Below are 57,671 nucleotides of genomic sequence, written 5' to 3' on the forward strand. Positions count from 1 at the left end.
CCACCGTAATTTTCCAAAAAAACCATTACCTCCCATTCCTATCAAAAAAAATCGCCAAAAGACTAATTTTTTAAAAAAATATAGAATAACAGTTGACTGAATGCTCATTCATTATTGTATAATAGAAAATAGAATAGGCGAATTAACTTCACTAATTAGGTTAGGGGTGTGGGAAAAACAGGAAATAGCATTATCCTCAAATAGCAAAAAAATTTCCTGGCATATCATCACGAGCACTTCATAAATATTTTACAATAGGGGGAATGAAAGTGAGCCAAACATTATTATGGGTCAACTTACTTGCAACAATTGCTGTAATCGCTTACGGGGTATATTTATTCGTTTATGTCGTAAAAACGAGAATTGCCTATATTAAACTTGGAAAACAGGAAGAGTTTGACCGTCGCTTCAAAGAAAGATGGGAAAAAATTTGGACGAATGTTTTTGGACAGAAAAAACTTTTAAAAGACAAAAAAAGCGGAATTATCCATGTCATGTTCTTTTACGGATTTATTCTCGTCCAATTCGGTGCCATTGATTTTATTATTAAAGGGTTAAAACCAGGCTGGCATTTACCGCTCGGACCATTATACCCTGGATTTACATTTTTCCAAGAAATTGTTACCTTTACTATTTTAGTAGCGGTAGTATGGGCATTTTACCGCCGTTACATTGAAAAACTTGTCCGCTTAAAACGAGGCATTAAAAACGGACTTGTACTTATTTTTATCGGAAGTCTTATGTTAACAGTATTACTCGGGAACGGAATGACTATGATTTGGCACGGAACCGACCCAGTGTGGACAGAGCCAATCGCATCTGTCATTGCACTAGCCTTTGGATGGGCAAGCACACCGGTTGCTATCACGATTTTTTATATCGCTTGGTGGATTCATTTACTCGTATTACTAACATTTTTAGTATATGTGCCGCAATCCAAGCACGCCCACTTAATCGCTGGCCCTATCAACGTATTTCTTAATAGATTAGACAAACCAGGGAAACTAAAACCAATTGATTTTGAAGATGAAAGCCAAGAAAGCTTTGGTGTCGGGAAAATTACCGATTTTACTCAACTACAATTAGTCGACCTTTACGCCTGTGTCGAATGTGGTCGTTGTACAAATATGTGCCCAGCAACAGGTACCGGAAAAATGCTATCGCCAATGGATCTCATCGTAAAGCTGCGCGACCATTTAACGAACTACGGGGCTGCTGTAACATCCAAATCGCCTTGGGTTCCACAAGTGGCATTCGCAAACACCGTAGGAAACCAATTAGCGATGCAAGGTGCAAGCTCTGGTCAACAGGAAGCTGCTGCAACATTACAATATAATCCTAGTTTAATAGGAGATATTATAACCGAAGAAGAAATTTGGGCTTGTACCACTTGTCGGAATTGTGAAGATCAATGCCCGGTAATGAATGAACATGTCGATAAAATCATTGATTTACGTCGCTATCTTGTGTTAACAGAAGGAAAAATGAATGCAGATGCCCAACGCGCCATGCAAAATATTGAAAGACAAGGTAATCCGTGGGGCTTGAATCGGAAAGAAAAAGAAAACTGGCGCAACTTACGTGATGATGTCGTTATTCCAACAGTAAAAGAACTAAAGAAAAATGGAGAAGAATTTGAATATTTATTCTGGGTTGGCTCTATGGGATCCTTTGATAACCGCAGTCAAAAAATTGCTCTATCCTTCGCAAAACTAATGAATGAAGCTGGTGTGAAGTTTGCAATCTTAGGAAACAAAGAGAAAAACTCTGGAGACACAGCAAGACGGCTCGGAAACGAATTTTTATTCCAAGAACTTGCAACTAACAATATCGCCGAATTTGAAAAAAATGAAGTAAAGAAAATCGTAACAATCGATCCGCACGCATATAATATTTTTAAAAACGAATATCCAGACTTTGGTTTTACTGCTGAAGTGTATCATCATACGGAGTTACTCGCTGAACTAATTAAGGCAGGCAGACTAAAACCAAAATACCCAGTTAACGAAAAAATTACCTTTCACGATTCCTGTTACTTAGGCAGATATAATGAAGTATATGATCCGCCACGGGAAATTTTAAAATCAATTGCTGGTGTGGAACTTGTCGAAATGGCCCGGAATCGCGAAGATGGAATGTGCTGTGGTGCTGGTGGTGGGCTCATGTGGATGGAAGAAGATACGGGGCAACGGATTAACGTAGCAAGAACGGAACAAGCATTAGCAGTGAATCCTACGACAATTAGTTCTGGCTGTCCGTACTGCTTGACAATGCTATCGGATGGGACGAAAGCAGTAGAAGTAGAAGATACAGTAAAAACATACGATGTAGCAGAACTTTTAGAAAAAGCAGTTTTGGGGGAGGAAATAACAGTAGCCTCGTAGAATAATAAAAAATAACCGTTTTCTTTAATGTGATTTAGCAAGTAGTGAAAAACGACAGTGAAGCTACAGGGAGCATAATTATTGTATTTGGCGACTATTATGTAGATCAGGAATTAGGAGTCCCTATTAGTGAGGACAAATCGCAAGGGTCTCCTAATTTCTGTAAAAAATTATAAGCTAGTGCTACTTTTTTATTAGCAATTGATTGAGCGAGCGTTCAGTCACTTGCATGTTTTATAAAAAATACGATAATCCTTGTAAAAATGCACAATATATTGAAAACGTTACCAAAGAATTGTCTAAAAGCAACCTAATTTAGACTAGATTCTTTAATCATTTTACATAAAAAATGAAAGGGGAAAGATTATGGGGAGAACAGTTATTTTAGAAGGGGCAAGAACACCATTTGGCAAACTAGGAGGTGCACTTAGTACATTTCATGCTGCACAACTTGGCGGAATTGCCATTAAAGAAGCGTTAAAACGATCCAACCTACAACCTGAAGAAGTGAACCACGTCATCTTAGGGACAGTATTACAAGGAGGTCAAGGACAACTTCCATCAAGACAGGCAGCAAGAAATGCAGAAATTCCTTGGCATATTAGCACAGAAACGATTAACAAAGTTTGTGCTTCAGGAATGCGCAGTGTCACTATTGCAGACTTATACATTCGCGCAGGGGAATGTGAAACGATTGTTGCTGGTGGGATGGAATCGATGTCCAATGCCCCTTACATACTACCAAAAGCTCGCACTGGGTATCGCATGGGTCACGGGCAACTCATTGACTCGATGATTCACGATGGACTGACATGTAGCTTCACCGGTGTTCATATGGGCACGTACGGTAACTCTACATCAAAGGAATTAGAAATTTTACGCGATGACCAAGATCGTTGGGCGTATCGCAGCCATCAAAGGGCAATTGCCGCAATGGAATCAGGTAAGCTATCCGAAGAAATAGTGCCGGTTCATATTCCTACCCGAAAAGGTGAGCCGATTATCGTATCTCAAGACGAAGCACCGAGAAAAGATACTAGTTTAGAAAAGTTAACAAAACTAAAACCTGTATTTGGTGAAGATGGATCCATCACCGCTGGAAACGCACCAGGGGTTAATGATGGAGCCTGTGCCCTCGTATTAATGAGTGAAGAAAAAGCGTTGAGAGAAGGAAGAAAGCCGTTAGCAACGATTATCGCCAATGCGCAAGTTGCCGTTGAAGCGAAGGACTTCCCGAAAACTCCAGGACTTGTTATTAATGATCTGTTGAAAAAAACCGGAAAAACAATCGATGAAATTGATTTGTTTGAAATTAACGAAGCATTTGCAACTGTCGCCTTAGCTTCTAACAAAATTGCTGGCTTAGATGAAGAAAAGGTGAATGTGAACGGTGGGGCAGTCGCACTCGGACATCCAATTGGCGCAAGTGGAGCGAGAATTATTTTAACTTTAGCTTATGAGTTGCAGAGAAGAGGAGGCGGCCTAGGAATTGCTGCAATTTGTAGCGGTGGCGGTCAAGGTGATGCAATTTTAATTGAAGTTCCGAAACAGTAAGTGTAAGGAAAAAACTAGCTCGAAATGGGCTATCTTTTTGGCTGTTCAAACTTGTTTGTTCAGCCGTTATTCAGTCTTTCTTCGCTAAAAAATTATCTTTCTTTTTTTTAAAAAGAATGGCTATGTTATTGTTGATTGTTGATTTATAGGTAGTTGTTGACTGTAGTGGAAGGCGGCGACTCCTCGAAAAAAGCATTCGCTTTTTCCTTCGTGCGATGCGTCGCGGTCGTTGCGTTCCTTACCCTGCGGGAACAGCACGAGCCAGAAATAAGGAAATGCGTAGCGTAGAAGAGGCTGAGGCCGTGCCCGCGGAAAGCGTCCGCCTGTTCCTGTCGCTGGATTCGTCACAAATAAATTTGAAACGGAAATCAACACCAATCTTCAGCTAGGAAAGAATAAAGGGCTAGTTACGGTCAATGGAATTTTTATGAACAAAGTTTGCAACCAACTCAAACGGAGCTATCAATACAGTGGAAAAGGCTTTTTCAGTGACCTAACTTTTCATAGGGATTTTTTTAAGAGAAATCATGGGGGGGTTTGACATGGAAGTGAAAAAAATTATCGTTGTAGGTGCCGGACAAATGGGTTCAGGCATCGCTCAAGTATGTGCACAAGCTGGTTTTACAATAGTATTACACGATATAGATGGAGAACGAACAGCAAAAGGATTAGCTACTATTAGTAAAAATATCACCCGCCAAACGGAAAAGGGGCGGCTAACCGAAACGGAAAAAGAACAAATTTTACAGCGAATTACATTGTCTACTGATTTAGAAAATGCTCGAGATAGTGACTTAGTAATTGAAGCAGCGACAGAAAATATGTCGATTAAAAAAACGATCTTTCAACAGTTGGATAAAATCACATCTCGGAAGACTATTCTCGCCACAAACACATCATCACTCCCAATTACAGAAATAGCTGCGGTAACAGAGCGCCCAGAAAAAGTAATTGGCATGCACTTTATGAACCCTGTGCCAGTGATGAAACTCGTTGAAATTATTCGCGGCTTAGCAACATCTGACTCAACATATGCGACGATTCATGAAGTAACATTAAAACTGCAAAAAACACCAGTAGAAGTAGAAGACTATCCAGGATTTATTTCCAACCGAATATTAATGCCAATGATTAATGAAGCAATTTACGCATTATACGAGGGAGTAGCAACGAAAGAAGCAATCGATGAAATTATGAAACTAGGAATGAATCATCCGATGGGTCCGTTAACACTAGCGGATTTTATCGGTTTAGACACTTGTCTTTACATTATGGAAACATTGCACGAAGGATTCGGTGATGACAAGTATCGCCCATGTCCTCTCTTGAAAAAGATGGTAAGTGCTGGTTGGCTTGGTAAAAAAACAGGAAAAGGATTTTATACGTATAATTAAACGCGATCGATTCGTGAAAAAATGGTGCATGTGCTATTACAACTTTTAACATACTTTCCACCTAATAGACTAATAGTTTGCAAGTGGAAAAATTTTATCAGGAGGTGCATTAATATGATCGAGCAGCTTACTGAAGAACAGCAAATGTTACGAGATATGGTTAGAGAATTTGCTAAAACTGAGATCGCTCCATTCGTAGACAACATGGAAAAAGGCGAATTTCCCCGTGAAATAGTAAAAAAAATGGGTGAACTCGGTTTAATGGGGATTCCAGTTCCAGAAAGATATGGTGGAGCAGGAATGGACTTTTTATCCTATATCATCGCTATTCATGAAATTTCTAAAGTTAGTGCTGCGGTCGGGGTAATTTTATCTGTCCATACATCGGTTGGGACGAATCCAATTTTAACATTTGGTACGGAAGAACAAAGACAAAAGTATGTTCCGAAATTAGCAAGTGGGGAATATTTAGGCGCCTTTTGTTTAACGGAGGCAACAGCAGGTTCCGATGCTGCTTCTTTAAAGACGAGGGCAATGAAAGATGGTGACGATTATATTTTAAATGGCAGCAAAATTTTTATTACGAACGGTGGAGAAGCCGACACATACATCGTCTTTGCGACAGTGAACCCAAATTTGGGCAGTAAGGGAATTACCGCGTTTATTGTGGAAAAAGATACACCGGGCCTCATTATTGGAAAAGATGAAAAGAAAATGGGGTTGAATGGATCAAGGACGGTCGAGTTAAGTTTTGATCAAATGCGAGTTTCTAAAAGTAGGCGGTTAGGCGAAGAGGGAGAAGGATTTAAAATCGCAATGGCAAACTTAGATGTCGGCAGAATTGGCATTGCCGCTCAGGCGCTCGGCATTGCAGAAGCGGCTTTCGAGGCAGCACACAACTATGCAAAAGAACGAAAACAATTCTCCAAGCCAATTATCGCAAATCAAGGAATTTCTTTTAAACTAGCGGACATGGCGACAAAAATAGAAGCTAGCAAACAATTAATTACTAAAGCAATCCATTTAAAAATGCAAAACATGGCATGTAGCAAAGAAGCATCGATGGCAAAACTTTTTGCAACAACAACTGCGATGGAAGTTACGACCGAGGCTATTCAAATTTTTGGCGGTTACGGCTACACGAAAGAATATCCAGTAGAGCGGTATTTCCGTGATGCTAAAGTAACAGAAATTTATGAAGGAACGAGTGAGATTCAGCGGCTTGTAATTAGTAAACGATTATGAGGACGAAAAAGCAGAGGAGGAACAACAATGAATTTTAAATTAACTGAAGAACATGAAATGATTCGAAAAATGGTTCGGGATTTTGCGAAAAATGAAGTAGCACCGACAGCAGCTGAACGGGATGAGGAGGAACGATTTGATCGAGAAATTTTTGATAAAATGGCGGAACTCGGCTTAACAGGTATTCCTTGGCCAGAAGAATACGGTGGTATTGGTAGCGACTACTTAGCATATGCGATTGCGGTAGAAGAACTTTCGCGAGTTTGCGCTTCCACTGGTGTCACGTTATCAGCACACACTTCCCTTGCTGGCTGGCCAGTATATAAATTTGGTACAGAAGAACAGAAACAAAAATATTTAAGACCGATGGCGCTTGGCGAAAAAATTGGTGCATACGGCTTAACAGAACCAGGATCCGGATCCGATGCAGGTGGAATGAGAACGACGGCAAGAAAAGAAGGCGATCACTATGTGTTGAATGGTTCGAAAATATTTATTACAAATGGCGGTGTCGCTGATATATATATTGTGTTCGCATTAACGGACCCAGAGGCGAAAACTCGTGGAACAAGTGCCTTTATTATTGAAAAAGACTTTCCTGGATTTAAAGTTGGGAAAAAAGAAAAAAAGCTCGGTATTCGCTCCTCCCCTACGACAGAGATCATTTTTGAAGATTGTGTTGTACCACGGGAAAATTTACTTGGTGAAGAAGGGCAAGGTTTTAAAATTGCAATGATGACATTGGATGGAGGCAGAAACGGCATTGCTGCTCAAGCAGTTGGTATTGCGCAAGGAGCTTTTGACGCTGCGGTTGCCTATGCGAAAGAACGGAAACAGTTTGGTAAACCAATTATTGCCAACCAAGGAATTTCCTTTAAACTAGCTGATATGGCAACAAGCATTGAAGCATCGAGACTATTAACCTATCAAGCAGCATGGCTCGAATCTAAAGGACTAGCTTATGGAAAAGAGTCAGCCATGTCCAAACTAATGGCTGGTGACACAGCAATGAAAGTAACGACAGAAGCAGTCCAAATCTTTGGTGGTTACGGCTACACGAAAGAATACCCAGTAGAACGTTACATGCGTGACGCCAAAATCACCCAAATATATGAAGGCACTCAAGAAATCCAGCGCCTCGTCATCTCCCGCATGATTTAAAAGGGGACAGTCCCCCACTACGTTAAAGCGCTAAAGTGAGGTGGTTGTTTGTCAGTAAAGAGAGAGGTTCAGTCTTCGGTGAAGGATGAGAAGCTAATTAGATTGCGGCGGGAGCAAATGATTAAAGGGGCGGTTGCGTTATTTAAGCAAAAGGGATTTCACCGAACAACAACAAGGGAGATTGCCCGTGCATCCGGCTTTAGTATTGGCACTCTTTATGAGTATATTCGCTCAAAAGAAGATATTCTTTATTTAGTTTGTGACCAAATTTATGATGAAGTGCAAAACCGTCTGCAAACAGAACTAGATTTAAACAAAGTGACAACCGACACGGTGAAGCGAAGTATCGCATCTTACTTTCGAATTATCGATGAGATGCAAGACGAGGTGCTCATCATGTATCAAGAAGCAAAATCTTTACCAAAGGAAACTTTACCTTACGTGTTAAAAAAAGAGCTCGAAATGGTAGCAATCTTTGAACAACTAATTGAAGGCTATTTACAAACAGAAGCAATCCATATTAGCAAAAGTCATCAAAAATTACTAGCCCATAATATATTCGTACAAGGACAAATGTGGGGTTTTCGCCGTTGGGCACTGCGAAAACTCTATACATTAGATGAATATATCCATATTCAAACGGATTTATTTATTAACAGTATTAACAATTACACAAAATATCCATATTAAGCAACAAAAAATCTATAAGGGGAGAGTGGAAGATGAACACGGTCATTTACAAACCAAAACATTCAATCCGCTTCGTAACGGCATCCAGTCTTTTTGACGGCCACGATGCATCGATTAACATTATGAGGCGGATCTTACAAGCAAGTGGGGCAGAAGTCATCCATTTAGGACATAACCGTTCCGTCGAAGAAATTGTGAACGCTGCCATTCAAGAGGATGTTCAAGGAATCGCCATCTCGTCCTACCAAGGGGGACATATCGAATTTTTTAAATATATGTATGACCTTCTCCAAGAAAAAGGAGCTAGTCATATACAAATTTTTGGTGGCGGTGGCGGAGTAATTATACCGAAAGAAATAAAAGAACTTCACGAATATGGAATTGCACGCATTTTCTCACCGGAAGACGGTCGCAAACTTGGCTTGCAAGGTATGATCAATTTCATGCTGGAAAAATGCGATTTTTCAACCATTAATATGGATTTATCTCCGTATTTGCCAAAACTGCCAAAAAAAGATCCAAATGCCATCTCGAAATTTATCACACTAGCAGAACAAATGGCAATAACAAAAACAGACTTGGAACTGGCAGCAACAACAGCTGAAACAATCTTAAACGAAGTAAAAGCAAACCAACAGAAAGTGCCAGTTATCGGCATTACTGGCACTGGTGGGGCGGGAAAAAGCACTTTGACGGATGAAATAGTTCGCCGATTCCTCAATGAAATTCCAGATATTAAAATTGCGATTTTATCGATAGACCCGACAAAACAAAAAACAGGTGGTGCACTGCTTGGCGACCGAATTCGGATGAATGCCATTTTTAACCCGCGTGTTTATATGCGCAGCCTCGCAACGAGATATTCAAAATCGGAACTCTCTCTTGCGATTCATGACGCATTAGCAGTTGTAAAAGCAGCAAACTATGACTTAATAATCGTCGAAACGAGTGGAATCGGTCAAGGAGATGCAGAAATAACGCAAATCAGTGATATCTCCATGTATGTCATGACTAGCGAATTTGGGGCACCTACCCAACTGGAAAAAATTGATATGATTGATTTCGCGGATCTTATTGTCATTAACAAATTTGAAAGAAAAGGCTCTGAAGATGCAAAACGTCAAGTGCAAAAACAATATCAGCGCAGCCACGAACTTTTCCACCAAGACTATGATCAAATGCCAGTATTTGGCACAATTGCTAGTCAATTTAACGACACAGGCACGAACGCCTTATTTGCAGCCATCATTGAAAAACTAAATGAGAAATGTGCAACGAACTACACAACAAAATACAAAAAAGAGGAACAAGTGGCAAAGCAAAATATCATTATTCCGAATAGCCGTCGCTATTATTTACGTGAAATTTCTGATACCGTTCGCAACTACCATAAACGTGCCAACGAACAAGTACAATACGCAAGGCAACTTTTCCAAATTGAAGGCGCCCTGCAACTGGCAAAGGAAAAACAAACAAATGAACTCGTCATTGAATCACTAGAACAATTCAAAAAAGAAATTCTAGAAAAACTAACCGAACAATCAAAAGCCATCATTATTAATTGGGATCAAGTAAAACAAAAATACGCCCAAGATAAATTCATTACAAAAATTCGCGACAAAGAAATTGTCACCGAACTGAAAACGAAAAGTCTATCTGGACTGTTTATTCCTAAAGTAGCATTACCAAACTACAAAGATTATGGCGAAATATTAAAATGGGTTTATAAAGAAAACGTTCCTGGATCGTTCCCATTTACCGCTGGAGTTTTCCCTTTCAAACGTCAAGGAGAAGATCCAAAACGGCAGTTTGCTGGTGAGGGAACACCAGATCGAACGAACCGCCGCTTTCATTACTTATGTAAAGATGATCCAGCGAAACGGCTAAGTACTGCCTTCGATTCCGTCACTCTTTACGGGGAAGACCCAAATTACCGTCCTGATATTTATGGGAAAATCGGTGAGAGCGGGGTTAGCGTCTGTACGTTAGATGATATGAAAAAATTGTATGACGGCTTCAATTTATGTCATCCGTCCACATCGGTATCAATGACTATTAATGGTCCGGCACCAATTATTTTGGCGATGTTCATGAACACGGCCATTGACCAGCAAATGAAGAAAAAAGAAACGGAACTTGCGAGACCGCTAACCGAAGCAGAGTTAGATGAAATTAAAGCTTATACTTTACAAACTGTTCGTGGCACCGTCCAGGCAGATATTTTAAAAGAGGACCAAGGACAAAATACTTGTATTTTCTCTACCGAATTTGCTCTGCGCATGATGGGAGATATTCAAGCGTATTTTATCGAAAATAAAGTTCGTAACTATTACTCGGTTTCGATATCCGGTTACCATATCGCTGAAGCAGGTGCCAACCCGATTACTCAGCTTGCTTTTACACTTGCTAACGGATTTACGTATGTTGAGTATTATTTAAGCCGTGGTATGCATATTGATGACTTTGCACCGAATCTATCATTTTTCTTCTCAAACGGACTAGACCCAGAATATAGCGTCATTGGCAGAGTTGCGAGAAGAATTTGGGCTGTCGTTATGAAAGAAAAATACGGTGCCAATGAACGGAGTCAAAAACTAAAGTATCATATTCAAACTTCCGGTCGTTCTTTACACGCCCAAGAAATTGATTTTAATGATATCCGTACAACGCTTCAAGCATTAATGGCATTACACGATAACTGTAATTCCTTGCACACGAACGCTTACGATGAAGCAATCACAACACCGACCGAAGAATCTGTCCGAAGAGCGATGGCTATTCAAATGATTATAACGAAAGAACATGGGTTAACGAAAAACGAAAATCCACTACAAGGATCCTTTATTATCGAAGAATTGACCGATTTAGTAGAAGAAGCAGTACTCCAAGAATTTGAGAGATTAAATGATCGCGGCGGTGTCCTCGGTGCGATGGAAAGTCAATATCAGCGTGGGAAAATTCAAGACGAATCGATGTACTACGAGATGAAGAAACATTCTGGGGAACTACCAATCATTGGCGTTAATACGTATTTAAACCCTAACCCGCCAACAGAAGAAGAAATGAACAGCATTCAATTAGCAAGGGCAACGAAGGAAGAAAAAGAAACACAAATTTGCAACTTACAACAATTCCAAGAGCGAAATAAGGATAAAGTACAAATTGCATTAACAAAATTAAAGGAAACTGCGGTAACGAACGGCAATATTTTTGCAGAGCTAATGGAAACGGTGAAAGTCGCAAGTCTTGGTCAAATCACAAAGGCACTTTACGAAGTAGGCGGACAATACAGGAGAAATATATAGAAAAATGGTGTAACTCTTCCAAAAAGCTTGTTTTGTTGCGCTAACAAACGTATGCTTGTAAAAAATAACGCCCACATAAGTCCTTAATTTGATTAGGTTACAAAACAGAAGAGGGTAGTCAATTTCAATTTAGGCTCCCCTCTTTTAACTAACGTAGGAAGCATTGTTTGAATCTTGAATCTGCCCGCCAATATTGATAATCGCCCTTTAGTCCGCTCCGTAATTTACTTATCAGAAATAATAATCATAACATTTACATATTTTGAAGATGGATTTCTATTGTTTTCCGAAAAAACATCCTAATTTGTCCAGCATTCTTAAACAAAAATTCACGTATTTTCATAGAATAACCATTGTGCAAAGGGGATTTGTTGTTTATATTAATATTTGAAGCTATGTCTTTATTACAGGATGTGATGGACACTTGAAAAAAATTTTTCTTGCAATTATCATCATTTTAATTATATGTGTAGTAACAGTGTTTTTTTACAATGATCAGTTGGGAGCAATTCCGTTTTTATTACTCTCTATTTTTTTTGCGTTTAGTGCTTGGCGTATGTGGTCAAAAAATGAAAAGTGAACATTCCCTTGTCATAAATCGGTCACTACTTATAATAGAAGAAAAAAGATGTTAGAAAAACTAGCATAAATGAATTGGTTTTGTTTATAATGGATAATATGATTTTGGCAATCATTTCTTATAATATAGGCTATGTTATTGTTTATTTTTGGCAGTTGTTGATTGTAGTGCAAGGCAGCGGCTCCGGCGAGAACAGCACGAGCCGAAGACCATACAAACACGTAGCGTCGAAGCGGCTAAGGCCGTGCCCGCGGAAAGCGTCCGCCTGTTCCTGTCGATTCGCTTAGCAATCTATAACATAGCCACTATATAAAGATGACCTCGTGCAAAAGAAAGGGTGTGTGATGGTGAGTTTGAATCAACTAACACTAGAAGAAATTAATGAAATGTCATTAATTGAACTAACGTATGAAATTTTAGCAGAGAAAAAGCAAGCAGTACCATTTAATGCAATTATCGAAGAAATTATGGCGTTAACTGGTCTATCACAAGATGTAGTGAAAAGTAAAATTTCCCAATTTTACACAGAACTTAATATTGACGGCCGTTTCATGAATGTCGGTGGAAATACGTGGGGTTTGAAAGCATGGTACCCAATTGAACAGATTGAAGACGATATTGTGCCGACAACTCGTCCGAAAAAGAAGAAAAAAGCGAAATTATTCGAAGATGATTTTGACGATATCGATGATGAAGAATTAGTCGATGAGGACTTAATCGATGATGAAGTCTTTGATGAGTTTGATGACGAAGATGATTTAGAAGAGGAAGACGATGAAATTCTCGAAGACGAAGAGGAAGATGAATTATTAGTAGAAGACGACGATTTAGAGATTGATGATTTAGATATGGATGATGACGAAATAGAAGACGATGAACTACTCTTAGATGAAGAGGAAGATTTGGAAGACGAGGACGAGGATTGATAAAAATTCACTCCTTGACAATTATTAAGACAACTTGTATTATCTTATTTGGGCTCACAAAAAATGAACGTCTTTAAGAAATAAAAACATACTGCTCCCTTACTTTTGTAAGTGGGGCTTTTTTGTTTTTATTTTTATTTTTTTTTATGAGTTTTTAGGATTTCATCGATAAACGGTTTATCAGAACGTGAAAACTAAATCCACTCATGAAAGCAATAATCTTGGTAAATAATAAACAAAAATAGGGGGAATTATCCATGACAAAATATATTTTCGTAACAGGTGGGGTTGTTTCTTCACTTGGTAAAGGGATTGTTGCAGCATCACTCGGTCGTCTATTAAAAAACCGTGGTTTAAAAGTGACCATCCAAAAATTTGATCCGTACATAAATGTCGATCCGGGAACAATGAGCCCGTACCAACATGGCGAAGTGTTCGTAACCGATGACGGTGCAGAGACAGACTTGGACTTAGGTCACTATGAACGGTTTATTGACATTAACTTAAATAAATATTCTAATGTAACTACTGGAAAAATATATTCTGCTGTGTTGAAAAAAGAGCGCCGTGGCGATTATTTAGGAGCTACTGTACAAGTTATCCCGCATATTACAAATGAAATTAAAGAACATGTTTTCCGTGCAGGTAACAAAACAAATGCCGATGTTGTTATTACGGAAATTGGTGGAACTGTTGGTGATATTGAATCATTACCATTTTTAGAAGCGATCCGCCAGCTAAAAAGTGATCTCGGTACCCATAACGTAATGTACATTCATACAACACTCGTTCCGTATTTAAAAGCAGCTGGCGAAATGAAAACAAAACCGACGCAACATAGTGTAAAAGAATTAAGAAGCCTCGGAATTCAGCCAAATGTCATCGTTGTACGCACGGAAATGCCTATTTCAGAAGATATGAAGGAAAAAATCGCGTTATTCTGTGACATTGATAAAGGGGCAGTCATTGAATCAAGGGATGCAGATACATTATATGCCGTTCCATTAGCATTGCAAGCACAAGGTTTAGACGAAATTGTTTGTAATCATTTAAAAATCGTTTGCCACGATGCCGATATGACCGAATGGGAGGAACTCCTTAATAAGGTTCGAAACTTATCCAAGCAAGTGAAAATCGCGCTTGTTGGTAAATATGTCGAACTGCAAGATGCCTACATCTCTGTTGTCGAGTCGTTAAAACACGCCGGGTATAAATTTGATGCAGACATTGAAGTGGATTGGATTAACGCAGAACATGTGACAGAGGAAAATGTAAAAGAATTGCTTGCCTCCGCTGACGGTATTTTAGTGCCAGGAGGTTTTGGCGATCGTGGGGTAGAAGGAAAAATAGCAGCAATTAAATATGCTCGTGAAAATAAAATTCCATTTTTAGGAATTTGTCTCGGTATGCAATTGGCATCCATTGAATTTGCCCGCAATGTGCTCGGCTTAAAAGATGCCCATAGCTCGGAACTAAATCCGAACACGAATAATCCAGTAATAGACTTATTACCAGAACAAAAAGATGTAGAAGATTTAGGAGGCACATTACGTCTCGGTATTTATCCATGTAAAATTACTGAAAATACGAAGGCATATGAAGCATATCAAGAGGAAGTTATATACGAACGGCACCGACATCGTTATGAATTCAATAATCAATACCGAGAAATAATGGAGCAAAAGGGATTCACTTTCTCTGGAGTTAGTCCAAATGGTCATCTAGTGGAAATAATTGAGTTAAAAGACCATCCATGGTTTGTAGCATCGCAATTTCATCCAGAATTCAAATCTAGACCGACGAGACCACATCCATTATTTAAAGACTTTATTAAAGCTTCATTACTTAATAAAGAAGGTTTATAATAACAAGACGCGACTTAACGAATCAAACATAGTCAATGGTGTTTGAAACGTTAGTCGCGTTTTTTTAATTCCGCCCCAAAATAATTAGTAATCTTCCATAATTTCATCCATTAAAATTTTCATATTATGGAACACATATAGTGCACAAATTAAATAAGGGTAACCTACTCGACTCCCATCTTCTATTGGGACTAACCCACGCTCCATCTTTAAATCAATAAAGACATCAGCTACATCAACGAGAGACTCATCACCATCAGTACGTGAACGTGAACTAATGGCTACAAAAGGTATCATCCTTTCTGCTAATTGGCTAGCGAGAGCAATTGCCTCCAAGTCATCTGCATGGCGAGAAAAAACTAGAACTCGATCGGCAGAAGTAAGACTCCCTCTATTTTCCTCAGTTAACAAATGGACACCTGTCAGCGGTTCTTGTCCGCTACTAGCTTCTACAAAAACTCCATAAAATTCATCTGGAGCATATAAATAAATGTGACCGTCACCAATTAATGCCTGTGCTAATAATCTAGCACCGTCCTCCAAATTAAACTCTTCATCCGCCTCGATTTTTTTTAAACGTCCAACTAATTGTGTTGTAAAAATTTTTAACATCTTTTCACTCCTTTAACCCCATTTTAACAAAAAGTTTATCATTGGCAAAAGCGGGTAATTAAGTAATTGGTGACTAAAATTAGTAACAGTAAAAAATTATCAGAATTTTATTGCGTGAGTTATTTAATTGTAATATTATTAATATATAGAAATTATATATTTCAAGATTGAAGTGGGGAGTAAATGATGGCTGGTAAATTACTAATTGTTGATGATCAATTCGGTATTCGCGTATTGTTAAAAGAAATATTTCAAAGAGAAGGTTATGAAACATATCAAGCAGCAAATGGAAAAAGAGCACTGGAAATTGTTAAACAAAAAAAACCAGACTTAGTGCTCCTTGATATGAAAATCCCAGGAATGGATGGCTTGGAAATATTAAAACGAATGAAGGAAATAAATGAAGAAATTCGTGTCCTAATCATGACAGCATATAGCGAACTTAATTTGTTACAAGAAGCAGTCGATCTTGGTGCTTTAGGTCATTTTAAAAAACCATTTGATATCGACGAAATTCGTGAAGTTGTAAAAAAATATATAAATTTATAGTACTAATAGGAAATAATTTTTGTGCATTAATGTTCATAATATTGCCCTTCATTGAAAAAAATTATTAATAGTAACGTGGTAAAATAATAGTAAATTTGTTAATATAACAAGTGTGAACAAATTATGCCATTTCCTGTAAGTATCATACATATGACACGCTTGGTAACAATATATAGTGAAATGGAAATTAAAATTTTTAAGGAGGAGCAATTATGCCTTTAGTATCAATGACTGAAATGCTTCAAAAAGCTAAAGAAGAACATTATGCAGTTGGTCAATTCAACATTAACAACTTGGAATATACCCAAGCAATTTTACAAGCTGCAGAAGAAGAAAAATCACCAGTTATCCTTGGTGTATCTGAAGGTGCGGCAAGATATATGGGCGGTTTCAAACTTGTAACAGCTATGGTAAAAGCATTAATGGAAGAATATAAAATTTCCGTTCCGGTAGCAATCCACTTAGATCACGGTTCCAGCTATGAGTCTTGTGCGAAAGCAATTCATGCTGGTTTTACTTCTGTAATGATCGATGCGTCTCATCATCCATTTGAAGAAAACATTGAAATTACAGGAAAAGTAACCGAACTTGCCCACTTCCATGGCGTTTCTGTCGAAGCGGAACTTGGAACGGTTGGTGGACAAGAAGATGATGTAGTTGCAGAAGGTATTATTTACGCTGATCCACAAGAATGTGTGGAACTAGTAAAACGTACAGGTATTGATGCATTAGCACCTGCATTAGGTTCTGTTCATGGTCCATACAAAGGCGAACCAGTACTTGGTTTTAAAGAAATGGAAGAAATTAGCAACTTAACAGGGCTTCCTTTAGTTCTTCACGGAGGAACTGGAATCCCAACAAAAGATATTCAAAAAGCAATTTCATTAGGTACGGCAAAAATTAATGTAAATACAGAAAACCAAATTGCTTCAGCAAAAACAGTTCGTGAAGTTCTTGCGGCAGATGCTGACGTATATGATCCAAGAAAATTCTTAGGACCAGCTAGAGAAACAATTAAAGCAACTGTTATCGGCAAAATGAGAGAATTTGGTTCCTCAGGTAAAGCACTATAATAAATAAACATTTCTAAAGAAAAACCGTCTAATTAATAGGCGGTTTTTTTAAATGGTCAATTGTTGCAAATTTCTTATTTTATTGCCGTATATCTGCTATATTTATTATGAAAGGAAACGCCTTTTTCTATAGTCTGTAGTAAATTTGATAAAAATTTAAAACAGTAATGAAATAATAAAAAGTAAAATAGGGGGAATTCAAATGAAATTTTTTATTGACACGGCAAACATGGAAGAGATTAAAGAAGCATTTTCTATAGGGGTAATTGATGGGGTAACAACTAACCCATCATTAGTAGCGAAAGAAAACATCTCCTTTGAAGAACGGTTAAAAGAAATTACTGAACTCGTTCCTGGGTCCGTGAGTGCAGAAGTCATTTCTTTACATGCAGAAGGGATGTTAAAGGAAGGAAGAGAATTAGCAAAAATTGCACCAAACATTACAATCAAAGTTCCTATGACAAAAGAAGGGTTGAAAGCTGTTTCTACTTTTGCAAAAGAGGGAATAAAGACAAACGTAACTTTAATATTTAGTGCTAATCAAGCATTGTTAGCGGCAAGAGCGGGTGCTACATACGTCTCACCTTTTCTAGGCAGATTAGACGATATTGGACATAATGGATTAGAATTAATTAGTGATATTGCCGACATATTTGCCATTCATCACATTCATACAGAAATTATTGCTGCCTCCATTAGGCATCCAGAACATGTGAAAGAAGCAGCATTACGAGGGTCCCATATTGCAACAGTTCCATATAAAGTGCTTATGCAACTAATCAACCATCCACTAACAGACCGAGGAATTGAACAATTTTTAACAGACTGGGAAAAACGAACGAACAAATGAGACATGTTAAATAGAGAAAATAGCTAGTAATACATGTCCCTTCCGATAAAATTGGCCACCTATGAATAAAAATTAACAAACTCATATATGTTTCCCTTTCTTTTTTTAAAAATATCTTGAATAATAGAGGGGGAATGCTTTTTTAAGTTTTCCTTATTTTTCTTTATAAAAGATGGCAATACTGTTAGTATAATAAACTTTATATAATACAAAAATGACATATAGAATTCGTAATGGTCGATACTTTCTATACTGGAAGGAGATAATCATGGAAAAAATTAAAATTATAGGTGGCCAACCATTACAAGGTTCTGTACGAATAAATGGGGCGAAAAATAGTGCAGTTGCTCTAATACCAGCCTCGATATTAGCAGAATCACCAGTAACAATTGAAGGTCTTCCGGAAATATCGGATGTAGAAATATTAAAAGATTTGCTTGAGGAAATTGGTGGGACAGTTCACTTTGACGGGCAAGATATGACAATCGATCCATCTAATATGACCTCCATGCCATTACCAAATGGTAAAGTGAAAAAATTGCGCGCATCCTACTATTTAATGGGTGCGATGCTTGGCAGGTTTAAAAAAGCTGTCATCGGCCTTCCTGGTGGGTGTCATCTAGGACCGAGGCCAATTGACCAACATATTAAAGGGTTTGAAGCATTAGGTGCGAAAGTAACGAATGAACAAGGTGCGATTTATTTGCAAGCGGACGAATTAATCGGAGCCCGTGTTTATTTAGACGTAGTTAGCGTCGGGGCAACTATTAATATTATGCTTGCAGCTGTTCGGGCAAAAGGAAGGACAGTTATTGAAAATGCTGCGAAAGAACCGGAAATTATTGACGTTGCCACATTACTTACTAATATGGGTGCAAAAATAAAAGGTGCTGGTACCGACGTTATCCGCATTGACGGAGTAGAACATCTTCGCGGCTGCCGTCATACAATTATTCCTGACCGCATTGAGGCAGGAACGTATATGGTAATTGCTGCCGCTATCGGAGAAGGGGTCATGATTGACAACGTAATTCCTCATCATTTGGAGTCGTTAACTGCCAAGTTGCGTGAAATGAACGTATCGGTAGAAACAGCAGATGATCAAATATTTGTCAGCCGCGCACCAATTATGAAACCAGTAGACATTAAAACATTAGTTTATCCTGGCTTTCCGACCGATTTACAACAACCAATTACAGCCTTATTAACGCAGGCCAACGGAACAAGCGTAGTAACAGATACTATTTACAATGCCCGATTTAAACATATTGATGAATTAAGAAGAATGAATGCGCGCATCAAGGTAGAAGGCAGTTCAGCGATCATATCTGGACCTGTTCAATTACAAGGGGCAAAGGTACGGGCAACCGATTTGCGTGCAGGAGCTGCGTTAATTATCGCTGGTCTATTAGGGAATGGTTTAACAGAAATAACTGGAGTAGAACATATTGATCGCGGTTATAGCCATGTCGTTGAAAAGCTTCGCGGACTCGGTGCGAACGTATGGCGTGAAAAATTATCGGAAGAAGAAATGGAACAAGTGAAAAACTTGTAATATATAACACAAACTTATTTAGCTCAAGATGAACAAGAATATAAAGGCAAATATTAAAGGCGTCTGGCTTCTTATAACACAAAGTTTTATTTGTGTTGGTTGCCCGGCTCTTTTTTTTATAGAAAAATTGCCCATTTCGTTTGGGACATTTTGCAACAAAATTAGGCACAAAAATCCCCTATACCCCATATAATGTGTTACAATATTTTATATTAGTGTTATACAATTTATAGAGCGATCAGGGGGATAGGGATGGAAAGAAGTTTATCAATGGAATTAGTTCGAGTAACAGAAGCTGCTGCACTATCATCAGCCAGGTGGATGGGACGAGGTAAAAAAGAAGAAGCAGATGAAGCGGCAACATCGGCAATGCGCGACGTCTTTGATACAGTTCCGATGAAAGGCACCGTTGTCATTGGAGAAGGGGAAATGGATGAAGCACCAATGTTATACATCGGTGAAAAATTAGGTACTGGCTACGGTCCGCGAGTGGATGTCGCGGTAGATCCGTTAGAAGGCACAAATATTGTTGCTTCTGGCGGTTGGAATGCTTTAGCGGTCGTAGCGGTGGCAGACGACGGGAATCTCCTTCATGCACCAGATATGTATATGGAGAAAATTGCTGTTGGACCAGAAGCCGTCGGTCAAATTGATATTAACGCTTCTATTTTAGATAACTTAAAGGCGGTCGCAAAAGCGAAAAATAAAGATATAGAAGATGTAGTTGCAACGGTTCTAAATCGCTCAAGACATGAAAAAATTATTAATGAGCTAAGAGAAGCTGGAGCAAGAATAAAATTAATTAATGATGGGGATGTGGCTGGGGCAATTAATACAGCATTTGACCAAACGGGTGTGGATATTTTATTTGGCATTGGTGGCGCACCTGAAGGAGTATTAGCTGCAGTCGCATTAAAATGTCTTGGCGGAGAAATTCAAGGAAGATTAATTCCACAAAACGATCAAGAACTTGCCCGTTGTATAAAAATGGGTATAGATATTAATAAAGTGTTACAAATGAGAGACTTAGTTCGCGGGGACGATGCCATTTTTGCCGCAACAGGAGTTACCGATGGAGAATTATTACGTGGCGTTCAATTTAAAGGTTCCTATGGACAAACTCATTCCATCGTCATGCGAGCTAGATCGGGCACCGTTCGATTTATTGAAGGCAGACATTCATTAAAGAAAAAACCAAATTTAGTCATAAAATAAAACGTAACTATCCATCAGAGTGGACCTCCTATTCCAATGCGGATGGAAAAGTTATTTTGGAAAAGGCAGAACATCTTCGTAGATAATCAACGGAGATGTTTTGCGGTTTGTAGGAACAATCTAATTTCTTAGAACAAATCAAGAGCAAACATTCTTAATCTTATGAGGAGAACACGAACCTTGTCTATATTTGTAGATAATTTTCTTGAAATCAGTATAAACAAAGTCTTTTTCTATTTTTCTTAATATGATAAAATGGAAAAGGATGATATACTATGTAATTGTGCCGACCACTGTTTGATTTTTCAAAAATATGGGTAAAATAACTATTGTATTTAATAGAGAAAAAAGAGCTGCCCCAACAGCAAATAGAAAGTACTTCTATCATTTTCCCTTCTCAAATTGCTAATCCATTAAAGAAAAAACGATATAGTAAATGTAAAATTAAAAAAAGTGTGGTGTCAAAATGGACGAGATTAATGTTAATATATCAGCGCTAGAGAGCATGAAGTTGAAAGAACTTTATGAACTTGCGCGCAAATACCAAATTTCCTATTACGGGAAATTAACGAAGAAAGAATTAATTTTTGCTATTTTAAAAGCAAGAGCAGAACGAGAAGGATACTTCTTTATGGAAGGTGTCCTTGATATTATTCAATCAGAGGGATTTGGATTTTTACGGCCAATTAATTATTCAGCGAGCTCTGAAGATATTTATATTTCAGCTTCGCAAATTAGACGGTTCGATTTGCGAAATGGTGATAAAGTATCTGGTAAAGTTCGACCTCCAAAGGAAAATGAACGCTATTTTGGTCTGCTTCACGTTGAAGCTGTAAATGGGGAAGATCCAGAAACAGCGAAAGAACGGGTTCACTTCCCGGCACTAACGCCACTTTACCCAAATCTTCAAATTAAGTTAGAAACGAAATCAAATATTTTATCGACAAGGATAATGGATTTAATTACACCGGTCGGCTTCGGTCAACGTGGATTAATTGTTGCTCCGCCAAAAGCAGGAAAAACGATGCTGTTAAAACAAATTGCTAATAGCATTACAGCCAATCATCCAGATACGGAGTTAATTGTCCTATTAATCGACGAACGTCCAGAAGAAGTGACCGATATTGAACGTTCAGTTGATGCAGAGGTCGTTAGTTCCACATTCGATGAAGTGCCAGAAAACCATATAAAAGTAGCTGAACTCGTATTAGATCGAGCAATGCGATTAGTGGAACATAAACGCGATGTTGTCATTTTAATGGATAGCATTACGAGATTAGCACGAGCATACAATTTAGTTATTCCACCAAGTGGCCGTACGTTATCTGGTGGTATCGACCCTGCAGCATTTCATAGACCGAAACGTTTCTTTGGGGCGGCAAGAAATATTGAAGAAGGTGGCAGCTTAACTATTTTAGCTACTGCATTAATCGATACCGGCTCCCGGATGGACGATGTTATTTATGAAGAGTTTAAAGGTACTGGTAATATGGAGCTCCACTTAGACCGTTCACTTGCGGAAAGACGAATTTTCCCTGCAATCGATATTCGTCGTTCAGGTACGAGAAAAGAAGAACTGCTAATTCCGAAAGATCACCTAGATGTTCTTTGGGCAATCCGGAAAACTATGTCCGACCAGCCTGATTTTGCCGAGAAATTTTTACGGAAATTACAACAATCCAAAACAAATAGTGGTTTTCTAGCAGATCTTCAAGATGAACTAAAAACATCTGGTATTAACAAATATTCCATGCTATAAAAGTATTGGCGATAATTGCTAACAATCTTGAATCAATCAAATATTGCATTTCATTTCATGCCTTGTTATAATAATAACAGTGTTTTTTAAATGAGTATGATTATAATAGATTAACTCTGTTTCAAAATGATTCAGGGCAAAAGGAGTTGAAAAAGGATGAAAGCAGGTATCCATCCAAATTACAAAAAAGCTATGGTTAAATGTGCTTGTGGGAATGAATTTGAAAGTGGATCAGTAAAAGAGGAAGTTCGTGTAGAAGTTTGCTCCGAATGTCATCCATTCTATACTGGTCGTCAAAAATTCGCTAAAGCAGATGGCCGTGTTGATCGTTTCAATAAAAAATACGGACTTAAATAATTGGATTAATTTTTTTAGAACAAACAAAAACGGAACTGTCCAGAAAGTGCTTAATTTCGACGGAAGCGAGCAAAACTCCTTTCGTCATCTACTTTTAGACAGCTCCGTTTTTTTATCGGTACCTTTTTGTTTAGCAAATTTGTAATAAAAAACATTACAAAAATAAAGCCATATGGATTAATATATAGAAAGGTACAAAAACTAATTTGAGAGCAGAAAAGGGAGTTATTGAATGGAAGGAGCAGCCACTTACATGTACGTAATGAAACAAACAGGATGGATAGAAGTTATTTGCGGCAGTATGTTTTCCGGAAAGTCAGAAGAACTAATTCGTCGGGTGCGCCGCTGCCAGTTTGCCAAACAAAAAGTTGTCGTATTTAAACCAAAGTTGGATGATCGATATAGCAAAGATGCGGTAGTGTCCCATAATGGGGAAACCGTATATGCAACACCAATTAACGATGCAGAGGAAATATTTTCCCATTTAACAGAAGAGGTAGAAGTAATTGCGATTGATGAAGCACAATTTTTCGGTGAAAATATTATAGACATCGTGCAAGGTTTAGCAGATGATGGCTTTCGTGTCATTTTAGCTGGTCTCGATCAAGACTTCCGTGGGGAACCTTTTGGCCCAATGCCCCATCTGTTAAGCGTTGCAGAGCAAATTACGAAATTACAAGCTGTCTGTGTTGTGTGCGGATCACCTGCCAGCAGAACTCAACGATTAATTAATGGGAAACCAGCTTCCTATTACGATCCAGTCATATTAGTTGGTGCTAGTGAAAGTTATGAACCGCGCTGCAGACATCACCATCTCGTACCAGAGGCACCAAGGAATGAAAATCCGTTATTTGAAAAACGAACGGTTATTAAATAGCTGGATTAATTAGTAAAAAAATGATGACCGCCCTACAAATTAAACAATCAATAGTGGTAATGTAATTCACTTTTAGAATAGAAATTATTTAGTAGTAAGAAAGTTGAATAAATTTTTATAGAGGTTTGAGGTGAACTCTTCATGTTTGATCGGCTCGAAGCAGTTGAAGATCGTTATGAGAAATTAAACGAATTACTTAGTGACCCAGAAGTCGTAAGTGATCCGAAAAAATTACGCGAATACTCAAAAGAACAGTCAGATATTCAAGAAACGGTAGAAACATACCGTGAATATAAACTTGTAAAAGAACAATTACAAGAAGCAAAATTAATGATGGAAGAAAAACTCGATGCAGAAATGCGCGAAATGGTAAAAGAAGAAATAGATGAACTAGAAACGAAAATAGAAGAATTGGAAGAACGGCTGAAGCTTTTATTAGTACCGAAAGACCCGAACGATGACAAAAACGTCATTATGGAAATTCGTGGAGCTGCTGGTGGCGAAGAAGCAGCTTTATTTGCTGGTAACTTATATCGGATGTATAGCCGATATGCGGAATCGCAAGGGTGGAAAACAGAAGTCATTGAAGCCCATGCAACAGGCCTTGGCGGCTATAAAGAAATTATTTTTATGATTAATGGAAAAGGTGCGTACTCTAAATTAAAGTATGAAAATGGGGCACACCGAGTTCAACGGGTACCTGAAACAGAATCAGGGGGACGCATCCATACATCTACAGCAACAGTTGCCTGTCTTCCTGAGGCAGAAGATGTGGAAGTGGAAATAAACGAAAAAGACATCCGTTTTGATACGTATGCCTCTTCAGGTGCTGGCGGACAAAGTGTTAATACGACTATGTCTGCAGTACGTTTAACACATATTCCAACTGGCATTGTTGTTACATGTCAAGATGAAAGATCGCAAATAAAAAACCGTGAAAAAGCGATGAAAGTTTTACGTGCGCGCATTTATGATAAGTACCAACAAGAAGTGCAAGCAGAGTATGATGAAAACCGCAAAACTGCCGTAGGAACTGGCGACCGTTCTGAACGAATTCGCACTTATAATTTTCCGCAAAATCGTGTGACAGATCACCGCATTGGGTTAACAATCCAAAAGCTGGATCAAATACTAGAAGGCAAGCTTGATGAAATTATTGAGGCACTCGTACTTGAAGAGCAGGCGGAGAAGTTAAAAAATGAAGAATAAGAACAATGTAAAAGTTTACGAAGCTCTCCAATGGGCTTCTTCTTTTTTAGTACAACATGAACGAGATGAAAATATTGCGGAAATGAGTTTAAAGCATGTATTACAATCCGATCGTACCCAATTATTAGCAAACTTACATCGACAGTTGTCAGAAACAGAATATGAGCAGTTCGCATCCTTAATTAATCAACACATAAAAGGCGTGCCCATCCAATATTTAATCGGCAGTGAGGAATTTTATGGTAGGAAGTTTATCGTCAATGAACATGTGTTAATTCCTCGTCCTGAAACAGAGGAGCTTGTATATGGAATTTTACAACGGGCAAAACGGTTGTTTCCTATGCGTTTTAGCGCACCTGGAATGCAAATAGTTGATATAGGAACTGGGAGCGGGGCAATTGCCATTACATTGAAGCTAGAAAATCCTACCTTTCAAGTCGTCGCAACGGATATTTCCGCTAGTGCACTTCGTGTAGCGAAGCAAAATGCACTTAACTTACAGGCGAATATTGAATTTGTAGAAGGTGACTTATTTTCTCCGTTTCTTAATGTGGAAAACAGTAAAGAGGTGCGTAAGTTTGATATTGTTATCTCCAACCCACCTTACATACCATTAACTGAAGAAACACAAATTTCAACGGTTGTTAAAGATTATGAACCAGCATCCGCACTTTTTGCAGGGGAAGATGGGTTAGATTGTTACCGACGGATTATTGAACAACTCCCACTAGTCATCCAGCCGAAAGCGCTTATAGGATTTGAAATCGGTACTGGACAAGGTAAGGCAGTTTCTGGATTACTTACTCAACAGTTTGGCAATTTAGTAACAATTGAAATTGTAGATGATATTAATGGGAAAGAACGGATGGTATTTGCGGAAATAAATACCCAATGAACAATTAATTCATGAATAGAAAGAAGAGGTAATGGCGGGTACAACGCGAGACGGAGGGCTTACAAAGGTTGCGATACACTATTGTCCATTACATGTTTAACGGCAAGCTCCAACCCCGAATTTTAGAATAGTTGTTTAGTGAGGCGGCCCGAGGACTAACCAAGGGCCCCTTAACATTTATGGCTCTTCGCTATTTAGTGTGGGTATAAAAGAATCTCGGACCATAATAAGTGGTAAGCTCCTTCTCAACTTTTGATAGTTTTCCATTTTACGGGGAGGCTGTCAAGGAAAGCACTTGACAACCTCCCCGTAAAATGGAGCTGGGTCTGTAAGTTGAGAAGGACCTACCCTAGCTTATGTGGTTCTACACTAATCAATAACTTATTAGCTGTTGCGTAGATCATCGCAATAAAGTTCTTTGTGGTTCTGTAGCCCCTAGCTTTTCTCTTTGCAGCTTGAACTAGACTATTGATACCTTCGAGTAGACCATTAGTCATTTTTGAAACGAACCATCTTAATATCCCTTGTTCGTGTTTCTTTAATGTTTGGGCAACCTTTATTATTGGTTCTAACTGAGAACGGGTGGCCCATTGGTACCACTCATTAAAATGAAGGGTGGCAAAGCGTTCAGTTTTGGTCCACATTTCTTGAAGCGAAAGCTTCAATCTATAAGCTCTAGCTGTTTTTAAATTGGTATCCTTTAATTTTAGGATCTTTTCCTGTTGTTCGGTGTTTAGATTTTTATGGTTTTTTAACCATAAATAACGTGTCTTTTTAAGGCCTGGTTGTTCAATTTGCTCATTGCGTCGTACCTGATCTAGCGCCTCATTCATAAGTTTCATGACATGAAATTTATCAAAGGTTATGTGTGCTTCTGGAAATTCTGTTTCGACACCCTTTTTGAATGCTGGGGACATATCACTACAGACTTCTTTAATGTTATTAGGCTCAACATTATGATCCTTTAAGAAGGAAGAAAATTTTTTAAGAACATTCGCGTCTTTTCCTTCTGTAGCGAATAAAACAAGCTTTGTATCCATATCTACAAACAGAGTGACATATTCATGTCCTCGCCGGCTAGATGTCTCATCAATGGCTATTCGCTTAACATTGGAAAAGTCCAATTCTTTCATGGCTTTATCAACATAATAATGAAAGACACGCCACAACCTAGTATCATGTTCACCTACTTTTCGGGCCACTGTAGCAACGGGCATTTCTTTCATTAATTGCATTAATTCAGATTCAAAAAACCATGTAAACCCAGCACCAGGGCGAGACCATTCTACATGAATGGTACGAATCTTATTACAAAGATTACATTTTGTTCGAGGCAATCTTGCGTGTAAGATGGTTTGATACTGCCAGAAATTAAGGTGCCTCCACGTACGATCATCATTTACTATGTCATGAACTTTTGCCTGAGGATGACCACAATGAGTGCATACAAATTCAGAACCACGTCTAAAATCTAAATAAATATCAAGAATATAATCATTTTGGTTCAATTCGTAATCAATAACATACCATGGATCTTCAATACCTAATGCCTTTTGGAACACACTATATTCTTGGTTAAAATCTCTCATTTTGGGCCACCTCGGATAATAATATTTTAATTTATTATCCATTATGGTCTTACCTAGGAATCTTTAAACCAATACTATCTAGCGAGGAAGCACATTTATTTAAAAATCGATAAAATTTTATCAATCAGTTCAAACAGGAAAAACTTTACTTCCGTTTTCTCCTCTTTTTCTTCTACAAATAAGGAATTACTAGATTTCATTTCCTTATCCAATTTATTTTCCTTATTATTTTTACTATCCACTTTATCCACAGACTTTTTCTTTTGCTGCTCATCTTTTTTATCCACATGTGAATCTTCAAAACCATCACTAACAGCTGACCCACTGGAAAAGTCTAAGAAACATAATGGTGGAAATAACACACACCACCAATTGGCACCAGTTCCTTCTCCAATGGTGATTAAAATTGCTTCGTACTCACCAGCAGGGTACAAGAAATTTCCGTACAATTTCGTTGGAAAGGCGACACGGTCAAAATCAACATGGACCGATTGATTCACCTTCTCCTCTTGTAAAATTTCTCTAGCGATATTTTCAACTTCAGGCAAATTAGTTTGAATTACTTGGCGAGCTTCTTCTAAAGAAGTTAACTGTTCCACCCACTCGGTAATTTGAGCATTCACTAAATCCCTAACTTTTCTTTTAATCTCTTGATCTTGTTCAGAGTTGCTATTCGCTAGAATTCTTAGCCGGATAGCTTCATTTGGAATTACTACCACATCATCGTGTGCGGCCATACTTTTCGGTATATATAAACTTATAATACTTGCAAATGTAATAAAAATAAAAAAACTTGCTAATAAATGATTTTGCTTTCCTGTCATTGTTATCCTCACCCCTCATTAGCACATTGTGAACAAAATCTATCAATCTTATACATTGGTTTTGAAAAATAATAATAAAAAATATGCCATGTGAGTTTAGGTCAATGACACAATGAAAGAAACCGGTTTCCTCTTTCACAAATAACAACATCACATTTTAAAACAATAGAAATTTCTCTTCCCCATTAATAAGGACAATGTTTCTATTAGAAAAACTAGAACATTACTTGAAAATTTATGTTAAAAGTCGTACAATTGCCTCCGAATTCATAAAAAAATGTGGAATGAAGTTCAGAGGATATGTGGAAAACAATGAAGTTATACACAGAAGTTATGCACATTTCTAACAAAGTTATTCACAAAATGTGGATAAAACCTTTAACTATTGTATTTAATGTGGAAAAATAGTACATATCCACCTATAAAAAATATAGTGATGATACGGGATAATAAATTTCCTAATTTTTTCGAAATAGAGGCGATAAAAATGAACACAAAAGTATGGGTAGTGGATAAGTCTGTTAATAAATCACATATATATCCACAAGTGAAAGAAGCAGCTGAAGTACTGAAACAAAATGAACTAGTCGCTTTTCCAACCGAAACAGTATATGGACTTGGGGCAAACTCAACAAGTGACGAAGCGGTAAAAAAAATATATGAAGCGAAAGGGAGACCGAGTGATAATCCGCTAATTATTCACATTAGCGATATAGCTGAAGTGGAAAAGTTCGTTACTCATATACCAGAAACAGCGAAAAAGTTAATGGAGACGTTCTGGCCGGGTCCATTAACGATTGTTTTAACAAAAAAGAGCGGTGTATTATCAAAAGTGGCAACAGCGAACTTATCCACAGTCGCTATCCGCATGCCAGAACATCCAATTGCTCTTGCATTAATAGAAGCGAGTGGGCTACCAATTGCGGCGCCAAGTGCCAATATATCTGGAAAGCCAAGCCCAACTAAATTTTCTCATGTTGAGCACGATCTCACAGGGAAAATTGCAGGTATTATCAATGGCGGTGATACAGGAGTTGGCGTAGAATCAACAGTGATTGATTGTACTAGTGAAATTCCAACCATATTAAGACCTGGTGGTATATCAAAGGAAGCCATTGAAGCTATCATCGGTGCTGTCGATGTCGATCAAGCGGTAAAACAAGCGGTAATCAACCCGAAATCACCTGGAATGAAGTATAAACATTACGCCCCATCTGCAACAATGTATTTAGTAAATGGCAGTAAAAACTATATCCAACATTTAATCAGTCAGTATCAAAGCGAAGGAAAAAAAGTCGGTGTGTTAACAACAGAAGAAAATGCTTCCTTCTATCATGCAGATATAATTAATGTGTGTGGAAAACGGAGTGATTTATCCACAGTCGCACAACGTCTTTATGACACTTTACGTTTATTCGATCAACAACATGTGGATATTATATTAAGTGAAGTATTTCCACCACAAGGAATCGGTTCTGCAATAATGAACAGATTAATGAAGGCTGCAAATCACCAAATAATGACAGAAAAGTAAAACAGTATTCAAGAGGATTCCTTAAGTCTAAACCCCTATATGTGTGCATATGTTGAATAGAGGCTAGTCCGAGATTGAATTTGTCGCATTCATTTCAGCTCAATCTTAGATAAATAGCTATGCATATCGTATTCAAGGGGGTCGTTTTTTTATGACAATGCAAATAAATGAATTAATAACTATATCCATCATGGCCTTTGCGATGAGTTTAGATGCTTTTTCCGTAGGCTTAGGGATGGGGATGGTCCCGTTAAGATTAAGACAAATTTTTCATATTGGAATAATAGTAGGTATTTTTCACGTCATTATGCCATTGCTTGGAATACTAACTGGACAATTTTTATCGGAGAGAATGGGTGTTTTCGCAACTTATACTGGCGGACTGCTGTTAATATATATTGGCTTGCAAATGTTCACTTCTAGCTTTAAAGAAGAAGAAGGTGCCCGTTTTAAGCCGGTTGGATCAGGGGTTTTTATGTTTGCTTTAAGCGTGAGTATTGATAGTTTTTCCCTCGGCCTATCTCTAGGAATTATTGGTGCAAGACTAGTAACAGCTATTGTCCTGTTCGGTATTTTTGCCACTTGTTTAACATGGTCTGGCTTATATTTTGGGAAGAAGATGAAATCATTGTTCGGCTCCTATAGTGAAGCGTTAGGGGGCGTCATATTACTTTTTTTCGGACTAAAACTTCTTTTACCGATATAGCTTTTGATAAAAGCGGAAATTACTATGCAAAAGTTTAGTTCTTTTTTACGTATCTGCTATAATTAGGTATAAAGGAGGATGGAATAGTGACTAAAGTTCTATTCGTTTGTACAGGAAACACATGCCGCAGTCCAATGGCAGAAGCAATTTTAAGAAGTATGAATATTGAAGGTTTGGAAGTAAAATCAGCAGGGTTGTTTGCAAATGATGGCGGAGATGCTTCAGAACATGCAAAACAAGTATTAAAAAAACATAATATGTACCATCCGCATAAATCAACAATGTTAAAAAAAACAGAAATAGTGTGGGCAGATATCATTTTAACGATGACGATCGCTCACGCAAATTCCATTTTGCAAACGTTCCCAGAATCACACGGAAAAGTATTCCCACTCAAAAAATTTGTTCATGATGATAATGCGGATGTATTAGATCCATTCGGTGGTTTATTATCCACATACGAGAGTACATATACCGAATTAAAAGAACTTATTATGGAACTACCGGCAAAAATGAAATCGATGGACATAAAGGGTTCCTAGCAAGTACGAGGAAATAAAAATCAGTTAAATGTAATACGTTGAAATATTTTAGTTTAATAAATGTTGAAAAATTCGCTGCTAAAATTAAAAATGAATTCGCCGTAATGGAGGAGCCGGATGATGGAGAAAAGAACAAAATACAAATTTGGTCTAAGAAAAAAACTAGTTATTTTTACTACCACTCTTGCAGTCATTACATACTCTACTAGCGCTATTTTTATTTATGTGCTCTATCCGATGTTTTTTAGTGATTATATCAACCAATTTATTTTTACAATGTCAACGTTATTATTAGGAATTATTTGGTCAGGTGTTCTAGCATTTTTTGCAGCCCAATTATTAATTAAACCGTTAAAACAGTTAGAAGAGGCGGCAAAGAAAACCGCGTTAGGCGATATAACACATGATGTTGTATTGTCTAAATCCGATGATGAAATCCGTGCCGTTGGAAAAGCATTTAACCAAATGTTAGCGAACTTAAGAAATATGGTTGCAATGATTGATACAAATTTTACAGCGACAAATGAAAAGGTAATTGAAATCTCAAAAGAGGCTACTCGTGCTCATGACCAGGCTGAATGTATTTCTCGAACGGTTTCCGAGATTTCTCACGGGGCAGAAAATTCAGCGGTAAGCGTAGCCGCCACTGCAGAAGCAATAGAAGATGTGATGTTCATTGCAAAAGATGTTTTACATAATGCTAAAACGGCAGAAACAATCTCAGATGAAATGATTAACGAATTACAAACAACAAGATCCATTCTTAATTCATTAATTAGCGGTGTGGAACAAATGGCTAGTCAAAATAAAGAATCCCTTTCTGCAGTAAAAAGATTAGCCGATACCGTACAAAAAATTGAGCAAATCATTCTCCTAGTCGGTGAAATTGCGAAACAAACGAACTTACTTGCATTAAATGCATCGATTGAGGCAGCAAGGGCAGGAGAACATGGTAAAGGATTTGCCGTTGTTGCCGAAGAAGTTCGCAAGCTTGCAGATGAAAGTGAGAGCGCTGTAAAAAATATTTCTGAACTAATTACAAGTATTCAACAGGAAGTACATCACGTCGTCGAGGAAATTGCCGAACAAGTAGAAGAAGCCCAAAACGAGGTGAAAAAAGGAGAGCAATCCAATGAATCGTTAGAAAAAATGACGAAGACTATTTTTGAAGTTGCTAACTCTGTTAAAACGATCGCCAATTTAGTAGACAAACAAATGATTAGCATCGAGCGAACATCTTCCCAATCACAGGATGTTGCTGCAATTGCTGAAGAAACATCTGCTGCAGCAGAGGAAGTCGCTGCATCCACCGATGAACAAACAAATGTTATCGGTAACCTCGAAGAAATTGCTATCGAGTTAAAATTACAGGCTGAGAAATTGCACGATACGATTAAAGAGTTTCATAGATAATTAGGTTTGTGATTTCTTATGCCTAGACAAAGGAGTTGCTGGAAAGCTACAAGTCATAAATTTTCCACACAAAATAGTATTACTAACTTTGGAAATATACAATCATTCATCGTGGATATTTATGTGGCTTTCCAGTGGTCTCACTGCGCCCCAACCTTTATATATTAAATGCGCGCTACACGTCTTCTAGCAATGCCTATCCAACAAATTCAACTAAATAAATCCCTCTGATTCGCACCTATAGAAAGAAAAATATTGTTTATCAGCTATGGTGTTTCTTTATAATTCCAATGAAGTATGGCAAAATAAAGGTGAGAATTAGGTTTTGCAAGGTAGTATGATAATAAATATAGAGGTGAGTTAAATGAAAATAGCAATAGCTTCTGATCATGGTGGTATTCATATTCGTGAAGAAATCAAACATTTATTAGACGAAATGGGCATGGAATATGAGGACTTTGGCTGTAACTGTGAAACATCGGTTGATTATCCAGATTATGCATTACCTGTTGCAGAAAAAGTGGCAAATGGAGAATTTGATCGCGGTATTTTAATATGTGGAACAGGAATCGGTATGAGTATTGCTGCCAATAAAGTGAAAGGTATTCGCTGTGCACTTTGTCATGACGTATTTAGTGCAAAAGCAACGCGGGAACATAACGATTCGAATATTTTAGCGATGGGTGAACGGGTTATCGGTCCAGGACTGGCACGGGAAATTGCAAAAACATGGCTTACGACGGATTTCACTGGTGGTCGCCATCAAAATCGGATTGGCAAGATCAGTAAATATGAAAATAATTAATTAGTTATAAACAGGTGGATAACTTACAATAGAACTATTAACATGTGAATAGTTTAGTTTTCCACAAGGTAAAACAATTATTTTCATTCATAATGATTGAATGAACAACTTCTTCCACATATATTGCTATGCACAAAATGATAAAATGCAAAAACCGGATCTCCACGAAGTTGCTTCATAACAAAGTAAAGGTGATAACATTGTTAGACGAGTTAAAAACTTGGGGTGGACAATTAGAACAAATTCTGGCTGATTTTAGCCAACATATAGATTCAACTAAGGAAGGGATACTTGTTATTGGTTGCTCCACATCGGAAGTTGCCGGAAAACAAATAGGAACTTCCGGATCAGAACAAATCGCAGCTATGATTTTTGAAAAGCTGCAACAATTTGCCACACGATACAATGTAAATTTAGCATTTCAATGTTGTGAGCATCTGAACAGAGCATTAGTAATAGAGCGTACGGTACAAGAAAAACATCAGTGGGAAGAAGTGACGGTAGTGCCTGTAGCCAATGCCGGCGGATCAATGGCAACAATGGCATATAAAAAATTTACCAACCCTGTTGTTGTCGAACATATTAAAGCGGACTATGGTATCGACATCGGTGATACCTTTATTGGCATGCATTTAAAACATGTAGCTGTACCGGTGCGAGTAAGTGTAAAAGCTCTTGGTAGTGCCCATGTAACATTGGCGAAAACTCGTCCGAAATTAATCGGTGGAGAAAGGGCAGTTTATCAAAAAACAATAGAAAATAATACTTGTCATTAAATTGCTACACAGCTTTCCCACTATAGCTTAAACAACTTCACCGAAACAAGCGTAAGTAAAAATGAATCTAGTAGTAAAAAGTGATAAAATAATGTTGTTGTAGGAAACTAAGGGGGTATGGAGCCTATGAGTTATCTTGAAAAACAAGACGAACAAATTTTTGCAGCCATTCAAAAAGAATTAACGAGACAACGGAAACATATCGAACTGATTGCTTCTGAAAACTTTGTCTCCGAAGCAGTAATGGAAGCACAAGGATCAGTACTAACGAACAAATATGCGGAAGGTTATCCAGGTCGCAGATATTACGGTGGTTGTGAATTCGTCGATATTGCGGAAAATATAGCTAGAGAACGGGCGAAACAACTTTTCGGGGCAGAACATGCGAATGTACAACCACATTCAGGTGCACAGGCAAATATGGCAGTCTATTTTACTGTATTAAAACCTGGGGATACAGTGTTAGGAATGAATTTATCCCATGGAGGACATTTAACTCACGGTAGTCCTGTTAATTTTAGTGGAATTCAGTATAATTTTGTCGATTATGGTGTCGATGAAAAAACAGAAACAATTGATTATGATGCCGTTTTAGCAAAGGCTCGCGAAGTGAAACCGAAATTAATCGTCGCTGGAGCAAGCGCTTATCCACGGGTGATTGATTTTAGCAAATTCCGAGAAATTGCTGATGAAGTCGGTGCCTATTTAATGGTTGACATGGCACATATAGCCGGTTTAGTCGCGGCTGGTGTTCATCCAAATCCTGTCCCATATGCTGATTTTGTCACAACAACAACTCATAAGACATTACGTGGTCCGCGTGGTGGAATGATTCTTTGTAAAGAGGAATTTGCCAAAAAGATTGATAAAGCTATTTTCCCTGGCATTCAAGGTGGCCCATTAATGCATGTTATTGCTGCAAAAGCAGTAGCCTTTGGTGAAGCATTGCAAGACAACTTCAAAGAATACATACAACAAGTAGTAGCTAACGCCAAACAGCTAGGCGAATCTCTAACAGAACAAGGGTTAGCACTAGTTTCTGGTGGAACGGATAATCATTTATTACTAGTTGATCTTTGTTCCCTCCAAATTACAGGGAAACTGGCGGAAAAAGTATTAGATGAAATTGGTATAACGGTAAATAAAAATACCATACCATTTGATCCAGAGAGCCCATTTGTAACAAGCGGTATTCGCATCGGTACTCCAGCGGTAACTACGAGAGGTTTCAAAGAAGCTGACATGGTGGACATTGCTGAAATTATCGCAACTACGTTAAAAAATCATGACAACAACGATTGTTTAGAGCAAATGAAACAAAGAGTAGCCAATTTAACAAATAAATACCCATTGTATGAATAAAAAATCCCCGTCCACGGGGATTTTTTATGGAAATAGGTTTGAAATAGGAGCAAACGGTTATAGTAACATAGATATTTCTTAGCTCACTAATTCTTGGAATGAATAATAAAACTACAGTAGCTCGTAATTTCAAATAAAATGAAACATTTATTTCAATCCTATTGATGATTCTTATGATATTATGTAAAATGAATCGAAGCGAAAAAGGGCAAAATACGACAAAGTTCACCAAATGCAACAGCTTTTTCTTCGTAAAGGTGGGTTTGCTCATGTTTTGTCAAACTTATTATTGGAAACGTGACGCGAAAAAATTTTTAAAGGAGAGATAGAAATGGCAAAAGTCTATGTGTTTGACCATCCATTAATTCAGCACAAACTAACGTACATAAGACAAAAAGAGACAGGTACGAAAGAATTCCGTGAATTAGTAGATGAAATTGCAACATTAATGGCGTTTGAAGCAACTCGTGATCTTCCTCTAAGTGAAATTGAAATTGAAACACCGGTATGCAAAACAACATCCAAAGTAATTGAAGGAAAAAAACTTGGAGTTGTTCCCATTTTACGTGCGGGAATGGGGATGGTTGACGGTATTTTAAAATTAATTCCAGCAGCAAAAGTTGGCCATATTGGCTTATATCGAGATCCAGAAACATTAAAGCCAGTAGAGTATTATGTTAAATTACCAACTGACGTAGAAGAACGTGACTTTATCGTAGTCGATCCAATGTTAGCAACAGGCGGATCAGCAATAGAAGCCATTTCAGCTCTGAAAAAACGAAAAGCAAAACATATTATTTTCATGTGCTTAATCGCAGCACCAGAAGGCTTAGAAGCTTTAAAAGACGCACATCCAGATGTGGACATTTATATTGCAGCATTAGATGAAAAATTGAATGAAAAAGGCTACATCGTACCTGGTTTAGGCGATGCCGGTGACAGATTGTTCGGTACAAAATAAAGCTGAACAGGGAGAACATATTTAAATTAATGGCTATGTTGTTTGATGGTGATTTTTAAGCAGTTGTTGATTGTAGTGTAAGGCGGCGACTCCTCAAAAAAGCATTCGCTTTTTCCTTCGTGCGATGTGTCGCGGCCGTTGCGTTCCTTGTCCTGCGGGAACAGCACGAGCCAGAAATAACGAGACGCGTAGTGTTGAAGCGGCAGAGGCCGTGCCCGTGGAAAGCGTCCGCCTGTCCCTGTCGCTGCGATTTCGTCACAAATAAATTTGGAACGGAAATCAACACCAATCTTTAATATAGCCAAATTAATAAAAGATACCTAAATCCGTAATGAGCCAAGGGGCGGGTTTAGGTTTTTTTGTTCATTATGACTTTAACTACAACGTAATTTCATTTGTGCACCTGCACTAATAGTAAAGGTCCAAGCAATTTAAGTAAGAAGACAAACAGCAGGAAATCTTGAACAGCCAAAAAAACCTCCACTTCCGCCAAAAAATTACTCGAATATATCTCCAATAAAATACCACTAATAAAATTATTTTTACGAAAAATACTAAACAAGGAAAGGTAAAACTTGTTCCAGTCGTAACTAAAAATGGATGAAAAATGATATGGAAAGCAACACGTATTTATAACGTTGCACTTGAAAGCGATATGTCCAGTATAATCTCCAATATTATCTTTTCATTCTTTTTTAAGGCAGAGACCTTTCAATTCGAATTCGAATATAAAGGGGAATTTTTATGCATAAAAAGGCATTATTCATTTACATACTTATCTGTCTTTTAATCGTTGGAACGTCTTTAAAAGACAACAAAACTTATTCCAAAGTGCAGGCACAAGTTCCGAACAAAATAGGAGATCGTTCAACTGGAGAAAACGAAATTCATTGGGAAGTGCAAGGAAATGTCCACGAGCAGGAGCAAAAACAACATCTTGATAAAATTCAAAGGAAACAGCAATCAAATATACAAATGCTCCATAAGATAAACAAATTTTTGTCCGAAACAAATCCACAACGAAATGATAGCATATTAAATAGGAAGGTTTTCACCAAAATAAATAAACGACATGACAAAGACGAAATAGAAACAGCAATCATTAAAACAAATATTCCCCTATCAAAACAAGAAATTCAACAACTATTAAAGCCATACGATAACGTAAAACTACGTTACATATACAAACATGTTTTTCCAGGTTTTTCCATCGTAGGACCAAAGGCAGTAATTCACCAACTAAAAGCGAGCAAAAAAATAACGAACATATACCCATCCACTTTTTACCAACTAAACACACAACCAACAGCGAACCAATTCAGTATCACATCGGGAATCGATTATATTGGTACAAAAGAGGTGCACCGACGGTTAGATAAAGACGGTAATCGCTTAACAGGGAAAGGAATCAAAATAGGTATTATCGATACTGGAATCGACTATACCCATCCAGACCTAAAACATGCCTACGTTAGCGGCTACGACTTCGTGGATAACGACTCAGACCCGATGGAAACAAAAAATCTTGGCGAATTTAACACTGTTCACGGAACCCATGTAGCAGGTGTTATTGCAGCTAATGGTAAAATGACAGGAATCGCCCCTGATGCAAAAATTTATGCATACCGTGCACTCGGACCAGGTGGTTTCGGATCCACTGAACAAGTACTTGCCGCCATCGAACAGGCAATTAAAGATAAAGTTGACATTTTGAACTTATCATTAGGCATTACGATAAACGGCCCCGATTTGCCGACAAGTCTTGCTCTAGATAAAGCAGTAGACAAAGGAATCGTTGCCGTCACATCGAGTGGCAATTCAGGGCCAAATATTTGGACAGTGGGAACACCTGGTACATCAATAAAAGCGATATCTGTCGGAGCCTCCACACCACCATTAAAAGTACCGTATATCGACTATTTAGGATTCAAAACGAAAATGACTCCCTTTCCTAATTCAAAACCGTGGGATTATCAAAAATCGTATGAAATTGCTGATGGAAAAATGGGAGAAACAGCGGAATTGACAGAAATAAAGGGAAAAATTGCCCTAATTAAGCGGGGGAAGCTTACTTTTACGGAAAAAGCTAAATATGCCTATGAACAAGGGGCAATTGCAGTAATTATTTATAACAATACAGATGGAGATTTTTTAGGAGAACTAGAAGAACCAATCCCAATTCCAGTAGCCTCCATTTCTAACAGAGCTGGAAAAAGACTACTCCAACTTATGACAGAGCATCCGTCATTAGTAAAATTTACTTTTCAAAAAGAGGAAGATTTCTTAGCCGACTTTAGTTCACGCGGACCTGTCACTTATAATTGGGATATTAAGCCGGACATCGTTGCCCCAGGAGTTGCGATTGAAAGCACAGTTCCAAACGGCTATTTACCTTTACAAGGAACAAGCATGGCAGCCCCTCATGTTGCGGGAGCAGCTGCCTTAATAAAACAAGCCCATCCAGACTGGCACCCTGAGAAAATAAAAGCATTATTAATGAATACAAGTAAAACAATTAAAGACGAAGAAAATGTGGAATACCATACATTCGAACAAGGGGCTGGTAGACTCCAACTACCTGAAGCAATTAAATCAACGTCCATCATAACACCCGCGACAATTCGTTTAGGAAAAGCAATGGGACAACCTTTTGAGGAGAAAAAAACAACATTAACAATAGAAAATATAAGTAACCAACCGATCCGATATACTTTTTCTATCCCAAAGCGGCAAGACGAATTAATATGGGATCTTCCAACCCCATTTTATTTACAGCCTGCCGAAAAAAAACAAATTACTGTAGAACTAGAATTAAAAAAGAAACATCAGAAAAATCAATTGTATGACGGGTTTTTGGAACTAATAGCCGGCAGCGAAAAAATCTCCATACCTTATTTATATGTGGTGGATGAACCGAATTATCCACGGATAATGAGTTTTGCATTTGTCGAAGGGGACAAGGTGGACAGTTATCGTTATGAAGTATATTTACCTGGTGGTGCCGATGAACTCGGAATTTTCTTATACAACCCAGACACGGAACTATTTCACTCCATCTTAGACAAGCGCTCGAGTGTCCCACGCGGATTAATCGAACAAGAAATAAATTTGGCACAACTAGAAAAAGGAGTATATAAAGCAATTGCCTATGCGAAAAAGGGGAAAAAAGAGGATTATTTAGAACAAATCATTGAAATACAATAGCATTTTAAAAAAAACATTGAAAGCAGTAATGAAAGGAAAGCAGGTGCTAGATTAAAGTGACCGAAAGTGAAAGCGGAGTTCGGTCACTTTTACGTGTCCTAAGTGCCTGGAAAAGAGGAGATTGTTCCCAAAATTTGCCTCTAATGATAGATTTAATCTCAATACATTTCCTTATCCACAATTCAACCATTCCCAACTAACCTTAAAAAACTACTAAAAAAAATCTCGTATCAATAATTCCAGAAATGAATGCAAAGTGAACAGGAAAAATCCTTACAAGCCAATCTATCATTAAGTGACAATAGACGTTTAAGTAAATTTAAATAAACATTTTGTGACTAAAATCACAAACAAACGTAAAATATGTCATTTTTGTGAACGAAAATATTAAATTGAAAGAACTATGAAATTTTCAATAGTGATTAATTGACAATTTAAATGTCATATTGTATTCTCATAAAGTATGGGATGATAGGGTTTTCAACAACCTAAATAACAAGTTATATTTATCCTTATATTCATAGTTAAAAACTGTTAAAGGATATCGAAAATAAGCATCCACTAAGTCAAAAAAATTGACATGAAAGATTCACTGTTTGTTCACGGACAACAAAAAATGCTATTGTATAATAGTACCATTACTTCTAAGATAGGGGATAAACCGACCATGCTAGATGTCGTAAATTTGTTTGGACGATATCGTAAATATTTATATTTCCTTCTAGCATTTTTTGTTTTAGGATGGGGATTTACTACATACCAACATATTTTTGCTGGTCTTTTCATTGGTACCTCTATTAGTTTTATAAATCTTTGGATTTTAGCTAGAAAAACGGTAAAATTAAGTGAGAGTGTTACTACTGGAGAAGGAAATGTTTATACAATGGGTACTTTTTCCAGACTGGCATTCGCCGCACTAGCAGTATTGGTTGCAATCCGCTATCCTCAGCAAATCCATTTAATTGCAACAATCATAGGGCTAATGACTTCCTATATAGTCATTGTCATAGATTCACTCATTATGTTCCTATTAAAGCGACAGAACGGGAAGAGAGGTGAATAATGTGGATCACAAAGCACCGGTGAAAGAATTGTTTGGATTAGCATATAATCCATCGAACATTTTAATGATTACTATTACTTGTGTTATTGTTTTTATCATTGCTATCTTAGCGACAAGACGGTTGCAAATGAAACCTACAGGAATGCAAAATTTCTTAGAATGGGTTATGGACTTTGTTAAAGGGATTATCAATAGTGCAATGGACTGGAATACTGGTGCTAGATTTCATCTTTTAGCACTCACACTCATCATGTACATCTTTGTATCCAATATGTTAGGTCTGCCGTTTGCAATTGCAATTAACGGAGAGTTATGGTGGAAATCACCAACTGCCGACCCAATTATAACGATGACATTAGCAGTAATGGTTATAGTCTTATCTCATTATTATGGAGCAAAACTTCATGGTACAAAAGGTTACATAAAAGGATTCTTCCAGCCAATGAGTTTCATGTTTCCATTAAAGCTGGTAGAAGAGTTTTCTAACTCTTTAACACTCGGTCTTCGTCTATACGGTAACATTTATGCCGGTGAAGTACTTTTAGGGTTACTCGTGAAATTAGCGAAAGTATCATTTGTTGTAGGTTTTGCCACATTACCGTTATTTATGGTATGGCAAGCATTCAGTATTTTTATCGGGGCAATTCAAGCCTTCATATTCACATTGTTATCAATGGTTTATATGGCACACAAAGTTAGCCATGACCATTAAAAATAAGAAGTTCAGTTTTTGAACAAGAAAACAATAAAATTAATTTTCTATACATTAGAAGGAGGAAATTTAACATGACAGGTGCATTAGCAGCAGCAATAGCAGTTGGTTTATCAGCTCTTGGAGCAGGTTTAGGTAATGGATGGATTGTTTCTAAAACAGTAGAAGGAATTGCTCGTCAACCAGAAGCAAGCGGATTGCTTCGTACAACTATGTTTATTGGGGTAGCTTTCGTTGAAGCGATTCCGATCATGGGTGTTGTTATTGCCTTTATCGCGCTATTCCAATAATAACTTGAAACTGATGGCGAAGATGAGTTAATATCCTTCGCCATTCCTTTATGTAAAAATTAAGAGTTTCACAATAATATAAATTTGTCCAGCCTCTTGAAGGGAGTGAAAGTAGCGTGTCTATCGACAGTTTTGTACTAGGTGCTTCAAGCTTTACACCACTTGATATTTTTTATCAGTTACTAGCATTTTTGATTTTAATGGTGTTGTTAAGAAAATATGCTTGGGGTCCGTTAGTAAAAGTAATGAAAGACCGTGAACAATTTGTTGCCAACGAGATTGATTCTGCGGAAAAGGCAAAGGCAGAAGCAAACAAATATTTAGAAGAACAAAAGCAACTATTAAAACAAGCACGACTAGAATCCCAAAACTTTATCGAAAATGCAAAGAAACAAGGGGAAGTACAAAGAGAAGAAATTATTCAACTTGCATATCGTGAAGCTGAAAAGTTAAAAGAATCAGCTCGGTTGGAAATCCAACAAGAAAAAGAAAAAGCTGTTTCTGCTTTACGCGAACAAGTTGCTTCATTATCCGTACTAATTGCATCAAAAGTAATTGAAAAAGAATTAAGCGAAAAAGATCATGAAGCATTAATCCAAGATTATATTAAAAAGGCAGGAGAAGAGCGTTGAGACATTCTAAAGTAGCCAACCGTTACGCCGTCGCTCTTTTTCAGTTAGCCGTTGAGCATAATCAAGTGGATAAAATGGAAGCCGATCTTCGTCTTGTCAATGAAGTATTTTCAACATCAAGTGAGTTAGTATCTATCTTAAGTACGCCAAAAATCCATATGACAAAAAAGCGCGAGTTAATCGTAACGAACTTTTCTAGTTTGTCGCCATTTGTCGTTAACACTTTATTACTACTCGTTGAACGTCATCGGTCCAATGAAATCGTACCAATGACAAGTCAATTTATCCAATACGCAAATGAATTAAAAGGAATTGCCGAAGCGAAAGTAATCTCTACTAGATTATTAACAGAGGAAGAAAAACTGGCCCTTTCCGAGACATTTGCGAAAAAAGTGAACAAAATTAGTTTGCAAATTGAAAATCAAGTCGATACCGATTTATTAGGTGGATTAAAAATACAAATAGGAAATCGTATATTTGATGGTAGTTTACGAGGAAAATTAGACCGCCTCAAACACGAATTAATTGGTTACCAATCGTAAGGGGTGAAAATGGATGAGCATTAAAGCTGAAGAAATCAGTGCACTGATAAAAAAACAAATTGAAAATTATCAGGCAGAAATGACAGTAACGGATGTCGGTACTGTTATTGAAATTGGGGACGGTATTGCCCGTGTCCACGGTTTAGATAACGTCATGAGCGGTGAGCTCGTTGAATTTTCCAATGGCGTTGTAGGTATGGCACAAAACTTAGAAGAAAATAACGTCGGTATTATCATCCTTGGACCTTTCACAGAAATTCGTGAAGGTGATGAAGTACGTCGTACAGGACGGATTATGGAAGTTCCAGTCGGAGATGAACTGATTGGACGGGTTGTGAATCCATTAGGTCAGCCGGTAGACGGACTTGGCCCAATTACCACAACAAAATCTCGTCCGATTGAAAGCCCAGCACCAGGTGTAATGGCAAGGAAATCAGTTCATGAACCATTACAAACAGGTATTAAGGCGATTGACGCTTTAGTTCCAATCGGTCGTGGACAGCGGGAATTGATTATCGGGGACCGTCAAACAGGTAAAACATCGGTTGCTATCGATACAATCATTAACCAAAAAGACCAAAATATGATTTGTATTTACGTTGCCATCGGACAGAAAGAGTCTACCGTCCGTAATGCGGTAGAAACTTTGCGTAAATTCGGTGCGCTCGAATACACGATTGTTGTGACAGCATCTGCATCACAACCTGCACCATTACTATACTTAGCACCATATGCAGGGGTTGCTATGGGAGAAGAATTCATGTACAACGGCAAACACGTCCTTCTTGTGTATGATGACTTATCGAAGCAGGCTGCCGCATACCGTGAATTATCCTTATTATTAAAACGCCCGCCAGGCCGTGAAGCATATCCAGGTGATGTATTCTACATTCATTCAAGATTATTAGAACGGGCAGCGAAATTAAGTGATGCTCTTGGCGCAGGTTCTTTAACATCATTACCGTTCGTTGAAACTCAAGCAGGGGATATTTCTGCCTACATTCCAACTAACGTAATCTCTATCACTGACGGACAAATTTTCTTGCAATCAGATCTCTTCTTCTCCGGTGTACGTCCGGCGATTAACGCTGGTCTTTCCGTATCCCGTGTAGGTGGTGCGGCCCAAATTAAGGCGATGAAGAAAGTTGCTGGTACACTCCGTCTAGACTTAGCATCATACCGTGAACTAGAAGCATTCGCTCAATTCGGTTCAGACCTTGATAAAGCAACACAAGAAAAACTGGCCCGTGGTGCACGTACAGTAGAAGTACTAAAACAAGATTTAAATAAACCGATCCGTGTTGAAAAACAAGTAATGATTCTTTATGCACTAACACGCGGATTTTTAGATGATATTCCGGTAAAAGATATTCGTCGTTTTGAAAACGAATTTTATAGCTGGATCGACCAAACGAAACCAGCGGTGATTGACCATATTCGTACGACTGCTGATCTACCTGCTGATGAAGATATGGCAAAGACGATTAACGAATTTAAAAAACAATTTGTCGTATCGGAGTCATAATTTTTTAACAGCGCCTCTCGAATCATTCAGGAAACGAGAGGTTCTAATCCATTAAAATAGCGATGAAAAAATTACGAAGGTGGTGACGATCAGTGGCATCATTACGCGAAATTAAAGCACGAATTAATTCCACGAAAAAGACAAGCCAAATTACAAAGGCGATGCAAATGGTTTCGGCATCTAAATTGAGTCGTGCAGAATCCAGTGCTAAATCATTTGCACCATATATGGATAAAATCCAAGAAGTGGTGGCAAGTATCGCACACGGCGTAACCGATGTAAGCCATCCTTTATTAACGCATAGACAAGTAAAAAGGTCTGCATACATTGTTATTACAAGTGACCGAGGTCTAGCTGGAGCTTACAATAGTAATGTGTTGCGACAAGTCTATCAAACAATCCAACAGCGTCATAAATCAAAAAATGAGTACGGAATTATCGCGATTGGAAGTGTCGGTCGAGATTTCTTTTTGAAACGTGATATGAACGTAATATTAGATATCGTTGGCTTACATGACCATCCAACATTTATGGAAATTAAATCAATTACGCAACAATCGGTTGGTTTATTTACGGATGGAACATTTGATGAATTGTATATTTACTATACCCATTACATTTCAGCAATTAACCATCAAGTAGTCGAGCAAAAAGTATTACCTTTAACCGATATTGCTAAAAGTGATAAACCATTATCCTATGAATTTGAACCTGCTGTTGATGAAATTTTAGATGTGTTGTTGCCACAATATGCCGAGAGTATCATTTTTGGTGCTTTGCTAGAAAGTAAAGCAAGTGAACACTCATCTCGTATGACGGCGATGAAAAATGCCACCGATAACGCAGCTGAACTCATCGATACGCTAACATTAAGCTTCAACCGGGCACGGCAAGCGGCAATTACTCAAGAAATTACAGAGATTGTCAGCGGTGCATCTGCCCTAGGATAATAGTCTTTTCAGTAGCTAAATATTTTTTATGCTATTTAATAAGAAGGCTATGTTATTGTTTATTCTTGAATTTTAGGCAGTTGTTGATTGTAGTGTAAGGCGGTGACTCGGGCGGAACAGCATGAGCTAGAAATAAGGAGACGCGTAGCATCGAAGCGGCCGAGACCGTGCCCGCGAAAAAGAGTCCGCCTGTTTCTTCGCTACGCTTTCGTCAACGAAAATCAACACCAATCTTTAGCATAGCCTACAAAATAGATGCTGTTACTTGAAAAACATTTTTACAGTTACCATTTATTGATAACGAAAATTAGTCGGGTTTCGGTGTTGAAAATAATAGGTGTTTCCAATTAAAAGGATTTTAAAAAATTGAATCCCTTGAAAACGCCGCTAAGGTTTTACTTGAGTAACAAGTTAGGAGGGAAAATGATGAATATAGGACGCATCATTCAAGTAATGGGTCCAGTTGTCGACGTAAAATTCGAAAACGGACAGCTTCCAGAAATTTATAATGCGTTAGTGATTAAGAGAAAAGCACAATCAGAAACGGAAGTTGATATCGACCTTACATTAGAAGTTGCCCTTCATTTAGGTGATGATTCTGTTCGTACAGTTGCGATGGCTTCAACGGATGGGCTTACAAGAGGAATGGAAGTACTAGACACTGGTGCTCCAATTTCTGTTCCAGTTGGAAATATCACATTAGGACGTGTATTTAACGTTCTAGGTGAAAATATTGACTTAGATGGTCCACTTCCAAGCGATGTACAAAAAGATCCAATTCATAAACCAGCACCTAAATTTGAAGAACTATCGACAAATGTAGAAATATTAGAAACTGGTATTAAAGTTGTTGACTTATTAGCTCCTTATATTAAAGGTGGTAAGATCGGTCTATTCGGTGGTGCCGGTGTAGGTAAAACCGTCCTTATCCAAGAGTTAATCAACAACATTGCTCAAGAACACGGTGGTATTTCCGTATTTGCCGGTGTTGGTGAGCGTACACGTGAAGGGAATGACCTTTACTACGAAATGAAAGACTCCGGTGTTATTAAGAAAACAGCGATGGTCTTTGGACAAATGAACGAACCACCAGGTGCACGTATGCGTGTTGCTTTAACTGGTTTGACGATGGCGGAATATTTCCGTGATCAAGAAGGTCAAGACGTGCTATTCTTTATTGACAATATTTTCCGTTTTACACAAGCAGGTTCAGAGGTTTCCGCCCTACTTGGCCGGATGCCATCTGCCGTTGGTTACCAGCCAACTCTTGCTACGGAAATGGGTCAATTACAAGAGCGGATTACTTCCACTGATAAAGGTTCCGTTACATCGATCCAAGCGATTTACGTTCCAGCCGACGACTATACAGACCCTGCGCCGGCAACAACTTTCGCTCACTTAGATGCTACAACGAACTTAGAGCGTAAATTATCAGAAATGGGTATTTACCCAGCAGTGGATCCACTTGCATCCACATCTCGTGCATTAGCACCAGAAATTGTTGGAGAAGAACATTACGAAGTTGCTCGTTCTGTTCAACAAATTTTACAACGTTACAAAGAATTGCAAGATATTATTGCTATCTTAGGTATGGATGAATTAAATGATGAAGACAAACAAGTCGTTCACCGTGCTCGTCGCATTCAATTCTTCCTATCTCAAAATTTCCACGTAGCTGAACAATTTACTGGTCAACCAGGTTCATACGTTCCAGTAAAAGAAACAGTTCGTGGCTTTAAAGAGATTTTAGAAGGAAAATGGGACCATCTTCCAGAAGAAGCATTTCGCCTAGTCGGTACAATTGAAGATGTAGTGGAAAAAGCGAAGAAGATGGGTGTAGAAGTGTAAATTTGGGAATCGAGGGGATAAAAAATGAAAACTATTGATGTAAGTATTGTTACTCCTGATGGCCCAGTTTATGACTCCGAAGTCGAAATGGTTAGTACGAAAGCAATGAGTGGCGAACTGGGTATTTTACCTGGGCACGTTCCAATGGTAGCCCCGCTTGCAATTGGTGCAATTCGTCTTAAAAAAGACGGCAAAACAGATCTCGTTGCAGTTAGTGGCGGTTTCCTCGAAGTTCGCCCAGATAAAATAACTATTCTTGCACAAACAGCGGAAAAAGCTGATGAAATTGATATTGATCGCGCAATTCGAGCCAAACAACGTGCCGAAGAAAGATTACGCGAGCAAACTCAATCCAACATCGACTTCAGACGTGCAGAGTTAGCCTTACGCCGTGCACTTAACCGAATTACGGTTGCCAAAGGCGATATTGAATAAACATATCTTTTAAGTGGCTGACCCCATTTACAATAACAAAAACTGATTTTTACTCAATCCAATGATGGTTGAAGTAAAAATCAGTTTTTTTTGCTATAAAAAGCATCAAGTACAAAATCTGTCTCACAAAAACCCAATTAACGGACAATCTTTTACAAAAAGGACTAATACTATTATTTTTCTGTCATATATTTAGTAATGATATACGACTGACAATCTCATTGAAAAGCCTTGATGAAGAGAATAATTTTTAAAAATAACAAGCAAATCTATACCCGATGTATTAACAACAATTAGAATTATGATTATTTTTGGCTCGCAACGTTTTTAAAAAAACAATAGTTGAAACGGGGTGTTGTCTGTTGGGGTAAATACATATTTTAATAGTTATTTAGTTGTAATTATCTTTCTAATATTAGCAGTGTTGTTACCGATTATTGCCCTTCAATTTGGGAAGCTGTTACGACCAAACAAGCCAGATGAGAAAAAATATTTAACATATGAGAGCGGAATAGACCCTTTTCATGATTCGCGGGTGCGATTTTCCATTCGTTACTACATGTTCGCTCTACTTTTTGTCATTTTTGATTTGGAGGCGATTTTCCTTTTTGCATGGGCAGTCGCATACGAAAAACTCGGGATTTTTGCTCTTATTGAAATGTTAATATTTGTCTTTATGTTATTTCTAGGACTAATTTATGCATGGAAAAAGAAAGTGTTGAAATGGATATAATTAGTTATTAATGTGAATTGGTCATCACAAGGGAGCGGTTTCATTTGGTAGGAGTGACAATTATTTCACTCGAAAAATTTGTAAGCATCGTAACGTTGGAAAAAGAAGGTGAAGAGAATGGTAAGTAATTTTAGTGTAGAGGAACAGATTCAACGAAATGTGTTTTTTTCCTCATTGGAGCAGTTAAAAGGATGGGCTCGCAGCAGTTCCTTATGGCCGATGACTTTTGGGCTCGCTTGCTGTGCGATTGAAATGATGGGGGTAGGTGGTGCACATTATGATGCGGACCGCTTTGGTTCATTTTTCCGAACATCTCCACGTCAATCCGATGTAATGATCGTTTCAGGAACGGTAACGAAAAAAATGGCTCCCGTCATAAAACGATTGTATGAACAAATGCCAGAACCGAAATGGGTCATAGCCATGGGTTCCTGTGCAACGGCAGGGGGTCCGTACATTTACTCTTATTCTGTCGTTAACGGGGTCGACCAAGTCGTTCCAGTCGATGTTTATATTCCAGGATGCCCACCAAATCCTGCTGCCCTCATCTATGGGATTCATAAATTAAAAGAAAAAATCCGTTATGAAGCGAAAACTGGAAAGCGTGTTGTTTAAAGATTGGGTGTAATGCTAGAAAAAGTTTTTTCCGAAATGTGGGGTGACAAATATGGCAGTGAATGAAGTAGAAGAGCTAACTCAGAAAATAGAAAAGTATGTATCTATTATTGAAAGTGAAATTGGTGAAGGAGTAATAGAAAAATGGGAAGTAAATAAGATGGCAAAACATTTACCGACATTAGAAGTATCGCGAAACTATTTTTATCAAGTAGCGGAAGTATTGAAGACTCACGAAGAAACGAATTTCAACTATTTACTGGAGTTACACGGAACTGATTTTGAGAGTTACTTAGAAGTATATGTTTGTTTATATTCAATGAAAAACCGTGAAAAATTAGTATTGAAAACGAAACTGGAAATAGAAAACCCAGTGATCGATTCATTAACACCTTTATGGCCAGGTGCCGACTGGCCAGAGTGTGAAGCATTTGATTTATTAGGAATTACATTTACAGGACACCCAAATTTGCAACGAATTTTTTTAGGAGATGATTGGAAAGGTTACCCGTTACGAAAAGATTACAAGGATGAAAATGAGTGGGATTCATAGGAAATCGTTTTTATAGGGAATTATTATTAGACCAAGTGTAAGGTCGAGTAACTGGAAATGGGGAATAATTTTTCATAAAAACGTGGCTAAAGTTTCGCTTTACAAAGGAGGTGCAAAACACATTGATTCGTACAGAAGAAATGATGTTAAATGTCGGACCACAGCATCCGAGTACGCACGGGGTTTTTCGTCTCGTGTTAAAAATTGATGGAGAAATCATTATTGAAGCTAAACCAGTAATTGGCTATTTACATCGAGGAACAGAAAAGCTAGCCGAGAATTTACAATACACTCAAATCATTCCTTATACCGACCGAATGGATTATTTGTCCGCGATGACGAACAACTATTGTATCTGTCATGCAGTGGAAACAATGATGGAGATAGAAGTGCCAGAACGGGCGGAATATCTTCGAGTTCTCGCGATGGAATTAGGTCGCGTTGCTAGCCATCTCGTTTGGTGGGGGACGTATTTATTAGATCTCGGTTCACAAGGTCCGTTTTTGTATGCGTTTCGGGAGCGGGAGATGATTATAAACTTACTAACAGAACTAAGTGGTGCACGGCTGACATTTAATTATATGCGAATTGGCGGAGTGAAATGGGATGCTCCTGATGGTTGGCTAATGAAAGTGAAAAATTTCGTCCCATATATGCGCAAACAGTTGGCCGGTTACCATGAGTTAGTGTCAGGAAATGAAATTTTTCTTAATCGGGTAAAAGGTGTCGGCAAGTATTCTCAAGAGGAAGCACTAGCCTATTCTTTAAGTGGAGCTAATTTACGCTGTACCGGTGTGAAATATGATGTGCGAAAAAATCATCCGTATTCCCTTTATGACCGCTTCGACTTTGATGTACCGGTTGGAACTGGAGAAGGTGATGCATATTCACGCTACGTTTGTCGGATGGCTGAAATCGAAGAATCGCTAAAAATCATTGAGCAAGCATGTGAACAATTTCCAGAAAGTGGTCCCATTATCGGCAAAGTACCGCGGATTATCCGACCACCAAAAGGGGAAACTTTCGTTACAATTGAGTCACCTCGCGGGGAAATAGGATGCTATATTGCTAGTGATGGAAAAAAAGAACCGTATCGAATGAAGTTTCGCCGACCATCATTTTACAATTTACAAATATTGCCAAAATTGTTGGAGGGACAAAATATTGCGAACTTAATTGCTATCCTCGGTGCAGTAGACATTGTTCTTGGTGAAGTGGATGGGTAGTAGGGAAAAGCTAATGGAGTTTTTTCATTTGCAATGCTTACAATCGACATGTACTGAAACTGGTGCAATTCTCCAACGATAACAACAAGTGACTTAAAAAGGATATGGGTAAGATGATTGAAATGCTAATTTCTATCACAACGTATGGAAAAAATCACGTTGAATAGTTTGATTTAATGTGAAGAGTAATGGTTTATGAACAAAGGGGGGATGAGTTTGGTTCAACAATTATTGCAAGCAGATCCCAGTTTTAAAGTGTTTTTAACTTTTTTCGGATTAGCAACATTAATGCTTTTTGCCGTACTTGGTTTTGTTACCTATGCCATTTTAGCAGAAAGAAAAGTGATGGGTTATATGCAACTTCGGAGTGGGCCTAGTGTGACTGGCGGCCGATTTGGTTTATTGCAGACAGTTGCGGATGTATTGAAACTGTTATTAAAGGAGGATGTCATTCCTCACGCCGCCGATCGAAAGTTGTTTATTCTTGCCCCTGTCATTACATTCATACCTGCTTTTATGGTCCTTGCAGCGATACCATTTACTGAGAACTTCCAGTTTGCTGATATTGGCATTGGCCTTTTATATTATATTGGAATATCTGGATTATCGGTACTAGGAATAGTGTTAGGTGGTTGGGCATCAAACAATAAATATTCATTAATTGGTGGGATGCGGGCAGCTGCACAAATGATTTCTTATGAAATTCCGCTAGTTCTATCGGTTATTGGGGTAATTTTGTTAGCGGGAAGCTTAAATTTGAATAACATTGTTGCCGCCCAGGAACATATGTGGTTTATTGTTTATCAACCGATCGGATTTTTTATCTTCTTTATTGCTAGTGTCGCAGAATTGAATCGTGTTCCGTTCGATTTACCAGAAGCGGAGTCAGAGTTAGTGGCAGGGTATCATGTCGAGTATTCCGGTTTTCGCTTTGCCTTCTTCATGTTAGCGGAATATGTTTATATGTTTGCCGCAGCAGCACTAATAACGGTCCTATTTTTAGGAGGCTGGCATCCATTACCGTTTTTAGATTTTATTCCTGGGGCATTATGGTTTGCGTTTAAATTCATGCTGATCATTTTCGTTTTATTGTGGATTCGTTTTACGTTTCCACGAATTAGAGGCGATCAACTAATGGAATTCGCTTGGAAAGTGTTAATTCCAATTGCGCTTATCAATATTTTTATGACGGCAATCTTAAAGGAATTTTTATAAACGAAATGTTGGAATAGAAAAGTAGAGTTGAAATTTAATAGTGAATTTCATTTCCAGTTTTCGCCGGTAAATGGAAAATCGTGCAATATTATTTAATCAACAATTGTATCATGGACTAACAAATTTTTCGATCGATCGAGGTGGCGTGGTTACATTCGTACACTTGATATTGTTGGATAAGTGGGTAGGAATTTTAAACGGAAGAGAAATTGGCATTTAGGCTTATTAAGAAAGTATGAAAGTGCGATTACAAAAAGGAAGGAACTTATTTGGATACAAATTCTAAGCAAAAGGGGTGAACAAATGCTAGGTTTAGCGAAGGGGTTAAAATATACGTTAAAACAATTATCAAAAGAAAGGGTAACGTATGATTATCCGAATCAAGCGGTGCCAATGCCTGATCGGTTTCGCGGAATTCAAAAATTTTACCCAGAAAAATGTATCGTCTGTAATCAATGTGTTGCAATATGCCCGACTGACTGCATTACATTGACAGGGAAAAAACACCCAGACCAAAGTAAACGGGGGAAAGTCATTGACACATACAACATTAACTTTGAAATTTGCATCTTATGTGACCTATGTACCGAAGTATGCCCAACCGAAGCAATAATCATGACAAACAACTTCGAACTATCCGAATATAACAGAGACAAACTATTCAAAAACTTAGACTACCTAAACGAAAACGACACAAATCTTAGGGGGACTGTCCCCAACAATTCCAACAATTAAAAATTTTGGATAATCAGTTGTTTGATCCTAGAAAGGGGTGGGGAGTTGGTTGCGTTTGTTTTGTTGGCTTTATGTGCTTTGACTGGTGCAGTTTTATTTATTTTTATTCAAAATGTAGTGTATGCGCTACTGTCCGTAGTGTTAACGTTTATTAGTATTGCGGGAATTTACATTTTACTTTCTGCGGAGTTTCTTGCAGGGGCGCAAATTTTGATTTATACAGGTGCAGTGACGATTATACTCTTGTTTGCCATCATGTTGACGAAGCGGGAAAAGGTAACGGAAAAGCAAAAGGGAATCAAAAGGAAAAATGGTGTCATTCTACTTGTCATTGCAACCTTAACATTTTTCGTTAGCCGCGGGATTAGCAACATCCAAAACTTAAATGAAGCGGCCACTTTACATGAAAAAAACACCGAAAAAATAGGTGAAATATTATTTACAAAATACATCATCCCGTTTGAACTCACTTCCATTATTTTATTAGTCGCGTTAATTGGGGCAATCGTTTTAGCTCGGAAAGAAGAAGGGTAAATAATCCCATATTCCAATGACTAACTGTAAGAATCCCACTTAACTGCAAATATTTTAAACATATGAAGCGTTACGCAATCCTGAACATTTTACGAAAATATCACAGAAGTTTTACTTAATAAATTTTAGCGATAAGGATGTGAAAGCATGGAATCAGTTCCATTGTCGCTCTATTTAATACTCGCACTACTTTTATTCAGTATTGGACTTTTCGGAGCATTAACAAAGAAAAATATTATTATGATATTAATTTGTATCGAGTTAATGTTAAATGCTGTGAATATTAATTTCGTTGCATTTAGTAAGTTTGGAGCGGTTGCAGGCTTGACGGGTCAAATTTTTTCCATTTTTATTATGACTGTAGCCGCAGCAGAAGTGGCAGTCGGCATCGCAATATTAATCGCCTTATTTCGGCATAAAGAATCTGTCCACATTAGTGATTATCGAACATTGCAAGATTCATAGAGAAAATTGAATCGGTCATTAACACTAAACATTATCACTAGAAAGGAGTTGGGAAAAAATGATGACGTATGCCTGGGTAATCCCGCTGTTTCCATTTATCGCCAGTATTATCCTGCTCATGTTCGGTAAGCGGATCCGAAATAAAGTAGCTGAAATTTCCATCAGTTTTACATCGCTCTCATTTATTGGAGCGTGCATATTATTTTTCCAACTAAGACAAGCACAACCATTTACTGAAACTGTCACATGGTATCGTATCGCTAATTTTGAAATAACAGTAGGATTTACCCTTAATGAGCTAAACCTTTTCATGTTACTTATCGTATCGCTAGTCAGTTTGCTTGTGCAAATTTATTCAATTGGTTATATGGGAAAAGATGTGCGCCTTCCCATATATTATGCGTATCTCGGACTATTTACCGGAAGTATGTTGGCACTCGTCATATCACCAAATTTATTACAAATTTATTTTTTTTGGGAACTAGTTGGTCTCGGTTCATTCCTACTCATCGGCTATTATTTTTCGAAAGAATCGGCAAAAAAAGCAGCAAAAAAAGCCTTTATTATGACTCGAATCGGGGATGCCGGACTTCTTATCGGGATTCTCATTCTATTTTGGCAAACGAACACCTTTGACTTAGCGAAAATTTTTACCGCCATCACAAACAATGAAATAAATAGCGGAACATTAACGGCAGCAGCCTTACTTATTTTCATCGGCGCAATTGGAAAATCAGGGCAATTCCCGCTTCATTCCTGGTTACCAGATGCAATGGAAGGGCCGACACCAGTATCAGCACTTATTCATGCAGCAACAATGGTAGCGGCAGGCGTGTATCTCGTTGCCACGATGTACCCGTTATTTTTAGCGACAAAAACAGCATTAATGACAGTTGCCATTATCGGTGCACTGACTGCTTTTTTTGCAGCAACCGTCGCCTTAATCGAAACAGACATGAAACGAATTCTCGCCTACTCTACCGTTAGCCAGCTCGGATTCATGTTTCTCGCACTTGGCACACTCGGTTACACAGCAGCAATTTTCCATTTAATGACACATGCCTTTTTTAAAGCGCTACTATTTTTAAGTGCAGGAAATGTCATTACTTACGCAAAAACGCAAAACATTAATGAACTTGGTAATTTAAGGAAAAGACTACCATTCACGAACGTTCAATTTTTCATTGGCACTTTAGCGATAACTGGAATCCCATTATTATCCGGCTTTTTCAGTAAAGATGAAATTATATTAGCAACGGCCACGAGCGGAAACATCCCATTATTAATCATCGCCCTTATTACCACAATACTTACAGCAGCATACATGTTTCGCCTATACTTTACCATTTTCCACGGTCAACCGAACCATACAATCCCACTGAAGCGGCTGGAAAAATATACGATAAAGAAAACGATGGTCATTCCAGGATTAACGTTAACGGTTCTGGCCGTCGCATCAGGATATATAAATACAAGCTGGTTCGGAACGTTTTTATCCGACTGGTTAACCCGCGGAAAAACAGAGTTAGCACAAGTAACAACACAGCATGACACATTATTCATCTCACTCACTATCTTTGCAACTTTTATCGGACTAATCATCTCCTATCTTATTTATATAAAAAAAACAATTGCATCCAACTGGTTTTCCGCACGAGCACCAATTACTTTTGCAATCATGAAAAACGGCTATTACATTGATACGATTTACTATTTTACGATAATAAAACTAGCAACTGGAATCGGTAAATTCTTTCGTCTGCTTGAATTTTATATAATAGAATGTTTGACAAATATCGTTACTGCTATCGTCACAGGATTCGGTCGCATCGGCAGCAGCCTACATAACGGGAATAACCAACGGTACGGCGCTGTCGTTGTAATTGGAATGATCGTCCTAGTAGTTATCACACTTTGGACAGGAGGGTATTTTTAAATGGGACACCTCTTAAGTCTATTAATCTTTTCACCACTTATCGCCATTGTTACCTTACTTTTTACGAAAAAGAAGGAAAAACTAATCAACATCGTAGGCGTACTTGGAACTGTTTTGCCTTTCCTTATTACAGTAGTAATTACCGTCTTTATTTTTACTGGAAAAAGTTATAGCGAATTTCAAGAGAAAATCTCGTGGTTAACATTTGCCAAGAACACTGATCGGTTTCCAAATGGAATTGCAATCGATTATGAACTCGGCTTAGATGGGTTATCGCTTGCGATGATATTGTTAACGACCATCATCGCCTTGTTTGCCAGTGTTGCCTCCGTATTACAAATAAAACAGGATAAAAAGGGGTACTTTCTCACTTTTTTCATACTGGAAATTGGCATGTTAGGCCTTTTTTTAGCGGAAAACTTTCTACTATTTTTCTTCTTTTTCGAAATAACTTTCGTCACGATGTTTTTCTTCATTGGAAAGTGGGGGTTTTTTGCTAGAGAAAAAGCAGCCTATCAATTTTTACTATATAACGGGATTGGTTCGGCACTATTACTTGTCGTTATTATTACTTTAATAGTAAAACTAGGCACAACTAACTTCGCTACACTACAGTTTGAAATAGCAAATATAACAAATGGTTCAGTCCCACTGATGACAACACAACTAAAATGGATACTTTTTATTATACTTATTATCGCCCTTGCTATTAAACTACCAGTATTTCCTTTCCATCGCTGGATGGTATATGTACATAATGAAGCACCACTTGCTATCGTGATGATTCATGCGGGAGTTTTATTAAAAATCGGAGCATATGGATTTATTCGCTTCGGTATCGGTCTGTTTCCAGAACAATTTCAAGCGTTTAGCACCGTCTTACTCGTGTTTGGCTTAATCAACTTGTTGTACGGAGCCTTTTTAGCGCTAATTCAAACAGAATTAAAATTAGTATTTGCTTATTCTTCGATTTCCCATATGGGTTTTGTATTATTAGGGCTTGGTGTGCTAAATGAAGCTGGAATCCAAGGCGCAATCTTCCAGACAGTATCCCATGGATTAATTGCAGCACTACTATTTTTCCTTGTCGGTATTTTTACGAAAAGATACGGAACGACAAACTTGGAAAAACTGTCCGGTACAGCAAAACAACTGCCAATTGCCTCTGGACTATTACTTGCTGCAGGAATGGCTTCTCTCGGATTACCAGGAACTTCTGGTTTTATTAGTGAAGTAACCGTATTTATCGGCTTGTTTGAAAAAAATCTACTCGTCGGCATGATGGCAGTCCTCGGTATTATTTTAACAGCGGCATATATTTTGCGGGCAGTGCTGGCGATTACTTTCGGTACGGCTAGTGAAGTTGCCGCGAAATTAACAGAGAAGACGGCAAAATTACAGCTATCGGAAAAACTACCTGCCTTCGTTCTCGTTGGGATTATTATTTTGATTGGCTTGTATCCTAACACGTTAGAGTGGATCCTTCGTCCCGTAATCACAGAAATTTTTACAATGTTAGGGGGTGGCTTGTAAATGGATATGGAGACGCTATTATCGTTTCAATGGGGGGCAATGCTACCTGAGTTTATCATTCTCGGTACAGCAACAATCCTTGCGATACTCGATTTATTTTTATCGAAAAAGGTTTCTCGAACCATTCTCGGTTGGCTAGGAGCGGCTGGCATTGCGGCAGCATTAATTTCCCTTGCACCACAACTCGGTTCACAACCTGTCTCGATTTTGTTTGATACGTTTTATTTGGACGGTTTTGCAATCGTATTTAAATTCGTCCTCCTGCTCGGTACGTTGTTACTCATCTTGTTAGCAACAGGGAGCAACGATAAAGAAGGAATGGAAAAATACAAAGGCGAATATTATTATTTACTGTTGA

General features: G+C 38.0%; 51 protein-coding genes (1 of these 51 only partly in view). 48 read left to right on the forward strand and 3 right to left on the reverse strand.

Annotated elements, in window-relative coordinates; genetic code table 11:
- The first annotated feature begins 308 nt into the window (after nt 1–308).
- The 9 genes from BN1242_RS03740 to BN1242_RS03780 all read left to right on the forward strand — a co-directional run bounded on the left by BN1242_RS03740 (nt 309) and on the right by BN1242_RS03780 (nt 15,104).
- Nucleotides 309–2,384, forward strand: a complete 2,076-nt coding sequence (locus tag BN1242_RS03740; protein ID WP_238985078.1) for a heterodisulfide reductase-related iron-sulfur binding cluster — start codon at nt 309–311, stop codon at nt 2,382–2,384.
- Between the two features lie 366 nt (nt 2,385–2,750).
- Nucleotides 2,751–3,938 (forward strand): acetyl-CoA C-acetyltransferase, encoded by a 1,188-nt coding sequence (locus tag BN1242_RS03745; RefSeq protein ID WP_062351476.1) that lies wholly within the window; start codon nt 2,751–2,753, stop codon nt 3,936–3,938.
- 542 nt (nt 3,939–4,480) lie between these two features.
- On the forward strand, nt 4,481–5,332 hold the full coding sequence (locus tag BN1242_RS03750) for a 3-hydroxybutyryl-CoA dehydrogenase (RefSeq protein ID WP_062351479.1): 852 nt from the start codon (nt 4,481–4,483) through the stop codon (nt 5,330–5,332).
- A 114-nt stretch (nt 5,333–5,446) separates the two neighbouring features.
- On the forward strand, nt 5,447–6,577 hold the full coding sequence (locus tag BN1242_RS03755; protein WP_062351481.1) for an acyl-CoA dehydrogenase: 1,131 nt from the start codon (nt 5,447–5,449) through the stop codon (nt 6,575–6,577).
- Between the two features lie 27 nt (nt 6,578–6,604).
- On the forward strand, nt 6,605–7,738 hold the full coding sequence (locus tag BN1242_RS03760) for an acyl-CoA dehydrogenase (RefSeq protein ID WP_062351483.1): 1,134 nt from the start codon (nt 6,605–6,607) through the stop codon (nt 7,736–7,738).
- 48 nt (nt 7,739–7,786) lie between these two features.
- A complete protein-coding gene (locus BN1242_RS03765) occupies nt 7,787–8,428 on the forward strand; it encodes a TetR/AcrR family transcriptional regulator (protein ID WP_062351485.1) in 642 nt (213 codons plus the stop codon).
- A gap of 32 nt (nt 8,429–8,460) precedes the next feature.
- Nucleotides 8,461–11,733, forward strand: a complete 3,273-nt coding sequence (gene icmF / locus BN1242_RS03770) for a fused isobutyryl-CoA mutase/GTPase IcmF (protein ID WP_062351488.1) — start codon at nt 8,461–8,463, stop codon at nt 11,731–11,733.
- 927 nt (nt 11,734–12,660) lie between these two features.
- Nucleotides 12,661–13,239: a DNA-directed RNA polymerase subunit delta gene (gene rpoE, locus BN1242_RS03775; RefSeq protein WP_062351491.1), complete on the forward strand. Its 579-nt coding sequence runs from the start codon at nt 12,661–12,663 to the stop codon at nt 13,237–13,239.
- A gap of 257 nt (nt 13,240–13,496) precedes the next feature.
- Nucleotides 13,497–15,104, forward strand: a complete 1,608-nt coding sequence (locus BN1242_RS03780; protein WP_062351494.1) for a CTP synthase — start codon at nt 13,497–13,499, stop codon at nt 15,102–15,104.
- 84 nt (nt 15,105–15,188) lie between these two features.
- Here the strand turns inward: BN1242_RS03780 and BN1242_RS03785 are convergent, their stop codons facing one another.
- Nucleotides 15,189–15,716 carry a DUF2529 family protein gene (locus BN1242_RS03785; RefSeq protein WP_062351497.1) on the reverse strand — a complete coding sequence of 176 codons (528 nt, stop codon included), beginning with the start codon at nt 15,714–15,716 and terminating at the stop codon, nt 15,189–15,191.
- A 186-nt stretch (nt 15,717–15,902) separates the two neighbouring features.
- Between BN1242_RS03785 and BN1242_RS03790 the strand changes: the two genes are divergently transcribed.
- The 10 genes from BN1242_RS03790 to prmC all read left to right on the forward strand — a co-directional run bounded on the left by BN1242_RS03790 (nt 15,903) and on the right by prmC (nt 26,055).
- The gene (locus BN1242_RS03790) at nt 15,903–16,265 is read left to right on the forward strand and encodes a response regulator (RefSeq protein WP_062351500.1); all 363 of its coding nucleotides are present in this window, start codon (nt 15,903–15,905) and stop codon (nt 16,263–16,265) included.
- 212 nt (nt 16,266–16,477) lie between these two features.
- A complete protein-coding gene (locus tag BN1242_RS03795; RefSeq protein ID WP_062351504.1) occupies nt 16,478–17,338 on the forward strand; it encodes a class II fructose-bisphosphate aldolase in 861 nt (286 codons plus the stop codon).
- Nucleotides 17,339–17,540: 202 nt separating this feature from the next.
- Nucleotides 17,541–18,188 (forward strand): fructose-6-phosphate aldolase, encoded by a 648-nt coding sequence (gene fsa / locus BN1242_RS03800; RefSeq protein ID WP_062351505.1) that lies wholly within the window; start codon nt 17,541–17,543, stop codon nt 18,186–18,188.
- 268 nt (nt 18,189–18,456) lie between these two features.
- Nucleotides 18,457–19,743 (forward strand): UDP-N-acetylglucosamine 1-carboxyvinyltransferase, encoded by a 1,287-nt coding sequence (locus tag BN1242_RS03805; protein ID WP_062351508.1) that lies wholly within the window; start codon nt 18,457–18,459, stop codon nt 19,741–19,743.
- Nucleotides 19,744–19,995: 252 nt separating this feature from the next.
- Nucleotides 19,996–20,958 (forward strand): class II fructose-bisphosphatase, encoded by a 963-nt coding sequence (gene glpX / locus BN1242_RS03810; RefSeq protein WP_062351511.1) that lies wholly within the window; start codon nt 19,996–19,998, stop codon nt 20,956–20,958.
- Nucleotides 20,959–21,424: 466 nt separating this feature from the next.
- A complete protein-coding gene (gene rho / locus BN1242_RS03815; protein ID WP_162491220.1) occupies nt 21,425–22,717 on the forward strand; it encodes a transcription termination factor Rho in 1,293 nt (430 codons plus the stop codon).
- A gap of 156 nt (nt 22,718–22,873) precedes the next feature.
- Complete coding sequence (rpmE, locus tag BN1242_RS03820) at nt 22,874–23,074, forward strand: 50S ribosomal protein L31 (RefSeq protein ID WP_062351514.1); 201 nt, start codon at nt 22,874–22,876, stop codon at nt 23,072–23,074.
- Nucleotides 23,075–23,327: 253 nt separating this feature from the next.
- Nucleotides 23,328–23,951 (forward strand): thymidine kinase, encoded by a 624-nt coding sequence (locus BN1242_RS03825; protein ID WP_062351772.1) that lies wholly within the window; start codon nt 23,328–23,330, stop codon nt 23,949–23,951.
- Nucleotides 23,952–24,092: 141 nt separating this feature from the next.
- The gene (gene prfA, locus BN1242_RS03830) at nt 24,093–25,160 is read left to right on the forward strand and encodes a peptide chain release factor 1 (protein WP_062351517.1); all 1,068 of its coding nucleotides are present in this window, start codon (nt 24,093–24,095) and stop codon (nt 25,158–25,160) included.
- Complete coding sequence (gene prmC, locus BN1242_RS03835) at nt 25,150–26,055, forward strand: peptide chain release factor N(5)-glutamine methyltransferase (RefSeq protein ID WP_062351520.1); 906 nt, start codon at nt 25,150–25,152, stop codon at nt 26,053–26,055. The genes prfA and prmC overlap by 11 nt, the downstream gene beginning before the upstream one ends.
- Before the next feature lie 344 nt (nt 26,056–26,399).
- Here the strand turns inward: prmC and BN1242_RS03840 are convergent, their stop codons facing one another.
- Both BN1242_RS03840 and spoIIR read right to left on the reverse strand, forming a co-directional pair.
- Nucleotides 26,400–27,644 (reverse strand): ISL3 family transposase, encoded by a 1,245-nt coding sequence (locus BN1242_RS03840; RefSeq protein WP_062350066.1) that lies wholly within the window; start codon nt 27,642–27,644, stop codon nt 26,400–26,402.
- Between the two features lie 95 nt (nt 27,645–27,739).
- Nucleotides 27,740–28,468, reverse strand: a complete 729-nt coding sequence (spoIIR, locus tag BN1242_RS03845; protein WP_062351524.1) for a stage II sporulation protein R — start codon at nt 28,466–28,468, stop codon at nt 27,740–27,742.
- Between the two features lie 487 nt (nt 28,469–28,955).
- Between spoIIR and BN1242_RS03850 the strand changes: the two genes are divergently transcribed.
- From BN1242_RS03850 to BN1242_RS03990, 29 genes are all read left to right on the forward strand, one after another.
- Complete coding sequence (locus tag BN1242_RS03850; protein ID WP_062351526.1) at nt 28,956–30,002, forward strand: L-threonylcarbamoyladenylate synthase; 1,047 nt, start codon at nt 28,956–28,958, stop codon at nt 30,000–30,002.
- A gap of 151 nt (nt 30,003–30,153) precedes the next feature.
- The gene (locus BN1242_RS03855; RefSeq protein ID WP_062351528.1) at nt 30,154–30,708 is read left to right on the forward strand and encodes a manganese efflux pump MntP; all 555 of its coding nucleotides are present in this window, start codon (nt 30,154–30,156) and stop codon (nt 30,706–30,708) included.
- An 86-nt stretch (nt 30,709–30,794) separates the two neighbouring features.
- Nucleotides 30,795–31,250 carry a low molecular weight protein arginine phosphatase gene (locus BN1242_RS03860; RefSeq protein WP_062351530.1) on the forward strand — a complete coding sequence of 152 codons (456 nt, stop codon included), beginning with the start codon at nt 30,795–30,797 and terminating at the stop codon, nt 31,248–31,250.
- A 120-nt stretch (nt 31,251–31,370) separates the two neighbouring features.
- Nucleotides 31,371–32,663 (forward strand): methyl-accepting chemotaxis protein, encoded by a 1,293-nt coding sequence (locus tag BN1242_RS03865; RefSeq protein ID WP_062351775.1) that lies wholly within the window; start codon nt 31,371–31,373, stop codon nt 32,661–32,663.
- A gap of 364 nt (nt 32,664–33,027) precedes the next feature.
- Nucleotides 33,028–33,468, forward strand: coding sequence for a ribose 5-phosphate isomerase B (gene rpiB / locus BN1242_RS03870; RefSeq protein WP_062351533.1), 441 nt, complete (start codon nt 33,028–33,030; stop codon nt 33,466–33,468).
- Between the two features lie 200 nt (nt 33,469–33,668).
- Nucleotides 33,669–34,244 (forward strand): TIGR01440 family protein, encoded by a 576-nt coding sequence (locus BN1242_RS03875; RefSeq protein ID WP_062351535.1) that lies wholly within the window; start codon nt 33,669–33,671, stop codon nt 34,242–34,244.
- A gap of 126 nt (nt 34,245–34,370) precedes the next feature.
- Complete coding sequence (gene glyA / locus BN1242_RS03880) at nt 34,371–35,606, forward strand: serine hydroxymethyltransferase (RefSeq protein ID WP_062351538.1); 1,236 nt, start codon at nt 34,371–34,373, stop codon at nt 35,604–35,606.
- Nucleotides 35,607–35,937: 331 nt separating this feature from the next.
- Complete coding sequence (gene upp, locus BN1242_RS03885) at nt 35,938–36,567, forward strand: uracil phosphoribosyltransferase (protein ID WP_062351548.1); 630 nt, start codon at nt 35,938–35,940, stop codon at nt 36,565–36,567.
- 744 nt (nt 36,568–37,311) lie between these two features.
- Nucleotides 37,312–39,771, forward strand: a complete 2,460-nt coding sequence (locus BN1242_RS03890) for a S8 family serine peptidase (protein WP_087941723.1) — start codon at nt 37,312–37,314, stop codon at nt 39,769–39,771.
- Nucleotides 39,772–40,438: 667 nt separating this feature from the next.
- Entirely contained in the window at nt 40,439–40,834 is a 396-nt protein-coding gene (locus tag BN1242_RS03895; RefSeq protein ID WP_062351551.1) for an ATP synthase subunit I, read from the forward strand.
- A gap of 1 nt (nt 40,835) precedes the next feature.
- A complete protein-coding gene (atpB, locus tag BN1242_RS03900; protein WP_062351554.1) occupies nt 40,836–41,546 on the forward strand; it encodes a F0F1 ATP synthase subunit A in 711 nt (236 codons plus the stop codon).
- Nucleotides 41,547–41,620: 74 nt separating this feature from the next.
- A complete protein-coding gene (gene atpE, locus BN1242_RS03905; RefSeq protein WP_062351557.1) occupies nt 41,621–41,836 on the forward strand; it encodes a F0F1 ATP synthase subunit C in 216 nt (71 codons plus the stop codon).
- 116 nt (nt 41,837–41,952) lie between these two features.
- On the forward strand, nt 41,953–42,468 hold the full coding sequence (gene atpF / locus BN1242_RS03910) for a F0F1 ATP synthase subunit B (protein WP_062351560.1): 516 nt from the start codon (nt 41,953–41,955) through the stop codon (nt 42,466–42,468).
- Complete coding sequence (locus BN1242_RS03915; RefSeq protein WP_062351563.1) at nt 42,465–43,010, forward strand: F0F1 ATP synthase subunit delta; 546 nt, start codon at nt 42,465–42,467, stop codon at nt 43,008–43,010. The genes atpF and BN1242_RS03915 overlap by 4 nt, the downstream gene beginning before the upstream one ends.
- Nucleotides 43,011–43,023: 13 nt before the next feature.
- Entirely contained in the window at nt 43,024–44,535 is a 1,512-nt protein-coding gene (atpA, locus tag BN1242_RS03920) for a F0F1 ATP synthase subunit alpha (protein WP_062351566.1), read from the forward strand.
- 92 nt (nt 44,536–44,627) lie between these two features.
- Complete coding sequence (gene atpG, locus BN1242_RS03925; RefSeq protein WP_062351569.1) at nt 44,628–45,485, forward strand: ATP synthase F1 subunit gamma; 858 nt, start codon at nt 44,628–44,630, stop codon at nt 45,483–45,485.
- 426 nt (nt 45,486–45,911) lie between these two features.
- Complete coding sequence (gene atpD / locus BN1242_RS03930) at nt 45,912–47,333, forward strand: F0F1 ATP synthase subunit beta (protein WP_062351572.1); 1,422 nt, start codon at nt 45,912–45,914, stop codon at nt 47,331–47,333.
- 24 nt (nt 47,334–47,357) lie between these two features.
- Complete coding sequence (locus tag BN1242_RS03935; protein ID WP_062351575.1) at nt 47,358–47,768, forward strand: F0F1 ATP synthase subunit epsilon; 411 nt, start codon at nt 47,358–47,360, stop codon at nt 47,766–47,768.
- Between the two features lie 355 nt (nt 47,769–48,123).
- Nucleotides 48,124–48,501 carry an NADH-quinone oxidoreductase subunit A gene (locus tag BN1242_RS03940; RefSeq protein WP_062351578.1) on the forward strand — a complete coding sequence of 126 codons (378 nt, stop codon included), beginning with the start codon at nt 48,124–48,126 and terminating at the stop codon, nt 48,499–48,501.
- Nucleotides 48,502–48,618: 117 nt separating this feature from the next.
- Nucleotides 48,619–49,116 (forward strand): NuoB/complex I 20 kDa subunit family protein, encoded by a 498-nt coding sequence (locus BN1242_RS03945; RefSeq protein ID WP_062351581.1) that lies wholly within the window; start codon nt 48,619–48,621, stop codon nt 49,114–49,116.
- Nucleotides 49,117–49,168: 52 nt separating this feature from the next.
- A complete protein-coding gene (locus BN1242_RS03950) occupies nt 49,169–49,669 on the forward strand; it encodes an NADH-quinone oxidoreductase subunit C (protein WP_062351584.1) in 501 nt (166 codons plus the stop codon).
- A gap of 122 nt (nt 49,670–49,791) precedes the next feature.
- Nucleotides 49,792–50,895 (forward strand): NADH-quinone oxidoreductase subunit D, encoded by a 1,104-nt coding sequence (locus BN1242_RS03955; protein WP_062351587.1) that lies wholly within the window; start codon nt 49,792–49,794, stop codon nt 50,893–50,895.
- A gap of 216 nt (nt 50,896–51,111) precedes the next feature.
- Nucleotides 51,112–52,110 (forward strand): NADH-quinone oxidoreductase subunit NuoH, encoded by a 999-nt coding sequence (gene nuoH / locus BN1242_RS03960; protein ID WP_062351589.1) that lies wholly within the window; start codon nt 51,112–51,114, stop codon nt 52,108–52,110.
- 303 nt (nt 52,111–52,413) lie between these two features.
- A complete protein-coding gene (gene nuoI, locus BN1242_RS03965; protein ID WP_062351592.1) occupies nt 52,414–52,845 on the forward strand; it encodes an NADH-quinone oxidoreductase subunit NuoI in 432 nt (143 codons plus the stop codon).
- A gap of 24 nt (nt 52,846–52,869) precedes the next feature.
- Nucleotides 52,870–53,379: an NADH-quinone oxidoreductase subunit J gene (locus tag BN1242_RS03970; protein WP_062351781.1), complete on the forward strand. Its 510-nt coding sequence runs from the start codon at nt 52,870–52,872 to the stop codon at nt 53,377–53,379.
- A gap of 147 nt (nt 53,380–53,526) precedes the next feature.
- The gene (nuoK, locus tag BN1242_RS03975) at nt 53,527–53,844 is read left to right on the forward strand and encodes an NADH-quinone oxidoreductase subunit NuoK (RefSeq protein WP_062351596.1); all 318 of its coding nucleotides are present in this window, start codon (nt 53,527–53,529) and stop codon (nt 53,842–53,844) included.
- A gap of 58 nt (nt 53,845–53,902) precedes the next feature.
- Nucleotides 53,903–55,780, forward strand: coding sequence for an NADH-quinone oxidoreductase subunit L (nuoL, locus tag BN1242_RS03980; RefSeq protein WP_062351598.1), 1,878 nt, complete (start codon nt 53,903–53,905; stop codon nt 55,778–55,780).
- Complete coding sequence (locus tag BN1242_RS03985) at nt 55,781–57,313, forward strand: complex I subunit 4 family protein (RefSeq protein ID WP_062351601.1); 1,533 nt, start codon at nt 55,781–55,783, stop codon at nt 57,311–57,313.
- A protein-coding gene (locus tag BN1242_RS03990; protein ID WP_062351604.1) for an NADH-quinone oxidoreductase subunit N crosses the window boundary here: on the forward strand, nt 57,314–57,671 show its 5' end (the start). It continues 1,202 nt past the right edge of the window; 358 of the gene's 1,560 nt are visible here — the first part of the coding sequence; it begins with the start codon at nt 57,314–57,316; the stop codon falls past the right edge of the window.

Origin of the sequence: Bacillus kwashiorkori (assembly GCF_001375515.1) — a bacterium.
GTDB classification, from domain to species: domain Bacteria; phylum Bacillota; class Bacilli; order Bacillales; family Caldibacillaceae; genus Bacillus_BK; species Bacillus_BK kwashiorkori.

Excerpts from the sequence above, each read along its gene's own strand:
- BN1242_RS03750 (WP_062351479.1), top strand. The coding sequence starts at position 4,481 with ATGGAAGTGAAAAAAATTATCGTTGTAGGTGCCGGACAAATGGGTTCA.
- BN1242_RS03745 (WP_062351476.1), top strand. The coding sequence starts at position 2,751 with ATGGGGAGAACAGTTATTTTAGAAGGGGCAAGAACACCATTTGGCAAA.
- BN1242_RS03780 (WP_062351494.1), top strand. The coding sequence starts at position 13,497 with ATGACAAAATATATTTTCGTAACAGGTGGGGTTGTTTCTTCACTTGGT.
- atpE (WP_062351557.1), top strand. The coding sequence starts at position 41,621 with ATGACAGGTGCATTAGCAGCAGCAATAGCAGTTGGTTTATCAGCTCTT.
- BN1242_RS03950 (WP_062351584.1), top strand. The coding sequence starts at position 49,169 with ATGGCAGTGAATGAAGTAGAAGAGCTAACTCAGAAAATAGAAAAGTAT.
- BN1242_RS03790 (WP_062351500.1), top strand. The coding sequence starts at position 15,903 with ATGGCTGGTAAATTACTAATTGTTGATGATCAATTCGGTATTCGCGTA.
- rpmE (WP_062351514.1), top strand. The coding sequence starts at position 22,874 with ATGAAAGCAGGTATCCATCCAAATTACAAAAAAGCTATGGTTAAATGT.
- rho (WP_162491220.1), top strand. The coding sequence starts at position 21,425 with ATGGACGAGATTAATGTTAATATATCAGCGCTAGAGAGCATGAAGTTG.
- BN1242_RS03840 (WP_062350066.1), bottom strand. The coding sequence starts at position 27,644 with ATGAGAGATTTTAACCAAGAATATAGTGTGTTCCAAAAGGCATTAGGT.
- BN1242_RS03895 (WP_062351551.1), top strand. The coding sequence starts at position 40,439 with ATGCTAGATGTCGTAAATTTGTTTGGACGATATCGTAAATATTTATAT.
- atpD (WP_062351572.1), top strand. The coding sequence starts at position 45,912 with ATGAATATAGGACGCATCATTCAAGTAATGGGTCCAGTTGTCGACGTA.
- glyA (WP_062351538.1), top strand. The coding sequence starts at position 34,371 with ATGAGTTATCTTGAAAAACAAGACGAACAAATTTTTGCAGCCATTCAA.
- BN1242_RS03855 (WP_062351528.1), top strand. The coding sequence starts at position 30,154 with ATGACAATGCAAATAAATGAATTAATAACTATATCCATCATGGCCTTT.
- BN1242_RS03945 (WP_062351581.1), top strand. The coding sequence starts at position 48,619 with ATGGTAAGTAATTTTAGTGTAGAGGAACAGATTCAACGAAATGTGTTT.
- BN1242_RS03985 (WP_062351601.1), top strand. The coding sequence starts at position 55,781 with ATGGGACACCTCTTAAGTCTATTAATCTTTTCACCACTTATCGCCATT.
- BN1242_RS03825 (WP_062351772.1), top strand. The coding sequence starts at position 23,328 with ATGTACGTAATGAAACAAACAGGATGGATAGAAGTTATTTGCGGCAGT.
- spoIIR (WP_062351524.1), bottom strand. The coding sequence starts at position 28,468 with ATGACAGGAAAGCAAAATCATTTATTAGCAAGTTTTTTTATTTTTATT.
- BN1242_RS03890 (WP_087941723.1), top strand. The coding sequence starts at position 37,312 with ATGCATAAAAAGGCATTATTCATTTACATACTTATCTGTCTTTTAATC.
- prmC (WP_062351520.1), top strand. The coding sequence starts at position 25,150 with ATGAAGAATAAGAACAATGTAAAAGTTTACGAAGCTCTCCAATGGGCT.
- prfA (WP_062351517.1), top strand. The coding sequence starts at position 24,093 with ATGTTTGATCGGCTCGAAGCAGTTGAAGATCGTTATGAGAAATTAAAC.
- nuoK (WP_062351596.1), top strand. The coding sequence starts at position 53,527 with ATGGAATCAGTTCCATTGTCGCTCTATTTAATACTCGCACTACTTTTA.
- nuoL (WP_062351598.1), top strand. The coding sequence starts at position 53,903 with ATGATGACGTATGCCTGGGTAATCCCGCTGTTTCCATTTATCGCCAGT.
- BN1242_RS03850 (WP_062351526.1), top strand. The coding sequence starts at position 28,956 with ATGAACACAAAAGTATGGGTAGTGGATAAGTCTGTTAATAAATCACAT.
- BN1242_RS03865 (WP_062351775.1), top strand. The coding sequence starts at position 31,371 with ATGGAGAAAAGAACAAAATACAAATTTGGTCTAAGAAAAAAACTAGTT.
- fsa (WP_062351505.1), top strand. The coding sequence starts at position 17,541 with ATGAAATTTTTTATTGACACGGCAAACATGGAAGAGATTAAAGAAGCA.
- glpX (WP_062351511.1), top strand. The coding sequence starts at position 19,996 with ATGGAAAGAAGTTTATCAATGGAATTAGTTCGAGTAACAGAAGCTGCT.
- BN1242_RS03805 (WP_062351508.1), top strand. The coding sequence starts at position 18,457 with ATGGAAAAAATTAAAATTATAGGTGGCCAACCATTACAAGGTTCTGTA.
- nuoI (WP_062351592.1), top strand. The coding sequence starts at position 52,414 with ATGCTAGGTTTAGCGAAGGGGTTAAAATATACGTTAAAACAATTATCA.
- icmF (WP_062351488.1), top strand. The coding sequence starts at position 8,461 with ATGAACACGGTCATTTACAAACCAAAACATTCAATCCGCTTCGTAACG.
- BN1242_RS03795 (WP_062351504.1), top strand. The coding sequence starts at position 16,478 with ATGCCTTTAGTATCAATGACTGAAATGCTTCAAAAAGCTAAAGAAGAA.
- BN1242_RS03785 (WP_062351497.1), bottom strand. The coding sequence starts at position 15,716 with ATGTTAAAAATTTTTACAACACAATTAGTTGGACGTTTAAAAAAAATC.
- BN1242_RS03935 (WP_062351575.1), top strand. The coding sequence starts at position 47,358 with ATGAAAACTATTGATGTAAGTATTGTTACTCCTGATGGCCCAGTTTAT.
- atpA (WP_062351566.1), top strand. The coding sequence starts at position 43,024 with ATGAGCATTAAAGCTGAAGAAATCAGTGCACTGATAAAAAAACAAATT.
- upp (WP_062351548.1), top strand. The coding sequence starts at position 35,938 with ATGGCAAAAGTCTATGTGTTTGACCATCCATTAATTCAGCACAAACTA.
- BN1242_RS03760 (WP_062351483.1), top strand. The coding sequence starts at position 6,605 with ATGAATTTTAAATTAACTGAAGAACATGAAATGATTCGAAAAATGGTT.
- rpiB (WP_062351533.1), top strand. The coding sequence starts at position 33,028 with ATGAAAATAGCAATAGCTTCTGATCATGGTGGTATTCATATTCGTGAA.
- BN1242_RS03755 (WP_062351481.1), top strand. The coding sequence starts at position 5,447 with ATGATCGAGCAGCTTACTGAAGAACAGCAAATGTTACGAGATATGGTT.